Below are 54,781 nucleotides of genomic sequence, written 5' to 3' on the forward strand. Positions count from 1 at the left end.
GACGCGGTGACCGTTTCCCAGACCTTTGACCAGGCGCTCGGCATCAACGGCGTACTGATGAGCAAAATGGACGGCGATGCCCGCGGCGGCGCGGCGCTTTCGGTCAAGGCGGTCACGGGCAAGCCGATCAAATTTATCGGTACAGGGGAAAAGCTCGGCGATATTGAGCCGTTCCATCCCGACCGCATGGCCTCCCGCATCCTCGGCATGGGCGACGTGCTGACGCTGATCGAAAAGGCGCAGCAGACGTTCGACCAGAAGCAGGCGGCGGAAACCGCAAAGAAAATGGCGTCCGGCAAGCTGACGCTGACCGATTTCCTCGGCCAGCTCCAGCAGATGAAAAGCATGGGCTCGATGGAGGAAATGCTCGGCATGCTGCCGGGCGTGGACGCGAAGGCCCTTGCCGGCGCAAAGATAGACGAAAAGCAGATGGCGCATACCGAGGCCATCATCCAATCCATGACGCCCAAGGAGCGGGATAACCCCTCCATCATCAATTTTTCCCGCAAAAAGCGCATCGCGGCTGGCTGCGGCCTGAGCGTGGAGGCGGTCAACAAGCTGCTCAAACAGTTTGAGGCCATGCAGAAGATGACCCGCCAGCTCACCAGCATGGCGCGCGGCGGCAAGGGAAAGAAAAAACGCCGCGGCTTTCCGAGCCTCGGCGGGCTGGGCAACATGAAGCTGCCGTTTTGATTGATAACGGCCCATCCCTTTGTTTGTAAAGAAATTTACAATAGATCAAATTCTATTGAGGAGGTGAAACCATGGTAAAGATCAGACTTCGCCGCCTGGGCGCGAAGAAGGCCCCGTTCTACCGCATCGTTGTCGCTGATTCCCGTTACCCGCGTGACGGCCGATTCATCGAGGAGATCGGTACCTACAACCCCCTGACCGATCCGGCCACCGTCAATGTTGACGCGGATCGCGCGCAGGAGTGGATCAAGAAGGGCGCGCAGCCGACCGATACGGTTCGCGGCATCCTGAAGAAAGCCGGTGTGCTGAATTGAGTGAGGCTAACGAAATGAAAGAGTTATTGACCTATATTGTCAAAAATCTGGTTTCCGAGCCGGATGCGATTGCCATTACCGAGGAGATCGACGGTGATAACGTCACCTATTCCCTGCGCGTAGCGCCGGGGGATATGGGCCGCGTCATCGGCCGGCACGGCCGCATCGCAAAGGAAATCCGCACACTCATGAAAGCGGCAGGCAATCGTGAAAACAAACGCGTGACAGTCGATATCCTCGACTGACGGACTTCGTTTGAAACGGGCGCCGCCCGTTCCAAACGAGGCATGCCCTTGTCAGGCTGCGCCTGAAAGGGCTGCCGCGCCGAAGCTCTGTGAAAGTTTTGGTTTTCGCAGCGCTTCGTCTTGGTATCAAAAGCACGGGAAGCGCCCGCGCTTTTGCGGAAAACCGCAGACGCGGTTTTCTGTTTCATGCGCCTGACGGCGTTTTGAGCTGAAAATCGCCGCGCCGCGGCGATTTTTTGTTATGCGTGTGAGACGCGCGCGGCACACCACCACCAAAGAGGAGAACGTTATGCCGAAACAATTTTTAGAGGCTGGTAAGATCGTCGGCACGCATGGCGTGCGCGGCGACCTCAGGGTGCAGAGCTGGTGCGACAGCCCCGAGGTGCTTTGCGACTTTGACCTGCTGTATCTGGATGAAAACACGCCGGTAACCGTGGAAAAGGCGCAGGTACACAAAAACGTGGTGCTGATGCACCTGAAAGGCGTGGACACGGTTGAGGCGGCGGAAGCGCTGCGCGGGCGCGTGCTGCACCTGGACCGGAACGACGTGGAACTGCCGGATGACCTGGTGTTCATCCAGGATATTCTGGGCTTTCGCGTCCATGACCTGCGGACCGATCGTGCGGTCGGCCGTGTCCGCGATGTGCTGACCTCCAATCCGGCGCACGATATGTATGAGATACAGGGAGAGGATGGGCGGCTGGTCTATGTCCCCGCCGCAAAGCCCTTTTTGAAAGAGATCGATATGGAGGCCGGCGTGATCTACATTGAAAGCATCGAGGGTCTGCTCGAATGAAGATCGATATTATGACGCTGTTTCCGGAAATGGTCAATGCGGTCATGGGGGAGAGCATGATCGGCCGCGCGCAGGAAAAGGGCCTCGTGGAGATACGCGCGGTCAATATACGCGATTATGCGACCGACAAGCACCATAAGGCGGACGACGCGCCCTATGGCGGCGGGCGCGGGCAGGTCATGCTGGCCGAGCCGCTTTACCTGTGCCATCAGGCGCTTTGCGCCGGGGAACGGGTGCATACGGTGTTCCTGTCCGCGCAGGGCAGGCCCTTCGATCAGGACAAAGCGCGTGAGCTGCTCGCGCGGGAGCATATCATCCTGGTATGCGGCCATTATGAGGGGGTAGACCAGCGCTTCATCGATGCGTGCGTGGACGAGGAAATCTCGATCGGCGACTTTGTGCTGACCGGCGGCGAGCTCCCCGCGATGGCGGTCGCGGACGCGGTGTGCCGCATGGTGCCGGGCGTGTTGCCGGACGAAGAGGCGTTTACCGCCGAAAGCCATTGGGACGGGCTGCTCGAACACCCGCAGTATACCCGACCGGAAAACTGGCGTGGCCGGCCGGTGCCGGAGGTGCTGCTGAGCGGACACCATGCAAATATCGCGCTATGGCGGCGCGAAATGAGCCTGCGCCGCACCCGTGCCGACCGGCCCGACCTGTTCGCCCGCTTTGCGCCGCGGGACAAGCAGGACCGGCATCTCCTGGCACGCCTCGAACAGCCGGAGGAAAACGGGGACCGTTAAGAGACGTCAATTTCCTCCGTCTGTGGGACGGAAAACATTGACCTTTCCCAGCAATCATCCTATAATAAAGATACCTGTATAGGTACCATTGCCAGGGGAGGAAAACAAAATGGATATGAAAAAAATGGCCGGCGACAAAGCGGCCGAATATGTCAAGGACGGCATGGTGGTCGGACTCGGCACCGGTTCCACCGCTTACCACATGGTAAACGCCATCGGTGAGCGCGTGAAAAACGGGCTGAAGATCCAGGCTATCCCGACCTCCAAGGCCACGGAGGCGCAGGCGCGCGAGCTGGGCATCCCGCTGCTCACGATCGACGAGGTCGACCACGTCGATCTGGATATCGATGGCGTGGATGAAATCGACCCGCAGTTCAACGCCATCAAGGGCGGCGGCGGCGCGCTCTACCGTGAAAAGGTCGTCGCGACGCTCGCCAAGGAAGTCATCTGGATCATGGACGAAAGCAAGCTGGTCGACCACATCGGCGCGTTCCACCTGCCGGTTGAGATCGCGCAGTACGGCTCCAAGCAGGCGATGGCCAGGATGGAGGAATACGGCTGGAAGCCGGTCCTCCGCGTGCGCGACGGAAAAACTTTCGTTACGGACAACGGCAATTACATCGCGGACCTGCATCTCGGCGCGGGTTTTGACATTGAGGACGTCAGGGAAAAACTCGGCACGATTGTCGGCGTTCTGGAGCATGGCCTGTTCCTGAATATGTGCAAGCGGATGATCGTCGGCACCTCGTCCGAGGGCGTTCGGGTCATCGAGAACCCGTCCAAGTGACAGGATGCGCGCCGCGCGGAAAGAGTGAGGGATAGGGAATGAACCAGACCAGAAGACCGCACGCCAAACAGCCGAATTACCGGCTGTTGCTCTGCATAGGGCTGCTGGTGTGCCTGGTGCTCGATATATTGTTTTTCGTGCTGTTCCTGAGCCAGTGCAGTCGGGCCGGTGGGCTGGAGGACGAGGTCAAGAAGCTGACCGAGGCCAACCAGGCGCTCACCAGCCAGAACACCATGCTGCAGCAGCAGAGCGACGCGGCGCTGACCACGGCGGTCGCGGCGCTGCCCGACCCGACGACAGCGCAGACGACCAACCTGCCTGATTTGATCCCGCAGCTCACCGATGCCGTTTATGTGGTGCGCACAACGGGAGAAGGCTACCAGTACCTCAAGATCGCGGAAGGCGCGGTGCTGGATAAGCTGAACGCCTACCGCGACGATGCTTCCGGCTATACCGCCGCGGAGGGCGACGCGCCCACCTGCAGCTATTGGGTGCTGTTTTCCGACCGCGTGATCGGCCTGACCGATGGCGGCAACGGCTTTGTCAGCACCGACCGAACCGCAACCGGCAGCGCGACCACGGTCCCGTCCGGCTTCTACGATTTCGTGGTATCGTTGTTCGCATAAAAACGGACGTAAGGGTGCATTTTACCGAAAAAAGGATAAAACACAAGCGGGGGCGCTTGACAAGCGCCCCCGCTTGTGTTATGCTACTAAAAGCCGCATTGTGCATTGGCTTCTGTTAAGCGCGTCCCAAAACGGGCCGCCGCCGTGCCAAGCGTGACTCTACAACGAAAGAGAGGGAAAACCACATGTATGCCATTCTGAAAACTGGCGGCAAGCAGTACAAGGTATCTGAGGGCGACGTGATCTACGTCGAGAAGCTCGGCGTAGAGGACGGCGCGACCGTTACTTTTGACGAGGTTCTGGCCGTAGGCGAGGGCGATTCCATCACCGTCGGCGCTCCTTACGTTTCCGGCGCAGCCGTGACCGGCACGGTCGAAAAGACCGGCAAGGGCAAGAAGATCAACATCTTCAAGATGAAGCCCAAGAAGGGTTACCGCAAGCGTCAGGGCCATCGCCAGCCGTACACCAAGGTGACTATCGCGTCCATCAAGGCGTAAGGCGGTGACAAAGGTCACGTTTTCGTCGCAGGGGGGCAAGCTCCTTTCGGTGGACATCCTCGGCCACGCGGGCTACGCGGAGGAAGGGGAGGACATCGTTTGTGCGGCGGTATCCAGCGCGGTCATGCTGACCCATGTGCTGCTGCTTGACGTGCAGGGTATCCCGATCGACACACTGGTCGAGGATGACGGCGCCCATATCCGCATCACGCTGCCGCAGGGCGGCGGCCTGCTGCGGGGACAGGACGCGCTCAAGGCGCTCAAGCTGCATTTTACCGAGCTGGAGCAGAATTATTCCGATTTTTTGAACGTAATGGAGGTGTACGCAAATGCTGAAGATTAGCTTACAGTTTTTCGCGCATAAAAAGGGCGTAGGTTCGACCAAGAACGGCCGTGATTCCGAGGCCAAGCGCTTGGGCGTCAAGCGTGCGGACGGTCAGACCGTTCCGGCGGGCAACATCCTTGTCCGTCAGCGCGGCACGAAGATCCATCCGGGCCTGAACGTCGGCCGCGGCAAGGACGACACCCTGTTCGCCAAGGTTGAGGGCGTTGTTCGTTTCGAGCGCTTGGGTAAGGACCGCAAGCAGGTTTCCGTTTACCCGCAGTAAGAAAAAACGATGAAATCCCAGACGTTCGTCTGGGATTTTGTTATAATGCCCCATGAAGCGGACGGAGGACGCATGGACTGGCTGACAGAGGCGGAGCGCAAGCTCCGGCATGGGAACCGGATATTGTTTACGCGGGAAAGTCTGCTCTTGCAGGACCTGCGGCCGGCCTTCCTGTGTATGAGCTGACCGCGATCGTGTTGGAGCACGGGCCGGCACATTGCCGCGGGCCGGTGGGGCGCGGAAACAGGAATATATGGAACGGTTGCTGTATTGGCGGGACAATGCTTCGGGGCTAGCGGAGAAATGGGCGCCGTTCCTGTAAACAAAGAAGAAAGGAGGAGCTTCCCATGTTTATTGATATTGCAAAGATCAAAATTGTGTCCGGCAAGGGCGGGGACGGCAAGGTGGGATTCCATCGGGAAAAGTACGTCGCCTCCGGCGGACCGGACGGCGGAGACGGTGGACGCGGCGGTTCGGTCATTTTCCAGGTGGACGACAACCTCTCCACCCTGCTGGATTTCCGCTATAAAAAGAAATACGTTGCCGCGGCGGGGGAAAACGGCGGCAGCAAGCGCTGCAAGGGCAAGGACGGGGCGGATCTTGTCATCCGCGTGCCGCGCGGCACCATCATCCGCGACCAGAAGACCGGACAGGTGATCCGCGACCTGTCGGACGACGAGCCGTTCGTGGCGGCCAAGGGCGGCAACGGCGGCTGGGGCAACACGCATTTCGCAACCCCGACCCGACAGGCGCCGCGCTTTGCCAAGCCCGGGCAACCGGGCGTGGAGCGGGACATCATCCTGGAGCTTAAGCTGCTGGCCGACGTGGGGCTGGTCGGCTTCCCGAACGTGGGCAAATCCACGCTGCTGAGCATGGTTTCGGCGGCGCGGCCCAAGATCGCCAATTACCATTTTACGACGCTGGTTCCCAACCTGGGCGTGGTCTCGGTGGGGGAGGAGCAGTCGTTTGTTATGGCGGATATCCCGGGCATTATCGAGGGTGCGAGCGAGGGTGCGGGACTGGGGCATGATTTCCTGCGCCATATCGACCGCTGCCGCCTGCTGCTGCATCTGGTGGACGCGGCGGGCAGCGAGGGGCGCGACCCGCTGGAGGATATCGAGAAGATCAACGCTGAGCTGGCCGGATACAGCGAATTCCTCGCCGCGCGGCCGCAGATCATTGTCGCCAACAAGGTGGACCTGCTGGGCGAAGACCGCGCGCCGGTCGAAGCGCTCAAAGCCTATGCGGACGAGCACGGCTTTCAGTTTGCCGAGCTGTCCGCGGCGACAAACCAGGGCGTGGCCGAGCTGATGCGCATGACGTGGAACGCGCTGCAGGAGTTGCCGCCGGTGTTCATCTACGAGCCGGAATTCGTCGAGTCCGCGGAGGATACGGACGGGACGCGCGACTGGACGGTGGAAAAGGTCGAGGACTACTACGTTGTTTCGGGCGCGTGGGTGGACAAGATCATGGGCTCGGTCAATGTGGACGACTACGAATCCCGTCAGTATATGGACCGCATGCTCAAAAGCGCGGGCGTATACGAAAAGCTGGAGGAAATGGGCGTGCAGGAGGGCGACTTTGTCGTCATCGGGGACCTGGAGTTCGAGTACGTCTATTGAGGAAAAACGGTGCAGGCACGAGTGCCTGCACCGTTTTTTATTCCACCGTATAGTCCTCGACCGTGCCGGAGATGGTCGCGCTTTGCTGCAAACCGTTCTCATCCGTGTAACGGAAGGTGTAGCCCGCGCCGATCCGGTCGGTCACGTCCAGCGGGATGCGCTCGTTGACGAACAGCCACAGCCGTCCCTCCTCCACAGACAGCGCGTAGGGCATGCCGTCCAGACGGGTGACCGTGAAGCCCGCGTCCGTTTCGCCGTTCAGCAGGGCCTCGACGGTCGCGGGCGGGGCGGTGATTACGGTGGGCGCTTCGCCCTCCGCGCCGCTGACCGTAATGGTCGCGGAACCGTCCGAATGCAGCACCATGCGCGCCTCGCTGGGGAGCGGCTGGCCGTTGATGGCCAGGGACGCGCCGGCCTGATCGTACAGCGGCGTGTGGAACAGCCGGCCGCTGGCCGCGCCCGCGGCCGCAGCCATCAGCGCGGCCGCGGCGCATACGGCAATCAGGCGGCGGGGGAGCTGGCGTTTTCCCGCGCGGCGCTGCCTGCGGGCCGCCTGCCGCAGCCGGACGGCCAACGCCTGCTTTTCGGCTTCGGTAAACATCATGGGGTTCTCACTCATATGAAAGCTCCTTTCAGGTCGTTTTTCAGCATGCCGCGCGCCCGTTCCAGGCGTTTGCGCACCGCGGCGGGGGAAATCCCGAGCAGACGGGCGGTCTCCTCGGCCGAGTAGCCCTCCCAACAGCAGAGGGCGACGGCGTCTCGGTACCGGTGCGGCAGGGCGCGTATGGCTTCCAGTATAGCATGGTCCGAGGCTTCCGGCGCAGCGACTGTATGCGCCTGTTCCAGCAAGGCCCGCCGGCTGTGGTGCGGGGCGCGCAGCAGGTTTTTGCAGGCGTTGCCCGCCGCGCGGATCACCCAGGCCTTTTCGTGCTCCTCGCTGGTGAAGGTGCGCCGTGCGGCAAGCAGCTTGAGGAACAGCTCCTGGCAGATGTCCTGCGCGTCCGCCCGACTGAGGCCGTGCGACAGGCACAGGCGGAGGATCAGGTCGGCATAGGTGCGGACAAAGCGCTCCGCGTCCGCTTCGTCGTTCCAATCGTACATGGGCTGTCAACTCCTTTCATACGGAACACACAGCAAAGGGCGGTTTTGTGACAAAAACATACCGCGGGAACAGAAAAAAGGAAGCCCGCGGGCTTCCTTTTTTCTGTCTGCCGTGCGTCAGCGGGCGGCGGCGCGCGGCGCGGCCTCCGCGCTTTGCGGAAGTCCGCTTTCCGTGCTGCCCTCCCCGATGGTGACGTCATAGTGGTCTGCGGACGCTTCGCCTTCCACTTTAAAGGTATACGGCGCACTCTGCGTCTCGTCCACGTCCGGAAGGATGACCGAAATATCGCTGCCATCTTCTCCTTTGACCTTGTAGGTGACCGAACCGTCCGGATTGGTCTGCATGGAATCCACCTCTCCGGTGAATACGACGCGGATGCTTTCCAGCAGCGCGCCTTCCGTTGCGGCGTTGGCCGCGCCGGCTGCCGTTGCCATAAGCGCCGCTGCCGCCGCGCCGATCACCAGACTTTTGCGGATACGTCCTGTTTTCATCTGTCCTGCCTCCTGAAAAGCGCTGCCGGAGGCATGCAGATGGGAAAAGGTCTGCTTATAAAGTTCCTTCATCACGAAAACCCTCCAGCGTTTGTTTAAGCTTCTGTCTCGCCCGCAGCAGGCGGGTCTGCACGGCGCTTTCCCGCAGGCCGAGGATCTGCGCGACCTCGCGCACCGAATAATCCTCGTAATAATACAGGTGGATGGGGACGCGGTATTTCTGCGGCAGCGCCATGACCGCCAGGAAAAGCGAGGACTGCTCCGGCGTTTCAAAGCCGAGCGTCTCCGCGTAGTCCTCGATCGGCGCGGTATACCGCCGCCAGGGGGATACCAGGTAGCGCTTGCATTCGTTCACGGTCACGCGGATCAGCCAGTTGCGGATGTGCTGCTCATTTTCAAAGGGCTTCTCCGCGTGGTAGCATTTGATCAGCGCGATCTGCGCCATGTCGTCCGCGTCGGCCGCGCTTTTGGTATACTGGAATGCAATCGCGAACAGGCGGTCCCGATACCGCTTTGCGATGTCCTCAAACTGTGCCTCGTCCAAGCTGCAACCTCCCTGCTGCAAGATTTGAAAGGCCTTTCATAGATAATACCCTTGGACGGGGGCGGATATCACAAAAATTTTTCCCGCACGGGGCGGACGCATGCCTACAGCGTACCCAGCGCGGGGAACAAGCGGGAGAGCAGGAAAAACACGGCCGGCAGGAAGATGGCGGGCAGCAGGTTGCCGACCTTGACCTTTTTGTCGAACATCAGGTTGAAGCCGATGGCAAAGATCAGCACCGAACCAATGCAGGACATCTGGCTGATGAGCGCGTCGGTCAGCCAGGGGCGGATAAAACGGGCGAGCAGGGTGATGCCGCCCTCGTATACCAGCAGCGGCAGCACGGACAGGTAAACGCCCTTGCCGAGCGAGGCCGCGAATACGATGGCGGCCACACCGTCCAGCACGGCCTTGGCGATCAGGATGGAGGGGTCGCCGTTCAGCCCGTCCTCCAGCGCGCCGACAATCGCCATTGCGCCCACGCAGAACAGCAGGGAGGAGGCGACAAAGCCCTCGACGAACTTTCCGTCCTCGCCGCCCGCGAAGCGGGCCTGGCACCAGGCGCCAAAGCCGTTGAGCCGCGTTTCGATATCGAGCGCCTCGCCGATCAGTGCGCCCAGCACCATGCTCAGCACCAGCAGCATGGTGTGCTGGGTAGCGATCGAACCGTCCGCAATGGTCAGCAGGCCGCTCACCGCGCCGCCGATGCCGATGAAAAACGTACACAGGCCGAGCGCCTGCATGATAGTGGTTTCAAACCGGCGTGGCAGGCCGCCCTTGAGGAAAACGCCGAGGGAGGAGCCGGCGGCGATAGCGATACAGTTGATAATGGTACCCAGCCCGATCATAACCTAAAACCTCTTTTGCTTTACTAAACTAAATTGTAAAGCATACGCGGGATAAAGTCAATGCCCGCTGTCGTGCGATGGCGGCGGGCTGAGGATAAACGGCGTCCTGCGGTAATGGGAGCCGCCCGCGCGCAGGGCGGGGGAAGGGCAGGCGAGGGCGTACAGGTCGTCCGCGAAGCAGTCGAGCGTCAGCGCGGGCTGCAGCGCCGCGGGCAGGCGCTTTTCCGAAACCGGCCGGATGATGACCGGCGGGCGGTCAGGCAGGCCGCGGAGCAGCCCGCGGCCCTTCGGTCCGAGGGCGAGGACGCGCAGGTACTGCGGCCGGACGGGCGCGTCCGCGGGCAGCCCGATCGCCGTGCGCAGCAGGGCGCGCCGCACCCTGGCGGCGGGGAAGCGGCGCGTGCGGGCCTGTTCGACCGCGTCGGTGAACGAAACCGCCGCATAGACCGCCCTTTGCAGGCGCTCATCAAAGCCGTCGTCCGCCCCAGTGGACAGCCGCCCTGAGAACAGCGCCGCGCGCAGCAGGGCGAGTAGCATATCCTCCGGCAGATTGACCGGCGCAGCGCCGGCCCGTACCGCACGCTGCCATATCGCCAGCGTGTCCAACGGCAGATAGGGCGCGCAGCGGGCGGTTTCGCCCGCGCGGAGCTGCGCACGCAGCAGGCTGGCGGAAGCGAAGCCCGCGCAGGGCGCGTCCGCATCGTGCGCCGCGCCGCGCCGCGCCACCGCGAGCGGGCTCATGCCATAGGGAAGCATGGCACGGCAGTATTCGATCGCGAGCGTATTGTTGGGCGTATCCAGCAGGGCAGCGGCCCGCTCATCCAGCCGGCGCAGCTCGTCCTGCCGCCGCGCCGCGTAAGACAGCGGGGAAGCGCCGCCGCCCGTGGGAGGGAGCGCGTCGAGTGCCCGCGCCGCCCGCTCGATCAGTGCGGTATCCGGCGTTTCCGCGCCGAACGACACCACGTTGCAGCCAAGCGCCCGCAGTACGCCGATGGCGCCGCGCGCAAAGCCCTCTGCCGAGGAGAGCGCCGCTGCGAGGGGAAGCTCAACCACCAGGTCCGCTCCGCCGCGCACCGCCATCTCGGCACGCGCGTATTTGTCCAGCACGGCGAAGTCCCCACGCTGGACGAAGTTGCCGCTCATCGCGCACACGATGGCCGCCTCCCCGCCGAGCGCGCGTTGCGTTTGGGCGATATGGTGCGCGTGGCCGGTGTGGAACGGGTTGTATTCCGCGACGATGCCGCAAACAGTCATAGAAATCTCCTGAAAATAATACAAAGTTTGGTACATCCTGTGCAAATTATGGCTTGTACAATTGTAAGAAATCGTGTAGAATAGGCTTGTAGAATCATTATATCGATTAATGCGGGTTTGTGCAAGCCGCTAAAAAACTTAAGGGAGTAATGGCAAATGAAAGTTCTGGTCATCAACGCCGGCAGTTCCTCGCTGAAGTATCAGTTGCTCGACACTGCGCAGAACGCGGTCATGGCAAAGGGCCTTTGCGAGCGCATCGGTATCGACGGTGTGCTGACGCATACGGGAAATAAATCCGAGGAGAAATACCGCATCGAAACGCCGATGGCGACCCATTCCGAGGCGATCAAGGCGGTCATCGATATTCTGCTCGATTCGGAAAAGGGCGTGATCGCCTCGATGAGCGAGATCGACGCGGTCGGTCACCGCGTGGTGCATGGCGGCGAGTTCTTCTCGGACAGCGTGATTATCACGGAAAAGGTACTCAAGGCGATTGAGGACTGCGTGCCGCTCGCGCCGCTCCACAACCCGCCCAACCTGATCGGCATTCAGGCATGCCGCGAGGTCATGGGGCCGGATGTGCCGATGGTCGCCGTGTTCGACACCGCGTTCCATCAGACCATGCCGCAGTCGCATTACATGTATGCGATCCCCTATGAATATTATGAGAAGTATAAGATCCGCCGCTACGGCTTCCACGGCACGAGCCACAAGTACGTTTCCCAGCAGGCTGCGGAAATGCTCGGACGCCCGATGGAGGAGCTGCGCCTGATCACCTGCCACTTGGGCAACGGTTCGTCGATCTGCGCGATCAACCGCGGCAAGAGCTACGATACCTCGATGGGCTTCACGCCGCTGGACGGCCTGCCGATGGGTACCCGTGCAGGCAACATCGACCCCGCAATCATCGAGTTTCTGTCCGAGCATGAAAAGCTGTCCGCGCATGAGGTCATCAACATCCTGAACAAAAAGTCCGGTATGCTGGGCATTTCGGGCGTATCGTCCGACTTCCGCGATCTGGACGCGGCGGTAGAGGAGGGCAATTCCCGCGCGGCGCTGGCCAAGGATATGTTCAACCTTTCGGTCAAGAAGATCATCGGCTCCTATATTGCGGAAATGGGCGGCGTGGACGCGATCATCTTCACCGCGGGCGTGGGCGAAAACGACCGCTCGGTCCGCTGGGACGTGTGCGAGCACATGGAGTACCTCGGCATCAAGATCGATCCGGAGAAGAACAAATACCGCGGCCGCCAGATGGATATTTCCATCGACTGGGCGCGCGTGCGCGTGCTGGTCATCCCCACCAACGAGGAACTCATGATCGCAAAGGACACCGAGCGGCTGGTAAACGAAGCGAACCACTAAGATCGGCATAAAACAGGGCGGGGCGATGGCTTTGCCCTGTTTTTTTGCCATGAGGGAGGGCATATGGAGCAAAATCAGGAAAAAAAGTACTGTGCGCGGCTCGGCTGGGCGCTGCTGGCGGTCGTGGTCTGGGCGGCCGTGTGGCAGTTCGCGCTGGCGTTTGCCGACCAGGCGCTCGCCTGGGGGCTTGGTGTCGTGATGCCTTACGGGCTGTACTACCTGCTCGCGCTGGTGGGGCATTATCTCGTGTCCCTGCCCGCGGCGTTCGCGCTTTGCCGCAGCGTACCCCGCACGCCGCTGGCACCCGTGCCCGTCGGCGCGCGCCGGATGGGACGGTGGTTCGTGATCGGCGCGGCGCTGATGTGGCTCTGCTCGCTGCTGGGTTCGTCGCTCAACGACCTGGCCTACCGGCTGTCCGGCCGCGCGCCGGTCGATCTGGTGAGCGAGGCATTCAGCCTGTACCCGACCACGGTCGTGCTGGTGGGGGCGTGTCTGATCGGCCCAGTGTGCGAGGAGCTGCTGTTCCGCGGTCTGCTGGCGGGGCGGCTCGCGCGGTACGGCGAGAAGCCGGCCGCATTTGTGTCCGCGCTGCTGTTCGGGCTGTACCATGCCAATCTGGGGCAGTTCTTTTATGCGTTTGCGCTTGGCCTGCTGCTCGCTTATGCGTATTTCCGGTCCGGACGGCTGAGGGTACCGGTTGCGCTGCACATGCTGTTCAACCTGTATGGTTCGGGCGTCCCGTTGCTGCTACCGGACAGCCTGGGACTGCTGGTGCTGTACGGCCTGAGCTGGCTGGTGCTGACAATCGCCGGCGTCATTCTGCTGGCGCGCGGCTGGAAACGGCAGGCATGGGCGCACGGCCCCTGCGCGCCCTCGATGCGCGCGGTGTTTGGGAACGCCGGCATGACGCTGGCAATCGTCGCGTGCTTTGTCCAGCTCGCGCTGAATTTTGTCTTGGTATAGGAGGAAAACCATGCGTGTAGATTTGCATATGCACACGGAGTACTCGGTGGACGCGGCGCAGGCACAAACGCCGCTGCAGAAGGCGCAGGCCTGTCTGGACGCGGGGCTGGAGATCATCGGCATCACGGACCACCTGGATTATTACCACCGCCGCGGCCCGTCGGAAAACCGCGATGTGGAGGCCTGCCTGCGCGACATTCGGGCGGCAAAGCAGGCCTTTGCAGGCAGGCTCGAGGTGCTGGTCGGCATCGAAATCGGGCAGATCCACGCCGACCCTTCGGCGGACGCGTTCCTCCGCTCGCACGCGCTCGACATGGTGATCGGCTCGCTGCACGTCATGCCGAACGATCTGGATATTTATTTCCATGATTTTGCGCGCCTGGACTGCGACGCGTTTCTCAAGGATTATTTCAGCGAGCTGCTCAGGGTGTCCGAGCACGGCGGGTTTGATGTGCTGGCGCATATCGATTATCCGCTGCGCGTCATGCGCCATGGGGAGTATATCCCCTCGTTCGATCAGTACATGGATCGGGTGGAGGACGTTCTGCGCTCCTGCATCGCGCACGGCTATGCGTTTGAGCTGAACGCGGCGGGCCTGGGGAGCTGGCAGAAAAAGGTCGGCCCGCCGCAGAACATCCTGTATGAATACCGGCGGCTGGGCGGCGAGCGCATCTCGATCGGCTCGGACTCGCATACGCTGGACACGGTCGGGCGCGGCGTTGCCGACTGCGTGCGGAACGCGCGTGATGCGGGCTTTACCTCCGTGACCGTGTTTCGGGAGCGCAGGCCCGAACAGGTGCAACTATAAAATATGACACAAGCTGGGAGAAAACATGCTTTTTGGAAAAAAACAAGAGATCACAAATACGGAAACCACAGTATACGCGCGGGCCAAGATCAACCTGACGCTGGACGTGACCGGTAAGCGGGAGGACGGCTACCATACGGTCAAAATGGTGATGCAGTCGGTCGCCCTGCACGACGAGGTGCGGGTCGTGGTGACGCACGGGGAAAAAAAGCCGCGCGGCATCGTGGTGCGCTGCAACCTGCCTTACCTGCCGGTGGACGAGCGCAACCTGGCGTATCGGGCGGCGGAGCTGTTTTACGAATCGACCGGTATCCTGCTGGAAACCTGCGAAATCCACATTGAAAAGCGCATTCCGGTGGCGGCGGGGCTGGCCGGCGGCTCAGCCGACGCAGCGGCCGTACTGCGCGCGCTCGCTTCGCTGCACGCGGCGGGGCTGACCGACGAGGAGCTGTGCGCGATGGGGCTGAAGCTGGGCGCGGACGTGCCGTTCTGCCTGCGCGGCGGCACTATGCTGGCCGAGGGCATTGGGGAGGAGCTGAGCGCGCTTCCGGCCATGCCGCATTGCTGGGTTGTGCTGTGCAAGCCGCCGTTCGCGGTTTCCACCAAGGAGGTGTACCAGGCGATCGATGCGGTCGATATCCGGCAGCGGCCGGATACGGCGGGCATGCTCAAAGCGCTGGACAAAGGCGACTTTGCCGGTGTGTGCAGGCGGCTGTCCAACGTGATGGAGCTGGTCACAGCGGCAAAACGCCGCCAGATCGGTGAAATCAAGGAGTTCCTTGCGGAAAATGGGGCGAACGGGACGCTGATGAGCGGCTCCGGTCCGACGGTTTACGGGCTGTTTTCCGACGAGGGGCGCGCAAAAACCGCTGCGAAGATGCTCGGCCGGCGCTTTGCGGATACATTTTTGACCGAGACGGTATAACCACGCCGCCTGCCGGACATACTGGGAACACCAGATGACGGGAGGCGGTTTTATTATGAAAAAACAGGGCAGGGAAACGCTGGCGGCGCTGCTGGCCGCGGCCTGCGTGCTGTTTTCCGGCGCATTCTGGCCGGATGCGCCGCGCGGGGCCTGGTGGTGTACGGCGTTTTCGATCGTGGGCAGCGAAACCGTCGCCCGGCAGGAGGACGGGGACGACGGCGCGCTCGAATTCCGATGGGGGGTCGTGGACTGGCTGCGGGCGCTGCTGGGATAAAGTGCTTGTCCGCCCCGTGCCGCTGTGGTATAATGATGCAGTAAATTGTATCGAAAACATACCAACGGAGGAAACATATGAAGCTAATTAACGAAAAAGGAAAGCTGTTTGGCGTGATCAACGTCGTTGACCTGCTGGTTCTGCTGGCAGTGATCGCCGTGGCAGCGGGAGTGGGCTACAAGCTGTTTGCACCGCAGATTGCGGAAGCGGCGGCGAAGCAGGTCGATATGACCATGATCGTGCGTGTGCGCGGCGCGACGCCGTTCCTTGTTGAGGAGGTTGAGCGTAACAGCCAGGTCGGCAAGCAGATTGTCAGCGGCAATTCGTACACCAGCGCGGTCATCACGGATATGCAGATCGAGCCGTATGACCAGCAGGTGACCACGGCAGACGGCCGCATTGTCACCACGCGCGATCCGGATAAGCGCGATCTGGTGTTCACGATCGAGACGACCGTACCCGAGGGGACCGCCTCCCCGTCGATTGGCACGCAGGAGGTGCGCGCGGGCCGCACCTTTATCGTAAAGACCAACGATTTTGAGACGACCGGCAACATCGACTCGGTCGATATCGCGGCGGACGCGGAATAAGCCTATGAAAGCGATTTTACAAAACAGTCTGCTGGCGCGGGCGCTGCTCCGCCTGCGCGAATGGTACCATGAGGGTGCGATCGCGGGCTTTTTCGGGAAGATCCGCGCGGCGTACCCGAATTCGCGCTTCCGGCGGATGTGGGAAGGCTTTTGCAGCGCGCCAAGCTGTACGGCGGCGAACAGCGGCTATGCGCGTCTGCTCGCGGCGCTGCGGCGCGTGGTCGAGCGTCTGGGCGACGCGGCCGCGCAAAGCCTGGTCTACCGGCTGTGCCTTGCGGTCTGGAATCCGATCGCGCGGGCGGCTTCGGGCGGCGTTGTGGGAAAAGCGTTTCGCTTTGTCGGCATGCGCGGCCTGCTGCTGATTTGCCTGGCGCTGTATCTGCCAATCGACTATTTCCTGCGGTCGGTGCTGCCGGGCTATATCAATATCCCGCTGCTCGCTTCGATTTGGGACGAATGTCTGATGCTCGCGGCGGCAGGCTATCTGCTGTGGCACACGGCGATGCGCCGCGCGCCGCTTGCCTCGCGCGCCACGCCAGTGGACGCCTACCTGCTGCTGTTTATCGGCGTGGGCTTTTTCCTGATGTGCGCGGTGTCGCCCTATCCCTCGATCGCGCTGGACGGATACCGTGCGGTCGTGCAATACCTGTTCTGGTTCTTTCTGGTTACGCGCCTGATTGAAGACGACCGCGACTTCGCGCTTTTTTACGGCGCGCTGGTGGCGATGGCGGTCGTGATCGCGCTGCACGGCATCTACCAGTATATCGTTGCCGCACCGATACCGGCGTCCTGGGTGTCGCAGACCGAAGAGGGTGTGCGCACGCGCGTCTATTCGATCACGGGCAGCCCGAACATCATGGGCAGTCTGTTGGTGCTGTTCGCGCCGCTGGTGGCGGGCATCGCCTATTACAGCAAAAAGCCATGGGTCAAGGCGCTGGCAATCGGCACGACCGGCATGATGTGCCTGTCCATCATCTTCACCTTTTCCAAGGGCGCGTGGGGCGGCCTTGCGGTGGCGGTGCTCGTATTCGCGGTATTTCTGGACCGCCGCCTGATCGCGCTGATGGGCGTAGCGGGTGCAGGTGCGCTGCTTGCGATCCCCTCTATTGCCAGCCGCATCACCTATCTGTTTACTGCGGATTATATGGAGGCCAGCCAGCGCGCGGGTCGTATGGTGCGCTGGGAGACCGGACTCGACCTGCTGCAGGAATCCAACCCGCTGCTGGGCTTTGGCCTGGGACGGTTTGGCGGCGCGGTTGCGATGCAGAACAAGATCATTGAGGAATCGGACACGTTCTCTTACTTCTATATGGACAACTATTACCTCAAAACGCTGGTTGAAATGGGGTATCTGGGGCTGATCTTCTTTATTATCCTGCTGATCGGTATGATTCTGTGGAGCCTGCGCGCGATCGGCCGCACAAAGTTCAATGAAACCGACCGGACGCGGGTGCTGGTGGTATCCATGTTCGCAGGCATGTGCGGGGTTCTGACGCACTGTTATTTTGAAAATATTTTTGAGGTGCCGTACATGATGGCCTATTTCTGGTCGCTGGCGGCGGCGATCCTGTACCTGGGATATTTCCGGAGGAAACGGGTCGGGACGTGACAAACAGCGGACCGCTTTTCGGCGGTCCGCTGTTTTATTGAGGAAAAGGGAAAATATATCCACAGTGCAAAATATAGCGGCGTGCGGGTGGAAACAAGTGAAAAGGACGGCGAAACAGGCGTTTCACCGTCCTTTTTTGCACACTTTACACAAGGATTTTCACTTTACGCGGATTTTACAAACCTTGTCTTTTGGATTTAACATAACTTTTTTAATATGGTCTTGTACCAAAAACCAGAACAAAAACAAAAGGAGAAATAGCAGTTATGAAAAAGAGTATATCCCTGTTGCTCGTCGGCCTGATGCTGTGCGGCGCTCTGGCAGGCTGCGGCGGCAGCAACGATTCCTACGGCGCGGACGGCGCGGCCCAGGCGGACAACGGCGGCGAGGCGTCCGGCGTATCCGGCGCGATCACCGTGATTTCCCGCGAGGATGGCTCTGGCACGCGCGGCGCGTTCGTTGAGCTGACCGGCGTGGAGGAAAAGAATGATGCCGGCGAGAAGGTCGATAACACAACCGCCGAGGCGGAGATCGCCAACAAGACCGACGTTGTACTGACGAGCGTTGCCGGCAACGAGAGTGCGATCGGCTATGTTTCGCTCGGTGCGCTGAACGAAACCGTTAAGGCGGTTCAGGTGGACGGCGTGGAAGCCACGGTGGAAAACGTCAAGAGCGGCGATTACACCCTGTCCCGTCCGTTCAACATCGCAACCAAGGGCGAGCCGACCGGCGTTGCCAAGGATTTTATCAACTTCATCATGAGTGCGGAGGGCCAGGCCATCGTTGAGGAAGAGGGCTACATTAAGATCGACGACGCGGCCGCGGCGTTCACTTCGGACGGTTCCTCCGGCCAGATCGCGGTCGGCGGCTCGTCCTCGGTTTCTCCGGTCATGGAAAAGCTGATCGAAGCGTATAAGGCGCTCAACCCGAACGCGCAGATCGAGCTGCAGACCTCGGACTCCACCTCCGGCATGACCGGCGCGATTGACGGCACGTTTGCCATCGGCATGGCGTCCCGCGAGCTGAAGGACGAGGAGACTGCGGAACTGACTGGCACGGCAATCGCGCTGGACGGTATCGCCGTGGTGGTAAATCCGGCGAATACGGTGGAAGACCTGACCATGGATCAGATCAAGGGCATTTACACCGGCGAGATCACCGACTGGTCCGAAGTCGCGGCGTAAAAGATAACCAAACAAGGGAAAACAGGGCGAAATCCGTTTCGCCCTTTCCCACTGTCTATGGGGTGAAAACATGAACGAATCTGCAATCCGCCGGAAGGGCGGCGCGAACCTGCGCGAAACAGTGATGCACGGCGTGTTCTTCCTCTGCGCGCTGGCCTCCATCCTGGCAGTCGCCCTGATCTGTATATTCCTGTTTGCCAACGGCATTCCGGCCATCAAGGAGATTGGCCTGCTGGACTTCCTGACAGGGACGACTTGGAAGCCGGGCAACGATATTTACGGAATCCTGCCGATGATTGTCGGCAGCATTTACATCACGGCGGGCGCGATCATCATTGGCGTGCCGATCGGCCTGCTGACCGCTATTTTCATGGCGTTCTACTGCCCGAAGCGCATCTACGGTATCCTCAAGCCCTGCACCGAGCTGCTGGCCGGCATCCCCTCCATCGTATATGGCTTTTTCGGCATGGTGGTCATCGTGCCGACTGTGCTGGAGGTGGCGAAGCTGTTCGGCTCGAAGATCTCCTCCGGCTCGACCATCCTGTCGGCGTCCATCCTGCTCGGCATCATGATCCTGCCCACCATCATCGGCGTGTCCGAGGCCGCGCTGCGCGCGGTACCCAGCTCGTATTACGAGGGCGCGGTCGCCATGGGCGCGCGGCATGAGCGGGCGGTATTCTCGGTCATGCTGCCAGCAGCAAAATCCGGCGTGCTGGCCGGTATTGTGCTGGGCGTCGGCCGCGCGATCGGCGAAACCATGGCGGTTATCATGGTGGCGGGCAATCAGCCGCGTCTGACCGGCGATTTCCTCAAGGGCATCCGCACGATGACCGCGAATATCGTCATGGAAATGGGCTACGCGAGCGGCCTGCACCGCGAGGCGCTGATTGCGACCGGCGTTGTGCTGTTCGTGTTTATCCTGCTGATTAATCTGGCGTTCTCTGTACTGAAAAGGAGGAAGGACACATGACTACCGTGAAAACGGCCGCCAAGCCGGCCGTAAAGAGCAAGCCGCAGCCGGAGCGTGTGTATGGCAGGGGCAGGGCAGCGGTGCAGAAAGGGCTGGTATACGGCGCGGCGGTGATTACGTTCGCCATGCTGCTGTTCCTGATCGCCTATATCCTGTGGAGGGGCATCCCGAACCTCAAGCCCTCCCTGTTCGCATGGACCTATAATTCGGACAACGTTTCCATGGTGCCGGCCATGATTACAACGGTGGAGATCACGCTGCTCGCGCTGCTGATCGCAGTGCCGTTCGGCCTGTTTACGGCGATTTACCTAAACGAATACGCAAAGCGCGGCAACAAACTGGTAAACGTCATCCGCATCACGACCGAAACGCTTTCCGGCATCCCGTCCATCGTGTACGGCCTGTTTGGCATGCTGTTTTTCGTCACTTACCTGCACTGGGGCTACTCGCTGCTCGCGGGCGCGATGACGCTGGCCATCATGATCCTGCCGCTCATTATGCGCACCGCGGAGGAAGCGCTGATGGCCGTACCGGATTCCTTCCGCGAAGGTTCGTTCGGCCTGGGCGCCGGACGGCTGCGCACAGTGTTCCGCATCGTGCTGCCGAGCGCCATGCCCGGCATCCTGTCGGGCGTTATCCTGGGGATCGGCCGCATCGTGGGCGAAACGGCGGCGCTCATTTTCACCGCGGGTACGATGGCGCAGATCCCCGGCCTGCTGCAGTCCGGACGCACGCTTGCAATCCATATGTACGTCCTATCGGGCGAGGGACTGCACATGAACGAGGCCTATGCGACCGCGGTCGTGCTGCTGGTGGTTGTGCTGCTGATGAACAGCCTGTCCGCGCTGGTGGCAAAAAAGCTGACCAAGAAGTAATCGGAGGATAGCATGAGCGAAAATAAAATTGAAATACGCGGCATGAATCTGCATTACGGCGATTTCCATGCGCTGCATGATATTGACCTAGACATCAAGTCCAATGAGATCACGGCGTTTATCGGCCCGTCCGGCTGCGGCAAATCGACGCTGCTCCGCTCGCTTAACCGGATGAACGATCTGGTCGAGGGCTGCAGGATCACAGGCGATATCCGCCTGGACGGGGAGGACATTTATCACGACTGCGATGTGAACCTGCTGCGTAAGCGCGTGGGCATGGTGTTCCAGAAACCCAACCCGTTCCCCATGTCCATTTACGACAACATCGCCTACGGCCCGCGCACGCATGGCGTCAAAAGCCGCGTGCAGCTGGACGAGATCGTGGAGCGCTCGCTGCGCGGCGCCGCGATCTGGGAGGAGACAAAGGACTGCCTGAAGAAATCCGCGCTGTCCATGTCGGGTGGCCAGCAACAGCGCATCTGTATTGCACGCGCGCTCGCGGCGGAGCCGGAGGTGCTGCTCATGGACGAGCCGACCTCCGCTCTCGATCCGATCTCCACCTCCAAGATCGAGGACCTTGTATTGGAACTGAAAAAGGATTATACTATCGTTATGGTGACGCATAATATGCAGCAGGCCACCCGCGTATCGGATACGACCGCGTTTTTCCTGCTCGGCGAGATCGTCGAGGTCGGAGACACGGAGCAGCTTTTCTCCATGCCTAAGGACAAGCGCACCGAGGACTACATTACGGGGAGGTTCGGCTGATGAGAAACCGTTTCGACACACAGCTCGTCGAACTGAACAACGAGCTGATCGCCATGGGGGCACTGTGCGAGAACACGATTGCCAGCGCGGTCAAGTCGCTGCTGACGGGCGACGCCAAGCTCGCCGCCTCCGCCATCCGCATTGACCAGGAGATCGACCGCAAGGAGCGCGAGATTGAATCCATGTGCCTCAAGCTCCTGCTGCAGCAGCAGCCGGTGGCAAGCGACCTGCGCCTGATCTCCGCGGTACTGAAAATGATCACGGATATTGAGCGCATCGGCGACCAGGCGAGCGATATCGCCGAAATCGTCACCTACCTGTCCGGTGCGTGCAGCCATAACGAGCATATCGAGCAGATGGCGCAGGCCACCATCAAAATGGTGACGGACAGCCTGGATGCGTTCGTGCGCCGCGACCTGACGCTGGCGTGGAGCGTGATAGAATACGACGACGTGGTTGACGACCTGTTCGCACAGTGCAAGCAGGACCTGATCGCGGATATTGCCAAAAATCCGGAGGAGGGCGAGCGCGTGCTCGATATCCTGATGATCGCCAAGTATCTGGAGCGTATCGGCGACCACGCGACCAATATCGCCGAGTGGGTGGAATTCTCCATCACCGGCGCGCACAAGTCCGCGCACGACTGAGGTCTGCCGGCGCAAGAATCTGTTGGAAATGCGGCCGCGGGCGCGGCCGACAAGGAGGAAACGCATGATTTACTGCGTGGAGGACGACGCCGGCATACGGGAGCTGGTCGTCTATACGCTGCAGAATACGGGGCTGGAGGCGCGGGGCTTCGCCGATGGCGAAGCCCTGTTCGCCGCTTTGCGGGAGCAGAAGCCCGACCTGCTGCTGCTCGACATCATGCTGCCCGGCGAGGACGGCATCTCCATCCTGCGCCGCCTGCGGGCGGTGCGGGAAACCGCAAAGCTTCCCGTAATCCTGCTTACGGCGAAAAATACCGAATACGATAAGGTGGTTGGCCTGGACAGCGGCGCGGACGACTACGTCGCCAAGCCCTTCGGCATGATGGAGCTGGTCGCGCGCATCCGCGCGGTGCTGCGCCGCACCCAGGACAGCCCGCCCGGCGAGGGCGGCGGCCGTCCGCTGGTGGCGGGGAGCATTTGCGTGGACGAGCGGGCGCACAGCGTCCATGTAGGCGCGGACGAGGTGCAGCTTACGCTGAAGGAATACCAGCTCCTCTGCCTGCTGATGAAAAACCAGGGCGCGGTGCTGACGCGCGACGTGCTGCTGGAAAACATCTGGGGATACGGGAATGAGAGCGAGACGCGCACGGTAGACGTGCATATCCGGACGCTGCGGCAGAAGCTGGGCGCGGGCGGCGCGCTGATCGAAACCGTGCGCGGCGTGGGCTACCGGATGGGGGAAACCCGATGAGAAAGCGCGTCTTTGGAAGCATTTTTCTGACCGCGCTGGTCACGCTGCTGCTGACCGCGTCGCTGCTGCTGGCGGCGGTGCATTCCGGCCTGTCGGGTAACGCGCGCGAGCGGCTCGCGGGCGAGTGCGGCTACATCGCGCGCATTGCCGAGCGCGGGGACCGCGCCGCGCTGGAGGAGATCGGCCAAAGCTATACCGACCGCATCACGCTGGTCAGCGCGGACGGCGCGGTGCTTTACGATAACCAGGGCGACGAGGACAGCATGGAGAACCATCGGGAGCGGCCGGAGATCGAACAGGCCCTGCGGGACGGCGTCGGGGCGTCCAGCCGCCTGTCGGACACGCTCTCCCAACAGACCTATTATTACGCGCAGCGCCTGCAGGACGGCACGGTGCTGCGCGTGGCCTCGACTGCGGACAGCGCGTTCGGCGCGCTGTCCGCGGCGTCGCCGTGGATCGTGCTGATCGTGCTGCTGGCGCTGCTGGTGGCGGCGTTGCTCGCAAGCTGGCTGACTCATGTGTTCCTCGCGCCGATCGTGGCGCTCGACCTGCACGACCCGCTCAAGAACGACGCATACGACGAGCTTTCCCCCCTGCTGCAGCGCATGGCCAAGCAGAACCGCAGGATAGAAGCGCAGATGTCCGAACTCAAGCGCCGGCAGGCCGAATTTGACGACGTTACGGCGCGCATGGACGAGGGGCTGGTGCTGTTTTCCGCGATGGGCGACATCCTGTTCGCAAACCGCGCGGTGCGCGCCCTGTTTCCCAAGGACAGCGCCTCCGGCGGCTATCTGACACTGTGCCGCGATCCGGAATACGTCCGTGTGGTTGAGGAAGCGCTCGGCGGCGAGAGCGCGCACGGGCGGATGGAAAAGGACGGCCGCGTGTACTCGCTGACCGCCAGCTCGGTCGCAGGGGAGGGGCAGAGCCATGCGGCGGTGCTGTTCGTGGTGGACAGCACCGAGCGCGACCAGGCTGAGCGCCAGCGGCAGGAATTCACCGCCAACGTGTCGCATGAGCTGAAAACCCCGCTGACCAGCATCATGGGCTATGCGGAGATCATGGAGAACGGCATCGTCAAGCCGGAGGATGTCGCGCCCTTTGCGGGCAAGATACGCGCCGAGGCGGTGCGCCTGCTGACGCTGATCGAGGATATTATCCGCCTGTCCCAGCTTGACGAGGGCGGCGCGCCGGCCCCGTTTGAGCCGGTGGAGCTGCTGGCGCTCTGCGGCACGGTGCGCGACCGGCTGCAGCACAAGGCGGCGGCGCACAAGGTTACGCTGGCCGTGACGGGGAAGCCGGTCACGGCGCAGGCGCAGCGCCGCACGCTCGAACAGATGGTATTCAACCTTGCGGACAACGCGGTTGCGTATAACAGGGCGGGCGGCAGCGTGACGATAGAAGCCGGAGCGGAGGGCGGCGCGCCCTTTATTCGGGTGTCGGATACCGGCATTGGCATTGCGCCCGCGGACCAGGCGCGGGTGTTTGAGCGGTTTTACCGCGTGGACAAGAGCCACAGCAAGATGACCGGCGGCACCGGCCTGGGGCTGTCGATCGTCAAGCACGGCGCGGCGCTGCACCATGCGAAAATTGAACTGCAGAGCGCTCTGGGTGTGGGGACAACCATCACCCTGCGTTTCCCGAAAGCATAAAAAGAGCTGCCTTGCGGCAGCTCTTTTTTTGGTTATTCAGGAGGGAGCGGCTCGGAATAATCAGTTAAACCGAGCAGGTATTCCAGATTGACATGGTAAAACCGCGATAATTTGATTAGGATAGGAAGCGGAATTTTTCTTACATCATTTTCATAATTGCTGTAAGTGTTTTGCGATATATTTAAATATGTTGCAATTTCGTCTTGCGTGAGGCTACGGATTTTTCGCAATTCTTTAATTCGGTAAAAATACATTTAGAAACTTCTTTCATATGTAATTTATCTCGTAGTGAGATATTGACATTTATCTCAATATGAGATAAAATTATATCAGATTCCAAAACAAGAGGGGGTGCCGCAATTTGGAAGCTCCACGGACACCCGATATCTTTTCGTCCTATTCGGAAAAGCAGCGGCAGGAATCCATATACCGGACCATCTATATCAGGAAAGAATATGCCGCCCAAATTGAAAAGCTCGCGGTACGGCACGGCATTAGCTGGAACCGCGCCGCCGTCCTGATCCTGCAAAGCTATCTGGACGGTATGGCCTTATGACAGGCGCCCCTTGAAATCCGCATAATCAAACATCCGTATTACCTCGTCCGTGCCGTCCGCGCGGCGCATGGCGATCAGCGGCAGCGGCACACCGTTGAAAGTGTTGGTTTTGACCATCGTGTACAGCGCCATATCCTCAAATACCACCTGGTCGCCCGGGCGCAGCGTGTTATCGAACGAGTATTCGCCGATCACATCGCCCGCCAGACAGGAACGGCCGGTGAGCAGATAGGTGAACGCCTTTTTGCCCGGCTCGCCCGAACGCCATACCGGCGGGCGGTAGGGCATTTCCAGCACATCCGGCATGTGGCAGGCCGCGGAGGTATCCAGTATTGCGATTTCGGCATGGTTGTGCATGACCTCAAGCACGGTTGAGATCAGCCAGCCCGCATTCAGCACCACCGCCTCGCCCGGCTCCAGATAAATCTGCACGCCGTATTTTTTGCGCAGGCGGTTGACGCACTGGACGAGCGTTTCCACGTCGTAATCGTCGCGCGTAATATGGTGGCCGCCACCGAGGTTGAGCCACTTCATGCCCTCCATGTATTTCCCGAAGCGTTCCTCGAACGCCTCAACCGTGCGGACGAGGTCGTCCGCGTTCTGCTCACACAGGGTGTGGAAGTGGAAGCCCTCGATGCCGTCCAGCAGCTCGGGCTGGAAGTTTTCCAGCGTGACGCCGAGCCGCGAGGTCGGGCCGCAGGGGTCGTACATCGCGTGCGCCGCGGGCTGGGTCGAGCATTCGGGGTTGAGCCGCAGGCCGCAGCTTTTGCCCGCCGCGCGCGCTAAATTGCCGTAAGCCTTCCACTGGTGGAAGGAGTTGAACACAATATGGTCGGCGTACTGCAAAAGCTCCTGAAATTCGCCCTCCGCGTAGGCGGGGGAGTAGACGTGCGTTTCGCCGCCGAATTCCTCCCTGCCGAGGCGGGCTTCAAACAGGCCGGAGGCGGTCGTACCCGCGAGATACTCGCGCAGCAGCGGGTACGCCGAAAACATGGAAAATGCCTTCTGCGCGAGCAGGATCTTCGCGCCCGTGCGGTCGGCCACGTCGCGCAGCACGGCAAGGTTCTGCACGAGCCGGTTTTCATCCACAAGGAAGCAGGGCGTGGGCAGTTCGGTAAATCTCATGTCAGTCCACCAAAACGGGGTTGCCGTTTACCTGCCACGGCAGGCCCCACTTGTTCAGGGCCTCCATATACGGGTCGGGGTCAAACTCCTCGACCGTGTATACGCCGGGCTTGGACCACTTGCCGGTCATCAGCATGGCCGCGCCGATCATGGCCGGCACGCCGGTGGTGTAGCTGATGGCCTGCGAGCCGACCTCGCGGTAGCAGGCCTCGTGGTCGCACACGTTATAGATATAGGCGGTCTTTTCCTTGCCGTCCTTCTTGCCGGTGAAGATGCAGCCGATGTTAGTCTTGCCCTTGGTGCGCGGGCCGAGGGTCGCAGGGTCGGGCAGCAGCGCCTTGAGGAACTGGATCGGCACGATCTGATGCCCCTCGAACTCGATCGGTGTGGTGGACAGCATGCCGACGTTCTCCAGGCACTTCATGTGGGTCAGGTAGGACTGGCCGAAGGTCATGAAAAAGCGGATGCGCTTGACATTCGGGATGTTTTTGGCCAGCGACTCGATTTCCTCATGGTGGAGCAGGTACATGTCCTTGCGGCCGACCTGGTCGAAGTCGTACTCGCGCTTGATGGACATGGCGGGGATTTCGACCCAGTGGCCGTCCTCCCAGTAGGAGCCGGGCGCGGAAACCTCGCGCAGGTTGATCTCGGGATTGAAGTTGGTGGCGAACGGGTAGCCGTGGTCGCCGCCGTTGCAGTCCAGAATGTCAATGGTGTCGATCTGGTCGAACAGGTGCTTCTGAGCATAGGCGCAGTAGGCCTGCGTCACGCCCGGGTCGAAGCCCGAGCCTAACAGCGCGGTCAGGCCGGCCTTTTCGAACTTCTCCTTGTACGCCCACTGCCAGGAGTAGTCGAAATAGGCGGTGAAGCCCGCCTCTCTGCAGCGCTTCTCGTAGATCGCGCGCCACGCGGGATCGTCGGTGTCCTCCGGCTCGTAGTTGGCGGTGTCCATATAGTTGACGCCGCACTTGAGGCACGCGTCCATGATGGTCAAATCCTGATAGGGCAGGGCAATGTTCATCACGATGTCCGGCTTGTATTCGTCGATCAGCGCGCACAGCTCGTCCACGTTGTCCGCGTCCACCTTGGCGGTGCGGATTTTGGTGGGGGTGCGCCCCTCAAGCTGTTCCTTGATCGCGTCGCACTTGGATTTGGTGCGCGAGGCGATCATGATTTCCTCAAAAACGTCGCTGTTCTGGCAGCATTTGTGGATGACCACGCCGGCCACGCCGCCGCAGCCGATGATAAGGGCTTTTCCCATGGTGTTGTCCTCCTTGTGAGTCGTTATTCTTCTACTTTTTCCAAAAGCCGTTGCACATAATTGGGCAGGTAGAACGCGCCCTTGTGCAGGTTGGTGTTGTAATAGCGGGTTTCGATGCCGCGGGCGTTCCAGTCGTCCGCCTTGAGGTCGCGCACCGGATGAACCCCGCGCGAGGAAAACCCAAACAGCCAGTGGCCGGAGGGGTAGGTGGGGATGTGCGCCTGGAACAGGCGCGACAGCTCGAACGAATGCACAATGTTGCGGTGCGCGCGCTGGCAGGCGAGCGCGTCGCCCTTGTAGAACGGGCTTTCGTGCTGGTTGACCAGCACGCCGTGCGCCCTGAGCGCCTTGTAGCAGTTGCCGTAGAACTCCATCGTAAACAGGCCCTCGCCCGGGCCGAAAGGGTCGGTCGAGTCGATGATGATGAGGTCGTACTCGTCCTCGATGCGGCGGATGTACTTCAGCCCGTCCTGATAGAGGATGTGTACGCGCGGATCGTCCAGACTGCACGCCACGGTCGGCAGGTATTCCCTGCACACCGCGACCACGCGCTCGTCGATCTCGACCAGGTCGATATGCTCGATGTGTGGATATCGGCACAGCTCACGCACGCAGCCGCCGTCGCCCCCGCCGATGACGAGCACCTTTCTGACCGTCTCGCCCAGCACGGCAAGCGGGACATGCACCATCATCTCGTGGTAGATGAATTCGTCGCGCTCGGTCAGCATCATATAGCCGTCGAGCGTCAAAAAACGGCCGAACTCCTCGCATTCGAACACGTCGATGCGCTGGAAGTCGCTCTGCTCGGTGTAAAGCTGCCGGTCGACCTGGATTGCCAGACCGACGGTCGGCGCGTGCATTTCGGTAAAGGTCAATTGCATAACACAGACTCCTTAATTGGCTGCGGGGCTGATAATACCGCGGATGACCTGTAGGCTGTCCACATTCGGGTCCTCGGTGCCGAGCAGCATACAGTTTTTCTCCTTGGCGTAGCGGATGTAGTCGAGGATCTCGCGGGTGATGCGCTCGCCCGGGGCGAGGATGGGAATGCCCGGCGGGTAGCACATGACGAACTCCGCGCAGATGCGGCCGACGCTTTCCGCCAGCGGGACGCCCTGCTTTTCCGCATAGAAAGCCTCCTGCGGCGCGGCCACCACCTGCGGGGAGATGTACTCCTGCCGCATGAGCGTGGCCTTGTCGCGCTTGTAGCGGCGGCGGATGTCGGACAGAGCGGCCACAAAGCGCTCGAGGTCGCGCTCGCGGTCGCCGACCGAAACATAGGCCAGCAGGTTGCCAAGGTCGCCGAATTCGGTCTGGATGTCGTAAAAGTCGCGCAGGATATCATATACTTCAATGCCGGCAAGCCCCACGTCCAGCGTGTTGACCGCGAGCTTGGTCACATCGAAATCGAAAACCGTGTCGCCGTTGATCAGCTCGCGGCCGTAGGCGTAGTAGTCGCCGATCTGATTGATCTCATCGCGGGCGTACTCGGTCAGGCGGGTGACCTTGCGGAAGATATCCTTTCCGTACAGCGCCAGGTTCTTGCGCGAGATATCCAGGCTGACCATCAGCAGGTAGGAACCCGAGGTGGTCTGCGTCAGGTTGATGATCTGGCGCACATATTCCGCGTTCACCGACGGGCCGCACAGCAGGAAGCTCGACTGTGTCAGCGAGCCGCCCGACTTGTGCATGGAAACCGAGGCGAGGTCCGCGCCCGCGGCCATCGCGGAGACGGGCATGTCCTCGCCAAAGTAGAAATGCGTGCCGTGCGCCTCATCCGCGAGCACCTTCATGCCCCTGGCGTGCGCCAGACGGACGATCTCACGGATATCCGAGCAGATACCGTAGTAGGTGGGGTTGTTGACCAGCACCGCCTTGGCGGAGGGGTGCTTTTCGATCGCGGCCGCGACGTCCGCGACCGACATGCCCAGCGAGATGCCCAGCCGCTCGTTGGTCTGCGGGTTGACGTACACCGGTACCGCGCCGGTAAGCACGAGCGCGTTGATGACCGAACGGTGGACGTTGCGGGGCAGGATGATCTCGTCCCCGCGCCCCACGACCGAAAGGATCATCGACTGCACGCTCGAGGTCGTGCCGCCGACCATCAGGAACGCATGGGCCGCGCCGAAAGCCTCGGCGGCCAGCTCCTCCGCCTCACGGATGACGCTGACCGGATGGCACAGGTTGTCCAGCGGCTTCATGGAGTTGACGTCCACGGTCATGCACTGTTCCCCGAGGAATTTTGTCAGCTCGGGATTGCCGCGTCCGCGTTTATGCCCGGGGACATCAAACGGGACGATACGCATATCCTTAAAATGTTCGAGCGCCTCCTTGATGGGCGCGCGGGACTGGTCCATAGCTTTGCCTTCTTTCACATACGGAAGCGCGGAAAGCCTCCGGTACGTCAGTAGATGTTTTTGCCGCTGAAGATCTCGATCATCTCGCGGCGCAGGTCGGAATGGATTTTGAGCCGCGTCTTGGGCGGCAGCTCGTAGATATCGGTGTTGAACAGGTAGTTCTGCAGGTCAACCTCCTTGAGCAGCATGCGGGTGTGGAACAGGTTGGCCTGGTACACGTTCACATCGTAAGCGTCGTACAGGTCGAGTGTGTGCGGGTCGATGAAATCCTGGATCGAGGTCATCTGGTGGTCCATGAACAGCTTTTTCCCCTCGATATCGCGGGTAAAGCCACGTACGCGGTAGTCCATGGTGATGATATCCGAATCGAACGAGTCGATCAGGTAATCGAGCGTGGACAACGGCGTGATCTCGCCGCAGGTCGCCACGTCGATATCCACGCGGAACGTGGCAAGGCAGGTGTCCGGATGGTATTCCGGATAGGTATGCACGGTGACATGGCTTTTGTCCAGATGCGCCACGATGGTATCCGGCTCGGGCGCGGGCTTCATATGCTCCTCCGCGATCAGGAAGGTGACGGAGGCGCCCTGCGGGTCGTAATCCTGTTTGGAGATATGCAGCACATGCGCGCCGATCATCTCGGTCACGCGCTCCAGAATGCCGGTCAGCCGCTCGGAGTTGTACTGCTGGTCGATGTAGGCGATATAGTCGCGCTGCTCGCGCTCGGTTTTGGCATAGCATACGTCGTAAATGTTGAACGACAGCGCCTTGGTCAGGTTGTTGAACCCGTACAGTTTCAGCTTGTTTTGCATACCGGTAATCCTCACAATTAAAAAATCCTCAAGCGAGGTGTCCGCGCGCGGCCATCTCAGCTTGAGGAATGCAATCTCTCTTCCGTTCGGGCAAATGCCCGCAACGGCTCTGTCTGTGGAAGAGGAAAGAGTCTATATAGCAAGAATTTACTTTTACTACTCTTATTGATTGTTTCACAAGTGTGATGCGCCCACGGCACACGGCTTTTAAGCAGCCAACTTATAAAATTCAATAAGGCAACAAAGTTGCCATGTTCGGCATTTGACCCGGCTGTCCGTATGGCCTTGGCTCCCCTTTGGGACAAAGGGGGCGGTCAAAGAATTCTGCTGGTAAAGGCTTTGCCTCTCCGAGTAAATATAATTATATCGCACGAAACGCCGGAATGCAAGTTTTTCTTACAGGAATTCCGCGGGGGAAAGCGAGGTTTTTTATGGGAATAAAAAGTTTACATCCATGCCTTTGAAAAAGCTGTCGAAACGTAGTACAATAGAACCACTGGAACGAGGGATAGGGAGAGCGGACGGATTGAAGATTGCAGGGTTTTACAGTGGGAAAAAAGGGAAAAAGCGGCCGAACCGCCGGCCGCTGCTGCTGGCGGTGCTGCTGCTGGCGTCGTTTGCCGCCGGTATGCTGACGCATCGGGCGATCAGCCGGCCGCCGCAGCCGGACGCGGGGCTCAGCTATATTGAGGACATACCGGTCTATACGGACTTCCTGCCGGAGGGGAGCCGCGCGCGGCCCGGGGAAAAACGCGAGATCAAATACCTCGTCATCCACGAAACGGATAATTTTTCCGCGGGCGCGACCGCTGCCGCGCATAACTCATTCATCCACCAGAACGCCGACGCGCAGGAAAATATCGTTTCCTGGCATTACACCGTGGACGACCACGAAATATACCATCACCTGCCGGACGACGAAACCGCGTACCATGCGGGCGACCAGATGAAAAGGAACGGCGGCAACAAAAACGGCGTCGGGATCGAAATGTGCGTCAACGAGGACGGCAACTATGAGCAGACGTTAATCAACACCGAAAAACTGTGCGCGCGCCTGCTGCTCGAATACGGTCTGGGTCCGAAGGCGCTGCGCAAGCATGAGGACTTTTCCGGAAAAGTCTGTCCGGCCCGTTTGATTGGAGACGGACGCTGGGAGGAATTCTGCACGGCGGTGGAACAGCGCTATGTGGAGCTGAAAGCCGCGCGGTAAAGGTTAGCATTTTACAACCTCGTGCAAAACCCGACCAAAGAAACAGGGCGATTTGTAGTAAATCGCCCTTTCTTTTTGGGCATTTTGGTGGTATACTGCAAAGGCTTATAATTTTAACTGATAAAGGAGTGAACCAAAATGATCGTTATACTCAAGCAGAATAGCGATAAGGAACGTGTAGACCGTTTGATGCAGCATTTTAAGGATATGGGGCTTACGATCCACTATTCTCAGGGCGAGAACACCACGATCTTTGGCCTGGTCGGCGACACCACCAAACTGGACGAAGGGGACATCATGGCCTATGACGTGGTCGAGCGCGTGCAGCGTGTGACCGAGCCATTCAAGGCCGTCAACCGCAAATTCCACCATGAGGATACGGTCATTGAGGTTGCGGGGCGCAGGATCGGCGCGGGATACTTCAACGTGATGGCGGGACCCTGCTCGGTCGAGAGCGAGGCGCAGATCGTGGAGGTGGCCGAAGCGGTCAAGCGGGCGGGCGCGTCCTTCCTGCGTGGCGGCGCGTTCAAGCCGCGCACCTCGCCGTACTCCTTCCAGGGGCTTGAGGACGAGGGCCTGAAGCTCCTTTTGGAGGCCAAGCGCCAGACCGGCCTGCCGGTTGTAACCGAGATCATGAGCGAAAAGCACCTCGACCTGTTCGCGGATGTGGACATCATCCAGCTCGGCGCACGCAATATGCAGAATTTCATGTTGCTCAAGGAGCTGGGCCGGTCGGATAAGCCTATCCTGCTCAAGCGCGGCCTGTCCGCGACGATGGAGGAATTCCTGATGGCGGCGGAGTACATCTTCGCGGGCGGCAACACCAACGTCATCCTGTGCGAGCGCGGCATCCGCACGTTTGAAAAGATGATCCGCAACAATCTGGACATCTCCGCGGTGCCGCTGGTCAAGATATTCAGCCACCTGCCGGTGATCGTCGACCCGTCGCACGCCGCGGGCCGCCGCGATATGGTACAGCCGCTCTCGCGCGCCGCAATCGCCGCCGGCGCGGATGGCCTGATTATCGAGGCGCATAACGACCCCAAAAACGCGCTGTGCGACGGGGCGCAGTCGCTCGACCTGCCGCAGTTCGACGCGGTCATGCAGGACATCAGACGCCGCGCCGCGTTCGAAGGGCGGGAGATGATGCCGCAGTGAAGGACTTTGTGCGGTTCGGTGTCATTTTAAACCGAATGGCAAGCATGACGGGCTGGGTGCTGTGCCTGGCGTTGCTCCGCGACCCGCGGGAGCGGTCGGCCGTCGGCTTCGTACTGCTGCTCGGCTGGACGTTTTTACAGACCATTGGGGTGCTCGGGTTTGCGGCGCGCTGGCTACTCGGCCGCCTGGACGAAAGCGAGGAAAAAGTGTGGGGTACGGCAGATAAGCTGCGTGCGCATCTGGGTGAGCGCAAAGCCAAAGGCGTATACGCCGCGATATACGCTGCCATGCTGGCGGTAAAGCTCGCGCTGCCCGTCGGATTGAATCAAATATGAAAAAAGCGAGGCGGATGCCTCGCTTTTTGCTTGATGTTTGCGTTTAGATTTTGATGAGTTCGTATTCCCGCGTGCCGAGGCCGAGCTTCTCGCCATGCTCGAGCGCGGACTGCCAGTTCGTATCCGGATGGGCGGCGTGGAAGTGGTCGTGCGCGTCGTCAATATGGTGCCGCTCGTGCGCGTCGCGGAGCAGGCTGTCCGGATTGACCGGCGCGGCGTTGACCGCGTCCACGCAGGCCTGGTCGAGCGCGATCGGGTCAAAGGACGCAAACATGCCGACATTCGGCACGATCGGCACGTCGTTCTCCGCGTGGCAGTCGCAGTTGGGCGACACGTCGATAACAAGCGAGATATGGAAGCAGGGGCGCCCGTCCACGACCGCCTTGGTGTACTCCGCGATCTTGCGGTTCAGGACGATGTTGGATTCATCATAGCCGCAGCCGATCGCGTCGGTCGGGCAGACGCCGATGCAGCGGCCGCAGCCCACGCATTTGTCATGATCGATATGCGCCTTTTTATCCGTGATGGTAATAGCGTCGTGCGCGCAGATGCGCGTACACATGCCGCAGCCCACGCAGGGGGACGGATCGACCTGCGGCTTGCCCGCGTTGTGCTGCTCCATTTTGCCCGCGCGTGAGCCGCAGCCCATGCCGATGTTCTTCAGACAGCCGCCGAAGCCCGAAGACTCGTGGCCCTTGAAGTGGGTCAGCGAAATAAATACGTCCGCGTCCATAATGGCCTGTCCGATCTTGGCTTCCTTGACGTATTCTCCGCCCTCGACCGGCACATACGCCTCGTCCGTGCCTTTCAGCCCGTCCGCAATGATGACGTGGCAGCCGGTCGTGAACGGGCTGAAGCCGTTGAGGTAAGCGGAGTCCAGATGGTCGAGCGCGTTCTTGCGCCCGCCGACGTACAGGGTGTTGCAGTCGGTCAGGAACGGCTTGCCGCCGCGCTCACGGACAAAATCCGCGACGGTTTTGGCCCAGTTCGGCCGGAGATAGGCGAGGTTGCCCGGCTCGCCGAAATGGATCTTGATGGCGGTGAATTTCTTGTCGAAATCAATGGTTCCCATGCCCGCGGTTTTGAGCAGGCGGGTCAGCTTTTGCTGAAGGTTTTCGGTCAGCGTGGCGCGGAAGTCCGCGAAATAGACCTTGGCCTTTTCCATGATGGAATCATCCTTTCTTGTCTTACTTGCCCATGATGATAGTATAGCACAAAAAGGGGGGCAAAACAAGCGGATGGGGCGCATAGAGGGGAGAATATGGCAGAAAAAGGCGCGCGGCGCGCGCCTTTTTCTGCCTACCGCCCGCCCGAATGCTCCAGACAGCTTTTGAGCAGGGCTGTGACAACATGGTTCCAGCTCGTATTATTTTGAATGGCGATTTGTTCAATCTGGTTCGCAAGGGATTTTTCGATGTAAATGGTTTTATAAATTGATTCTGGGCGGGACGGTAAAGGAGGGATAATAACTTTCAAAGCACTCACCTCAGTCAAGTATAACGCAAAATTGTTGGAGAAGTGCTTTTTGTGTCAAAATGACACCAAAAATCAGGTTAAGTCGGCCAGGCTCCCGAACGTGTACCCCTCGCCCTCCCATTTGGTGAGCAGCTCGTCAAGGATGCGCGCATTCGTCTCGCTCGTCGAGTGCAGCAGGACGATCGCGCCGTTGTGGATGCGCGGCAGCAGCTTAGAGAACGCCTGTTCGTCGGTCGGCTGGTTGTCGGTATACCAGTCAACATAGGCCAGCGACCAGAACACAGTCGTATAGCCCAGCTCCTGCGCCTGCCTGAGGTTCTCCTCGCTGAATTTGCCCTGCGGGGGACGGTAGAACCGCTGCATCGGCTGGCCGGTCAGGGCGGTGAACTTTTCCTCAAGGCCGGTGATCTCCGCCTGGAATGAATCCATATCTGCAATCTTTGACATATCGGGATGGTGCAGCGTGTGGTTGCCCACGATATGCCCCTCGTCCACCATGCGCTTTACCAGATCGGGCGCGGTGTCGATAAAATTGCCCACCACGAAAAAGCACGCCGGCGCGTTGTGCTTCTTCAGCGCGTCCAGAATGGCGGGCGTGTTGCCGTTTTCGTAGCCCGCGTCAAAGGTCAGGTAGATCGTCTTTTGGGAGGTGTCGCCCACATAGTAGGCGTCCCACTGGCGGAGCGTATCCGCGGATACGTTACCGACGGGCGGCTGCCCCTCGGTTTGGAACGACAGACCCCAGTCGCTGACCGACGCGGGAACCGCGGCCTCGGTTTCAGCGTTTGCCTGCGCGGCGGGCGCATCGGCCTGTGGCAGCAGGAAGAACAGCACGGCAAGCGTAACGCATACGCCGGCCGCCGCGCCGATGCGGCAAAGCGTGTCGCGGGTAATGGTAATGAACATAAATAAACGCCCCCTCGGTGTAAAGTATGCCGGGGGGACGCGGCTTATTCCGAATTCTGCGGCCGGAGGCGGCGCACAAAGGCGAACTGCGTTTCGCCCGCGAGAATGCCGGTAAAAATGAGCAGGAAGCCCGTTAGCATGCGGCCAGTGACCGTTTCGCCGTAAAAGACAACCGAGCAGGCCACACCGAACACGGATTCGAGCGAAAGCAGCAGGGAGGCCTGCGGGGGATCGACATGCTGCTGGCCATAGGCCTGCAGGGACAGGCAGAGCGCCGAAGCGGTCAGGCCGAGGACGACCAGGCTCGCCCACGCGCCTGCGGTCGGCGGCGCATAGGGGGCGGCGCCGGTCAGTGCGCACACGCCCCAGCACATCAGCGCCGCCGCGCCGAGCTGGCCGATGGTCAGCGGCACAGGCTCGCAGCCCTGCTCCACCATATAGCCGACGGAAAGGATGTTGAGCGCGAACGCCGCCGCGCTGAGCAGGGTGGCGAAGTCCCCGGGCGAGATGGTCATGGCCTCGGTGACCGAAAGCAGTCCGATGCCGAGGATGCACAGGCCGGCGGCGGCGAACTGCCAGCCGGTCGGCCGGCGGCGCAGCGCGGCCCAGCCGAGGAACGGCACCAGCACGCAGTAAGCCGCGGTCAGGAAAGCGGACTTGCCGGGCGAGGTGTCCCAGTGCAGGCCAAGGGTCTGCAGCAGATAGGCAGCGGTCTGCGTCGCGCCGGTGATAAGGGAGGCGGCCAGATATCTGCGGCCGCGCAGCACGCCCAGCCGCCCGCGGAACAGTAGCGCGAGCGCCGCCGCGCCTACCGTGAACCGCACGGCCATGAGCAGGGCGGGCGGGAAGACGGCGGCGGCTTCCTTCATAACGAAAAACGTGCTGCCCCAGATGAACGCGGTGAGCAGCAGCGCGGATTTTGCTTTGGCCTGTGTGGAGTGCATGGGCATATCGCCTACTTTCGATCGTGAAAAATGGATAAAACGGAAATGGACGCTGCATCGGTTTGGGGGTACAATAAAAATAATAAAAACGCAAGGGGGCTTTCTTTTGAAACGGATCAGGCATTTGCTGAGGCGGCTGCTTGCCGCGGGCTTGGCGGCGGTGCTGTGCGGCGCGCTGCCCGCGGCGCTGGCGGCGGACGGGGAGCCGCCGCTGTATGAGGTTTACAGCTATGCGTCGCCCGAGGAATTCATGGAGCTGTTTTTGGGCGTGGATGAGGGGCTGACCTATGATATGGTCAGCAGCAAATATGCGCTTTATATCCAGGCGCTCGAAGCGGACGAAAGCCTGGTCTGCAATTATTACGGCACGGATTCGGTCGGGGAAGCGGCGGAAGAGTGGGGGACGACGCGGGAAGCGCTGATCGCGGAGTTGGCGGCGTACCTGGCGATCGAGGACGTGTCCGCCATGGAGACGGACGGCGTCTGGGATCCGGACGGGCTGGACGCACTGGTTGCGTTCGGCCTGGTGCCGCGCACGCCACCGGCGGTGAGCGTGCAGTTGAACGGGAAAGCGATCGTGTTCCCAGATGCGCAGCCCGAGAGCCGGAACGACCGGACCATGGTGCCGTTCCGCGCGATTGCGGAGACATTGGGCGCGGCGGTCGGCTATGCGGACGGCGCCGTAACAGCCGAGCTGGCGGGGCGGACGTATGCTTTCGCGGCCGGCAGAGATACGCTGGCGATTTCGGATGCGGAGAGCGGCGCGGTGCTGGAGACGGTCGCGCTCGATGCCGTGCCGTACGAGAAGGAGGGCCGTACCTACGTTCCGGTGCGCTTTTTCGCAGAGGCGTTCGGCCTGACCGTCCGGTGGGACGAGTATGAGCAGGTCGCGGTGCTGTACGACAGGGACGCGTTGCTCGACGAGCTGAACGCGGATTTCTCCATTGTCAACCAGTGGATCGCGGCCCAGCCGGAAATCGATCCGGAGCAGGCGCTGCGCACGGCGGCGGCCATCGAGGTGGCCTATACGGCGTTCAACTCGATCGATGGGGACGAGCATTACCCCATGGAGGGTACGCTGGAGGTCATCAGCCAGGGCGGGAGCGTGCAGCTTGACCTGCGGCTCGACCTGTACGCGCTGGCGGCGCTGTATGCGCAGGAAAGCGGCTGGCTGCTCGGCATGGGTATGGAGGATTTGGCGGAGAAATACCGGACGGAGCTGGAAAACGCCCGCTTTGAAATGATCTATAACGCGGATACCGATATGCTGTACCTGCGCTGTCCGCTGTTGTTCGGGCTGCTCGCGGAGGATGCGCCGGAGGGCGCTGCTGCCGCCGCGGACACGGATAAATGGTTCAGCGTGAGTGGCCTGGCCGAATCCGGCGGCGTTGGTATGATGGATATGAACCCCGTGGTACTGGTCACCGGCAGCTTCCTGCCCCTGGCTGCGGATGCGGAAACCGCCGGCGAGTATATCGTCAGCCGGACCGAGCAGAATTGCGAAACATGGGGCAACTACAGCGAGCTGTGGTACCGCACACACAGCATGGCGCAGAACTGTGCGCTCAAGGCCGGCGACAGCCTGTTCGCCCGCAGCGGGTCGCGCTACACCGCGCCGGTCGGAAGCGAAGAGGTGTGGGAGGACGGCAGCTACTTCAAGGGCTGGTTCACGCTGGACGTGCAGACCGGCGGGATCACGGGCGAGGGTGAGCGCCGCGAAAGAGACTGGTTCAGCGACATGCTGATAACCTACAGCTATCAGGCGGAGGCCTCGTCCGCACGGGTGGAACAAACAATCCACATCAAGAACCAGGGCATTCTCACGATGGCGGTCGAGATGGAGCAGCAGCCCCATGACAGTTCGCCTGCGGCGCAGCCGCCGCAGGAAGAGGAGGTCGTCGACTTCGAACAGTGGGTCGAGGGTCTGTGGGACTGAAGAAAACGGGAAAAGCGGGCGCGTATGCGTCCGCTTTTTTACGAGCTGTAGTCCTCCAGCAGTTTGGCGAGCGCTTCGGCATCCGGCAGGACGACGCCGGCCCCGAGCGCCTCACGGTCGGCCTGCGGCAGCGAACGGGTGTCGATCTCCGTATAGAGGACCGTTTCGCCGCCGCGGGACACGGCGAGCGTCCCGCCCGCATCGTAGGCGACATAAGGCTCGAGCGGCGCGTTTGCCGCAACCGCAGACGGGGCAAAATAGGCGCGCGCGGCAAAAAAAGCGCAGGCCAGCGCGAGGATACAGGCCGCCAGGGCGATGCGCCTTTGGCGGCGCGCCCGCTGCAGGGCGAGCATGTAAAAGCCTTGCATCATAGAAAAAACATCCTTTGAAAAAGGGATTTGCTTTGAGTATTCCCGTAAATTTGTAAAATATTCGGGAACGAATGTAAAATTTGTTTGGAATTTGGCGCGCGGTGTGGTATAATACCACCGTATGCTGGGAACAAATCGGACGCCGCCAGCGTCCGACTGGAAAAGACCCTGCGGCGCCCGTCGCCGCCGGGTAAGGAGGAAACCGAATTGTCGACTGGCAAAAGAAAAGGATACGGCGTTGGGTATTTCATATCCCGCGTGCTGCTGACGCTGCTGCTGATCGGCGTGCTCTGCGCCAGCTTCTGCGGCATTGCGTTCGCATATTATGTGCACGCTTATATCAACCCCTCCGCGCAGGAAACGGCAAAGGGAATCAGCCAGGGCCTGGGCCTTGACCTGAATTCTTTCATTTACAACTATGATCCGGAAACCGGCGCGGAACAGCTTTACGAAACAATCAAGGGTACGGAAAACCGCATCTGGGTTGACAGCGAGGAGATTCCGGAGGACCTGAAAAACGCTGCGGTCGCGATCGAGGACGAGCGCTTTTACAAGCACCACGGCGTAGACTGGAGGCGTACGCTGGGCGCGGTCAGGGGCTGGCTGCTCGGCGGCGACCAGTACGGCGGCTCGACCATCACCCAGCAGCTCATAAAGAACGTGACGGAGGACAAGGATTACTCGGTCAAACGTAAGGTCAACGAGATATTCCGTGCGCTGGCGCTGGAAAAGGAGATCGACGACAAGGACCGCATCCTGACTATGTACCTGAACACGATCTACCTCGGCCACACCTGCTATGGCGTAAAAACCGCGGCCACGACCTATTTCGGCAAGGATGTCTCGCAGCTCGACCTCGCGGAATGCGCGGCTCTGGTCGGCCTGACGAACAACCCCTCCATTTACGATCCCTATAACCATCCGGATCGTGTGAAGGAGCGCCAGGAGGCGACGCTCGGCAAGATGCTGGAGCTGGGCATGATTACCCAGGAGGAGCATGACGCGGCCGTTGCGAAAGAACTGGTGTACCGCCCCTATGAGAAATACCAGGAGGAGATCGGCGACCCGTACACCTACTTTACCGACGCGGTCATCCAGGACGTTAAAAAGGACCTGATGGAGCAGAAAGGCTACTCCGAGCAGGTCGCAAGCAATATGATCAACTCCGGCGGCCTCAAGATCTACGCTACGATCGACACCAATGTCCAGAATATCCTGGATACGGTCTGGGCGGACGATTCGGTGTTCCCCAATACGGAGAAGTATGGTGAACGGCCGCAGAGCGCTATGGTCATTACGGACAAGCAGGGCAATATCAAGGGCATTGCAGGCGGCCGCGGGGAAAAGAATGGCAAGTTGGATTTCTCCTACGCGACCGACGCGCACCGCCAGCCCGGCTCGTCTTTCAAGCCGCTGTCCACCTATGGCCCGGCCATGGACAAGGGCATCATCGTACCCACCTCCACCGTGTATGACAAGGCGCTCCGCATGGGCGACGACGGGCGCCCTTGGCCGATGAACGACGGCAAAATGCCGACCGGCAAGGCGATGTCTATCAAAAGCGGTATCACCAGCTCGGTCAATACGATTGCCGTGCAGGTGATGAACATGCTCACGCCGCAGGCGTCCTATGATTTCCTGACGCAGCGCTTGGGCTTTGAAGATTCCCTGGTCGGCACCCGCACCAATGCGGATGGCACCGTGCAGTCCGATATCGACCTTGCGCCGCTGGCGCTCGGCGGCCTGACCGACGGCGTGACCGTGCGCGAAATGGCGGGCGGCTTCTCGACCTTTATCAACGACGGTGTGTTCGCCGGCACGCGGACCTATACCAAGGTGCTCGATTCCGAAGGCAACGTGGTGCTGGAGAACAACCCAGGCACCGAGCTTGGCTTTGAGAACGTGCGCACCGCGTATTATATGCTGGACTGCATGCAGGCGGTTACCTCATACGGCACCGCCTCGGGTACGACGATTTCGGGCGTGGAGACCGCGGGCAAAACGGGTACCACGACCTCGAATACGGATATCTGGTTCTGCGGTGTGACGCCTGAATATTCCGCCGCGGTCTGGGTTGGCTACGAGCATAACTACACGCTTGACGGGCTGTACGGCCGCACGGCGGCGGGCATCTGGAAAACGGTTATGACCCGTGTGCATGAGGGCGATTCCGGCTTGGTCTTTGATTCGCACCCGCAGGATTTCGAGACCGCCTCCTACTGCATGGACAGCGGGCTTGCCCCGTCCGGCGCGTGCCGCGCGGCGGGCCGTGTGGCGACCGGACGCTTCTGGAAAGGACAGACGCCAACCGAGCTTTGCCCGCACCAGGGCTTCAAGACCTACGATTACGGCAAGACGACCGGCATCGAGGTTGAGGAGGAAGAGGAAGAAAAGCCGGAGGAGCAAAAGCCGGAGGACCAGCCGACCAATCCGTCGGTTGATCCGGAAACCGGACTGCCGGTAACGCCGACCGACCCGGAGGGCGGCGGTACGAATTCGGGCGGCACGACCGATCCGGGCGGCAGCACGAACCCGGGCGGCACAACCGATCCCGATGGTACGACCGACCCGGGCGGGACAACCGACCCCGGCGGCACGACCGACCCCGGCGGCACGACCGATCCGGACACATCAACCGAGCCGGAAACGCCGCCGCCGGACGATCCGGAGGCATAAAACGCGGCCGGCCGGTGTAAACTAACAATCGAATACCTTTTGTTCAGCGCCGCACAAGGCCGCACACATCGGGGCGTTAGCGGTGCTCTGTACCCGCAATCCGCTACAGCGGGGATGATGCGGGCAAGGAGGGACGGGCTTTCGGCAAGGTGGTCGCCCACAGAGCGATGAGAGACCGGTACTGCGCAACGGAGGACTGTGAACCATGTCAGGCGGGGAACCGAGCAGCATTAAGCAGAAACCATCGTGTGCCGCAGAGCTGCCGATCTTGAGCTTAAAGTGCGAAGAACGGCCGGGCGTTCGCTTTCGAATTGTCCGCGTGCGGTCTTGTGGGGCGCTGAACGAGAGTGTATGGGACTTCAAAAGTCCCCTATATACGAAAGCAGGTTCCAGCAGAAACCTGCTTTCGATACCCGAACGACGCCGCCCAAGGCGGCTGAGTCGGGGTATCAAAAGTCAGGCGCATGTCCTGACTTTTGATGAAAACCGCGTGGCGGTTTTCTGTGCAAATGGCGCGCATGGCGCGCAGGAGAGACGCTTGGAGGCGGGCTTGCGCCCGCCTCTTTGTGGTGTGTGTGCGGGGCGTTTGCCCACAGGCGCAGCAGAAATTGAGGAAAGGGGTTGCGATAGGACGTGTATCAGGCATTATACCGCAAGTGGCGGCCGCAGACATTCGCGGACGTAATTGGGCAGCAGCATATCACGGATACGCTCCGCGCGCAGCTCCAGTCCGGACGGCTGAGCCATGCCTACCTGTTTACCGGTACGCGAGGCACGGGCAAGACGACCTGCGCAAAAATCCTTGCCCGGGCGGTCAACTGCGAAAATCCGGTCAACGGCGACCCGTGCAACGAATGCGCGGCCTGCCGGGGGATATTGGACGGGTCCGTACTGGATGTGACCGAGATCGACGCGGCCTCCAACAACGGCGTGGACAATATCCGCGACCTGCGTGACGAGACGCGCTACACGCCCGCGCAGGTAAAAAAGCGGGTGTTCATCATCGACGAGGTGCATATGCTCTCGATCGGCGCGTTCAACGCGCTACTCAAAACCCTGGAGGAACCGCCCGAGCATGTGCTGTTCATTCTGGCGACCACAGAGCTGCATAAGGTACCCGCAACCATCCTGTCGCGCTGCCAGCGGTTTGATTTCCGACGCATCGGTGCGGAGGATATTGCGCGCCGCCTGCTCGATGTGGCGGGGGGCGAGGGCATCGGGCTGACCGAGGGGGCCGCGCGCCTGATCGCGCGCCTGGCCGACGGTGCGATGCGCGATGCGCTGTCCATGCTGGACCGCGCGGCCGCGGCGGGCGCGGTGGATGAACAAACGGTCACCGCAGCACTGGGCGTGATGGGGCAGGATGACAGCCTGCGGCTGGCCGGCAGCCTGAAAGCGGGCGATCTGGCCGCGGCAGTCGGCCTGTTGGATGAATATTATAACGCGGGCCGCGATTTGGCCTCGGTTTACGACCAAATGCTCGGCCTGATACGGGACGCGCTTCTGGTGAAAACCAGCAAAACTGATGTTTCCGCGCTGATTTCCCCCGCCTACAGCGTGCAGACCCTGCAGAAGCTGTGCGACGGACTGGCGGCTTCGACCCTGATCGCGTGGAGCCGTGTGATCGGCGACGCGCTCGACCGGATGCGCAGCGCGGCAAACCGCCGTGTGGAGGCCGAGCTGTGCGCGGTGCGGCTGTGCAGCCTGGACGCGGACAGCTATGATACCTTGGGCGGCCGCGTGGAAGCGCTGGAGGAAAAGCTGAAAAACGGCGTGCCGGTACAGGCCGCGCAGCCGATGCCTGCGTCCGGAACGGCCGCAGGCATCGGCGATGAGCCGCCCCCGCCGGACGACAGCGATGCGCCGGATTGGGCCGGCGGGCAGGAGGATACCCGCGCGCCGGAAAAAAACGAGGCGGCGGCTCCGGCAGCAGCTGACTGGCCGCACTGGCCCGCGCTGCTCGAAGCGTTGACCGGCAAGATTAACACGGGCGCGCATACCAATCTCAAGCTGTCCGCGCGCGGCATCGAGGAGGACGGCGCGCTCGTTATCCTCTGCGAGGATGGGATTACGGCCATGCTCGCCAAGGCGGAGCCGACCATGAAGGTCATCCGCGCGCAGGCGGCGGCGCTTGCCGGCGCGCCAGTTAAGGTTAAGGTGCAGGAGGCAGGGGACGAGCCGGTCCACAAAAAAAATACTGCGGTCGATGAGCTGATTGGCCGCGCGAAAGCGTTTGATATACAAGTGAAAGAGCTTTAAGGAGGACATAACAGATGGCAAAGGGTAAATTTGGCGGTTTTGGCGGCGGCATGAATATGCAGGCCATGATGAAGCAGGCGCAGAAAATGCAGGAAAACATGCTTAAGGCGCAAGCGGAAATCGCCCAGATGGAGACCATCGGCACGGCGGGCGGCGGCATGGTGACCGTGACCGTGACCGGCACGTCGGCGCTGAAAAGCATTGAGATCAAGCCCGACGTGGTTGATCCGGACGATATCGAAATGCTGCAGGACCTGGTGGTGGCGGCGGTGAACGAAGCGCTCAAGGCGGCAACCGAAAAATCCCAGAGCCAGATGTCCGCAGTGACGGGCGGCATGGGCGGTCTGGGCGGCGGCCTGTTCTGATGGACTTTTTCGCGCCGCCGGTCGAAAAGCTGATCGAGGAATTCGCGCGGCTCCCCGGCATTGGACAAAAGACCGCGCAGCGCCTGGCGTTCTATGTGCTCGACCTGCCCAAAGAGGATGCGGAGCGCTTCGCGGATGCGATACGGGATGCCAAGGCAAAAACGTTCACCTGCAAACGCTGCCAGAACCTGACGGACACCGAAACCTGCCCGATCTGCGCCGACCAGGCGCGAGACCAGAAGACCATCTGCGTGGTGACCGACCCGCGCGATGTGATCGCGTTTGAACGGACCAGGGAATATAAAGGGCTGTACCATGTGCTGCACGGCACGCTGTCGCCGATGAACCACATCGGGCCGGACGATATTCGCATTCGCGAACTGGTGCAGCGTGTGGCGGACGAGGAAACCGAGGAGGTCATCCTCGCCACCAATCCGGATACCGAGGGGGAAGCGACCGCAATGTACATTTCCCGCCTGCTGCAGCCGTTCGGTATCAAAATCACCCGCCTGGGCTACGGGATGCCGGTCGGCGGCCATCTGGAAATGGTGGACGAGGTTACGCTGCTCCGCGCGCTGGAGGGTAGGCGGGAGCTGTAACCCGCCGCCTGACGCGGCCGCTGTTCTACACTGTGTTCCTGCCTGCCCGCGTGAAAAGGGGTATAGGCGCGTCCTGTGATGCGCACAGCGCGAAAAAACAGGAACGGCCGGACTTTCGTCCGGCCGTTCCCGCAATAAAAGGTAGGATAGAGAGTAGAAAGCAAGAACATGTGGGGGGATCTTACGCTTTCCACATTTATACTATATCCGGCAATTGTGAAGATTCTGTGTACATTTCGCAAAAATTTATAAGTTTTGCATGATCGGGAGGAAATAAGCCTGTGGCAGACCTGAAGAAAGAAATCGAAAACCGGCGCACATTTGCGATCATATCGCACCCTGACGCTGGCAAAACCACCATAACCGAGAAATTTTTGCTCTACGGCGGCGCCATTCAGGAGGCCGGCATGGTCAAGGGCAAGAAAAACAGCCGCCACGCGGTTTCCGACTGGATGGAGATCGAAAAGCAGCGCGGTATTTCGGTCACCTCGTCGGTGCTACAGTTCCGGTACGAGGGCAAGTGCATCAACATCCTGGATACCCCGGGCCACCAGGACTTTTCCGAGGATACCTACCGCACGCTGATGGCGGCGGATTCGGCGGTCATGGTTATCGACGCGTCCAAAGGCGTGGAGGCGCAGACGCGCAAGCTGTTCAAGGTGTGCGCCATGCGCGGCGTGCCGATCTTCACGTTCATCAACAAGATGGACCGTGAGGCGCGCGACCCCTACGAGCTGCTTGAGGATATTGAAAACGAGCTGGGCATCGGCACCTACGCGGTCAACTGGCCAATCGGCTCGGGCAAGCGCTTCAAAGGCGTGTACGACCGCATGGACGACCAGGTCATCGCGTTCGAGGGTGCGGACTTCCGCCACGAGGTCAAGGCGCAGCGCCTGTCGATCGACGACCCGATCCTGGAGGGAATGCTGCCCGAGGACCAGTACCAGACCCTGATCGACGACGTGGAGCTGCTCTCCGGCGCGGGGGATGAATTCGACCTGAAAGCCGTGCATGAGGGAAAGCTGTCGCCGGTGTTCTTTGGCTCGGCGCTGACCAACTTCGGCGTGGAGCCTTTCCTCAAGAAGTTTTTGCAGATGACCCCGCCGCCGACTGCGCGCACTGCGGATATCGGCGTGATCGACCCATTTGAGGATCATTTTTCCGCGTTCGTGTTCAAGATTCAGGCGAACATGAACAAGGCGCACCGCGACCGCGTGGCATTCATGCGCATCTGCTCGGGCAAGTTTGAGCGCGGGCAGGAGGTGCTGCATGTGCGGACCGGCAAAAAGATGGCGCTCGCCGCGCCGCAGCAACTCATGGCGCAGGACCGTTCGATCGTGGACGAGGCCTATGCGGGCGATATCATCGGCATCTTTGACCCGGGCGTGTTCGCGATTGGGGACACGGTATGCGACCCCAAGCGCAAATGCGTCTTTTCCGGCATACCGACCTTTGCGCCCGAGCTGTTCGCAACGGTGCGGCAGAAGGATACCTTAAAGCGCAAGCAGTTCGTCAAGGGCGTGGAGCAGATTGCGCAGGAGGGTGCGATTCAAATATTCCGCGAGCCGGGCTCGGGCATGGAGGCGGTCATTGTGGGCGTGGTTGGCGTGCTACAGTTCGAGGTGCTCGAATACCGCTTGAAAAACGAGTATAACGTGGAGATCATCCGCGAGAACCTGCCCTATGAGCATGTGCGCTGGGTGGAGAACGACGAGGAGGATTTCGACATCAAGCGCCTACAGCTTACGAGCGACACCAAAATCGTCGAGGATCTCAAGGGCAACAGCCTGCTGCTTTTCACCTCGCCGTGGAATATCACCTATGCGCTCGACCATAACGAAGACCTCCGCCTGGCGGAGTTTTCGGAAAACGCATAAAAAACGCGCGTCGGAACAAAGCGTTCCGGCGCGCGTTTTTTGGTGTGCCACTACATATGAAGCGGATCGTCCTCGCGGTTTTTGACTGCCCGCAGGTATTGCCAGAGCAGAACAAGCGGTGCAAGCTGGCAGACGAGCTGCACGACCAGCGCGGCCGGGTTTTGATAAAACAGGGTTTGTATGAAAGAGGCGGCCACCGCGCCGATCAGCGGCGTGTAAAAGCACCAGCGGATGCGGCGGGCGGGGTAGGCGTAGCCGCAGGGGATGACACGCTCATCCAGCGCCCAGTACATATGATACTGGCTGATCAGGCTGAACAGCGAGCCGGTCACCATCAGCAGCACCATGAAATGCACCATCATATCCGACGTACCCATAAACGTGCAGGCCAGAGCCAGGATGGAGAGGACCAGCGAGATGAGTTGGCAGGAAAAGGCGCGGCCGAACCTTGCCGATTCCTCCGAAAGACGGTGCAGAATATACAGCACCACGCCGTATGCCGCAAGGTTAAGGATGCTGGCGGCCAGGCTAACTCCGTTTTCAGGAAAGAGGCTGCCGAGGCCCGTGACCGCGGATACCACAAGCGCGGCCCAGAGCAGACGCAGGCTGGGATAGATCTTCATAAAAATTACCCTCCAGTGTACCTGTAATTATAGCATATCACGCGGGATTTTTCAGCAATAATTTAGCGGTCGCGGGGCTGGATAAAAAATTTTTGAAAAAGGTATTGACAATTATGCATTACTGTACTATTATCATAGTACAAAGAAACAGAGAGGAGCGAGCCTATGCAATGGCAACTGCGGGGCGACCGCCCGATCTACCAGCAGCTCATGGAGCAGCTGACCGAGCAGATCGTAAGCGGGCAGCTCGGCGCGGGCGATAAGGTGCCGCCCGTGCGGGAGCTGGCGGCGGAGGCGGGCGTGAACCCGAACACAATGCAGCGCGCGCTGGCGGATTTGGAGCGCGAAGGGCTGATGTACACCAACCGCACCAGTGGACGATATGTTACGGAGGATAAAGAGATGATAGCAAAAATTCGGGAGCAGATCGCAAGCGACCGTATTTCAGAATTTTTAGCCGGCATGAGTCAGCTTGGCTTTACCGAGAAGGAGATCGTGGCGCTTTTGGAAAAGCGCAGGGGGGAGGAGAAGAAGAATGGAACAGAGGAATGATCTGGTTGTATGCGAAGGGCTGACCAAGATTTACGGCAGTATCAGGGCGCTTGACAGCCTGAGCCTAACGCTCGAGCGCGGCCGCTTTATTGGCCTGCTGGGGCCGAACGGATCGGGCAAAACGACAGCGATCAAGCTGCTTAACGGCCTGCTGCAGCCGACCAGCGGCACGGTGCTGATCGACGGGGAAAAGCCGGGCGTGCATACGCACAGCGTGGTCAGCTATCTGCCCGACCGTGCTTACCTGAACGACTGGATGCGCGTGTGCGACCTGTTTGACTTTTTCGCGGACTTCTATGCGGATTTTGACAAGATCAAGGCGAACGATATGCTGAAAACGCTGGATATCAGCCCGTTGGCGCGTCTCAAAACGCTGTCCAAGGGGACGAAAGAAAAGGTGCAGCTCATCCTGACCATGAGCCGCAAGGCCCAGCTCTTCCTGCTTGACGAGCCGATCGGCGGCGTGGATCCCGCGGCGCGCGACTACATCCTCAACACCATCCTGTCCAATTACAGCGAGGACGCCACCGTGCTGCTCTCCACCCACCTGATCGCGGATATTGAGCGCGTGCTGGACGAGGTCATCTTTTTGAAAAACGGCGTGATGACCCTGCACGAGAGCGTGGATACCATCCGCGAGGAGCATGGGAAATCGGTCGATATGCTGTTCAGGGAGGTGTTTGCATGCTGAAGCTGCTGAAATATGAGTGGAAGGCGTGCGCGCGCATCTGCCTTCCGATGTACGCGGCGGTGCTGCTGTTGGCCGTGGTCAACCGCCTGACCATGACTGACCAGGTGCAGAACCTGCTGTACGGCATCCCTACGGTGCTAATGGCAATGTTGTATTTCGCTGTGATGGTAGCGGTGTTCGTTGTAACCGCGGTTATCCTGATCCAACGGTTTTACAAAAACCTGCTGGGGGACGAGGGGTACCTGATGTTCACTCTGCCGGTGACGGTTTCTCAGCATATCTGGAGTAAGGTCATTGTTGCGACCGTTATGAGTATTATTGCTACAGTTGCGGCAGTGCTGAGCATAGGCATCATCGGTTCAGGTTCGGGCCTGCTTGTGGGGCTGGGCGATGTGCTGGCCGCCATATGGAAATCTTTTACGAGCGACCCTAATACGCTGTTCTATACTCTGGAGACGTTCGCTTGGCTGCTGCTCTGTGCGGTTGTCGGTATGCTGTTCATCTACCTGTGTATCGCGCTGGGACATCTGGCGAAAAAGCACCGCGTGCTGATGGCGGTGGTTTGGTACTTTGTATTGTCCACTGTGTTCCAGTTCCTTTTCATGTTCTTTATCATGGGTGTGGGTAACCTGCCCTTTGACAGCGTATGGATGGCACTGGCAAACTTCTTCCGCGGCATCGGGCCGACTGCGACCATCCATATTGGCATGATAACGCTGTGCGTTGCAACGGCGGTGCCGGGCGCGGCGTTCTTCCTGGCGGTCCGCCATATTCTGAAGAACCGGCTCAATCTGGAATAAACCACATCTGTTTTTCACCACGGGGGACGCGCGGCGCCGCGCGTCCCTTTTTGCACCCCAAAGACGGGAAAATTGCAAAGCCTTAAGAAGTTTGCGTATAAAATGAAAAGAAATTTCGGCTACAATGGAATTATGCAAAGGAGGCGGACGTCATGACGGGAAAAATACGGCAGTCCATCGGCCGGCAGTATGCGCCGGCTGAGCTGGCAGGGCTGTTCTTCGCTTTTTCCGCGGCGGGCTGGCTATGGGAGGTTGCGCTCCACCTCGTATTCAACGGTGAGCTGGTCAAGCGCGGCACGATGTTGGGGCCGTGGCTGCCGATCTACGGCGCGGGCGGCGTGTTGGCTGTTTTGCTGCTGCGCCGCTTCGCGGACAAACCGCTGCGGGTGTTTGCGTTGGGTGTCGCGCTCTGCACGGTGATCGAATACGTCACGGGCAGGTATCTGGATAGCCTGTACGGCCTGCGCTGGTGGGACTATTCCATGCTCCCGCTCAATATCGACGGATTGGTCAGCCCGCTGACCTCGCTGGTGTTCGGCGCAGGCTGCTGCGCTGCGGTATATTGGGCGGGTCCCAAGGCCGCGGGATGGATGCGGCGGTTGCCTAGGCCGCAGGCGCGGCAGTGCTGCGCGTTGCTGGCGGTGGTGTTCCTGCTGGACTTTGGATGGTCTGCGTTGCATCCCAATACCGGCGCGGGCGTCACCACCAGCCTGCCGTCCGCCCAGGCGGCGGAAGGGCTGACCGTGATCGATCCCGCCCAGGTTCATTTGCTTTTGTGCAGCATGGCAAAATAATCTTGCGCGTGCCCCCTCGCTCTGGTATGATAAAAGCAGGAGAGAGGGGAGGCGTTTTTATGAAATGCCAGCATTGTGGGATCAATTTTGACGACGGCGACCGAGAGTGTCCGATCTGCGGCGCCAGGGCGGGCAGCCGGGGGCGGCTGTCGGTGCGGCGCGGCGCGTCGTTCCGGCCGCACGGAAGCGCCGCGCCCAAAACAACGGAGCCGACCATCCTGAACGGCAAGGTGAAAAAGGACCGCGCGGCCCAGAAAAAGAAAGGGCGCGTCATCGCGCTGGTTTCCGCGGCGGTGGTGCTTTTGCAGTTGGTGCCGGCCGTATTCGGCCTGATCGGTGATTTTGTGGGTGATATCCGCTTCGGGGAGCCGTATGTGGAGCCGGAACCCCCGTATTCGGAGGCGGACGACTGGTATGAGGACGACGGGGGCGCGTACAACGTCATATCCCTTGCGGATCTGCTGGGTCTGCGGTCGGTCGTGGAGTTGCCGGACGGCAGTCTACTGGAGCTGTACGCGGAGGGTGACGAACACTATTCGCTGTATATCGAGGGGCGGTATTCGGAAAGCGGCGACGTATGGATCATGTACAATGCGCCGGACGACGAGCTGTATCCCGACATTGCGCAATACCCGCCGGAGGAATACGACAGCTTTACCATCTGCCTGACGTACGATTCGCTGGAGTGGGAGGAGCCGGCGGTGGATATTTCCTACCATCAGGAGATGGGCGATATGTGGCTGCTGGCGCATATTAGCCGCGATGGGAGCGAGATCGTGCTGGACGACTGGTTCGGCGACGCCGCGTTCCTGTTCGGCGAGGAGCAGTTCCTGCCGGTCAAAGCGGTGGAGACTGCATGAAGAGTGAAAAAAGGAAGCCCTACGGCTTCCTTTTTATTTTTTTTGCTGCCGGATGAATCGGAGGGTCTCCGCGATGTTTTCCTGATGCAGCTCCGCGGCGCGGAAGCCGAGCAGGTGGAAATTCAGGTTGAACAGCGAGCCAAGGCCGAGCGCGGAAATGACCGTGCCGATGCCCACCTGTCCGCCGAGGAAATAACCAGTCAGGATGACGAGGATCTCGACGGATATGCGGCACAGGCCGACCGAGCGGCCGGTCCGGCGCGCCAGCGCGACCATCAGGGCATCGCGCGGGCCGGCGCCGAGCGCGCTTTTCATGTACATCCAGGTGCCGAGCACCAGCAGCTCCAGGCCGGCGAGCAGCATCAGGACGCCGGAGAGCGTGCCGGACATCTGCGGGACCCAGCCGAGCCACAGCAGCGCGTCGATAAACACGGCGCACAAAACAATATTGATGACCGTGCCGAACCCGAAGCTCTCGCCGAACAGGATGGCAACGCCGATTGCGGCCGCGCCCACGATGACCGAAGCTGTGCCGTAGGTGATGCCAAAGCTCTGCGCCATGCCCTGCTGCAGCACGCTCCATGGCTCGAGACCGATGTTTGCCTGCAGCATCATCACGATGCCGATTGCGCTGACCAGCATGCCGAGCGCAAGCCAGAGCAGGCGGCGGACGTAATTCCGGATCATATCATCCCTCCGCGGCAAAAGCGCGTATGGCTTCGGCGGCGGTCTGGCAGGCGGCGCGCGTAATGTCATGGTGGCAGACCATACGGTATTCGCCGTCCATGCAGCCGGTCACCTTGATGCCGCGGCCGAGCATCCAGGCAGGATACCGCGAGGCCTTTTCCGCGTCCCAGTCCGTGGTGAAAAAGACCATATCGATCTGGGTGCGCTCAGCGAACACATGGACGCCGTCCACCGCGCTCAGCAATTCGCCCAGATATTTGGCGTTTTCGTGGTCCTCTGACAGGCGTCCGGTCATATCGCGCAGGGCGACCATGCCGGCCGCCGCAAGGAAACCGACCTGGCGCAGGCCGCCGCCCAGGATGCGGCGGGCGCGGCGGGCGCGCCAGATCACATCCTTTGGGCCGGCGAGTATCGAGCCGACTGGTGCGCACAGGCCCTTGGACAGACAGCACATGACGGTATCGCAGTACTGCGTCAGCTCCCGAACGTCCGCGATGCCGAGCGCGGCCGCTGCGTTGAACAGGCGTGCGCCGTCCAGATGGACGGGGACGCCCTGCGTATGCGCGATCTCGAACACGGCGCGCATGTTGTCGAGCGGTAGCACCGAGCCGGTGGAATGGGCGTTTTCCATGACGACCAGGCCGGCGGGTGCGACCTGCACATCGCTGTCATCCGTCAGGCAGGCGCGCACGGATGCAGGGTCCATCACACCGTTCACGCTTTCTGGAAAACGGAGGGAGACTCCGGCGAGCTGGCCGTAAGAGCCGGCCTCATGCGCGGCGATATGCGCGGTCGGTGCGATTACGACGCAGTCGCCGCGGCGGGTGTGCGCGAGCAGCGCGCAGGTGTTGCCCTGCATGCCGGAAGTGACGAACAGAGCCGCCTCCTTGCCGAGCCGCTGGGCGGCATAGGCTTCCAGCTCCTTTACGGTCGGGTCATCCTCGAAGACATCGTCGCCCACAACCGCGCGGCACATCGCATCCCGCATGGCCTGGGTGGGCTGTGTGACCGTATCGCTGCGCAAATCAATAAACTGCATAAAATCAAGACCTTTCTCAAAAGAATTATCAGGTGCGCTGTGTCGGGTTAAGGGTAAAGCTCGCCCCACCGTCCGCACGGCGCGAAGCCGATCTCGCAATACAGCTCCGCGACCTGGTCGTAGCCGGCGATCAGGCGCGGCGTTTTGCCTTTCTGCTGAATGCGCTGCACCAGAAAACGGCTAATGCGGCCGCCCAGCCCCTTGTGGCGGTGTTCGGGTACCACGGCGATCGCGCCCAGCACGCCGCATTCGTCGTCCTCGGATATGATGCAGCCCGTGCCGACCGCCTCTCCGTCAAGCTCAAGCTGGTAAAGCTCGGCCAGGCCGCAGGTGATCCTGCGCTGCAGGTCCGCCGACCAGGTATCAAACGACAGATGGGTCTGGTAGTATTCGTGGCTGCGCTGCAGGATATTGAACACGGTATGGAAATCCCCGCGGACAAAACCCTCCGTGCTTTGCTCCAGCGGAAGGCCGCGGTACACCATATAATAGGAGCTTTCGGTCGCGCCGCCGAGCAGCTTTTGCAGCGCCGCGCACTGGGGCCAGTTCGTATCGATTTCCCGCACGTTTTCCCGTTTTGCCAGCTCGGCGATGGGAAGCGGGTCGGCGCGCTCGTCGGACGAGATGCTGAGCACGCCGTTGGCTAAGTACAGGGCGGCCGCGGGCTCCCGCCCCTTCCGGCACAGGAAAAACCGTGCGTTTGCGTCGCCTAACCCGTAGGCGCGGAGCGCGGTCAGCGCTCGGGAACCGAACACATGCTCATAGGAGCAGGCAAGGGTAAAATCAGGCACGTCGGCCGCGGTCAATTGGATCAGCATAATAAGAGAAACCTCCGTTCAAATAGTGAAAAAATGAGCGCCCCGCGCTCATTTTTTCACTTGCTTTTTTTACTCTTCCACTTCTTGCGTGGGATCCTCTTTTTTGATCTGCGACAGGTAACGGTAAACGCTTGCCTGCGAGCAGTGCAGGGCGTCGGCAACATCCTTGACCGCGCCCTTGAGCAGGAAAATGCCGCCCGCTTCCAGCGCACCAATGATCTGCACGCGCTCGTCGGGCGTCAGCCGGTCAGCCGTTACGCCGAGGCGGAGCAGCTCGCGACCGACAGCGTCGCCCGCCACGGCGCCGATCGAGTTGTGGAAGCTTTCTGTGGTGGGGGGGATGCTGCGCACGGCGTTCGCCGGCGTTTCCTCGGTCTGGAAGTTGGTTTCGATAAAATTGTCGGGATGGCAGAGTCGCAGAATATCCTCGCTGACGGACTGGTAGCGGCTGTCGTCAAAGTTGATGCAGAGCATCCCGATCAGCTTGCCGTGCTGCTTGATAAACAGCGTGGAGGAGCGCAGTGTTTTGCCGGCGGCGGAAACGCCTGGATAATGCAGCCGGTAATCCTGCGTTTCATAGCTTCTGTCCATCAGGATCTTGAGCGCAACATTGGTCAGCGGTGCGCCGATCTCCCGACCGCTCACATGGTTGTTGGCAATCGCGATGATCGAACGGTTTTTGTCGGTCAGGTCATGCAGTGCAACCTCATAGTCAGGGCCGAGAGCTTGCCCAAGAAACTCGGTCAGTTTGATGTAATGCTGCAATAAGGGATTCGCCATACGCTCACCTCGTTTCTGATAATGAAAGACAGGAATGCAGTGTTATTATTTTTATTATACCGTATTTTCACGCGGATTGTCAAAGAAGATCTAAAGAAATAATCACAATAAAAATAAAAATTTATTATAAATGTTTGCCAATGATTATGTAAAATAGAAACAAATAAGTAGGAAGGAATGTATACAAATATACAAAATAGACAAAAACACCTTGACAAATAATTCTCCTCATAATAAAATAATATCAGAAAAAACGAAGGAGGAGGGTGAAAGATGAAAAAGGAGATAAATACGGAACGGGCGCCGGCGGCGATCGGGCCGTATGCACAGGCGGTAGCGGTGGATGGGCTGGTGATCACATCG

62 protein-coding genes and 1 other RNA gene (1 of these 63 only partly in view) are annotated in these 54,781 nt (G+C 60.5%); 41 read left to right on the plus strand and 22 right to left on the minus strand.

Going from position 1 to position 54,781, the window contains the following annotated elements:
- From ffh to obgE, 11 genes are all read left to right on the plus strand, one after another.
- Window positions 1–693, plus strand: partial view of a signal recognition particle protein gene (gene ffh / locus H8S45_RS03070; protein WP_054327416.1) — the 3' portion only. Its footprint begins 681 nt before the window's first position; only the last 693 of its 1,374 coding nucleotides appear in the window; its start codon lies off the left edge, out of view; its stop codon occupies window positions 691–693.
- Between the two features lie 71 nt (window positions 694–764).
- The gene (rpsP, locus tag H8S45_RS03075) at window positions 765–1,007 is read left to right on the plus strand and encodes a 30S ribosomal protein S16 (protein WP_054327417.1); all 243 of its coding nucleotides are present in this window, start codon (window positions 765–767) and stop codon (window positions 1,005–1,007) included.
- Window positions 1,008–1,021: 14 nt separating this feature from the next.
- Window positions 1,022–1,252, plus strand: a complete 231-nt coding sequence (locus H8S45_RS03080; protein ID WP_054327418.1) for a KH domain-containing protein — start codon at window positions 1,022–1,024, stop codon at window positions 1,250–1,252.
- Window positions 1,253–1,541: 289 nt separating this feature from the next.
- Window positions 1,542–2,048 carry a ribosome maturation factor RimM gene (rimM, locus tag H8S45_RS03085; RefSeq protein ID WP_054327419.1) on the plus strand — a complete coding sequence of 169 codons (507 nt, stop codon included), beginning with the start codon at window positions 1,542–1,544 and terminating at the stop codon, window positions 2,046–2,048.
- A complete protein-coding gene (trmD, locus tag H8S45_RS03090) occupies window positions 2,045–2,791 on the plus strand; it encodes a tRNA (guanosine(37)-N1)-methyltransferase TrmD (RefSeq protein WP_054327420.1) in 747 nt (248 codons plus the stop codon). The genes rimM and trmD overlap by 4 nt, the downstream gene beginning before the upstream one ends.
- A 109-nt stretch (window positions 2,792–2,900) precedes the next feature.
- A complete protein-coding gene (gene rpiA / locus H8S45_RS03095) occupies window positions 2,901–3,578 on the plus strand; it encodes a ribose-5-phosphate isomerase RpiA (RefSeq protein ID WP_054327421.1) in 678 nt (225 codons plus the stop codon).
- Window positions 3,579–3,616: 38 nt separating this feature from the next.
- Complete coding sequence (locus tag H8S45_RS03100; RefSeq protein WP_054327422.1) at window positions 3,617–4,204, plus strand: hypothetical protein; 588 nt, start codon at window positions 3,617–3,619, stop codon at window positions 4,202–4,204.
- A 185-nt stretch (window positions 4,205–4,389) separates the two neighbouring features.
- Window positions 4,390–4,701: a 50S ribosomal protein L21 gene (rplU, locus tag H8S45_RS03105; protein ID WP_054327423.1), complete on the plus strand. Its 312-nt coding sequence runs from the start codon at window positions 4,390–4,392 to the stop codon at window positions 4,699–4,701.
- 4 nt (window positions 4,702–4,705) lie between these two features.
- Entirely contained in the window at window positions 4,706–5,044 is a 339-nt protein-coding gene (locus H8S45_RS03110) for a ribosomal-processing cysteine protease Prp (RefSeq protein ID WP_054327424.1), read from the plus strand.
- On the plus strand, window positions 5,031–5,309 hold the full coding sequence (gene rpmA, locus H8S45_RS03115; protein ID WP_031476960.1) for a 50S ribosomal protein L27: 279 nt from the start codon (window positions 5,031–5,033) through the stop codon (window positions 5,307–5,309). The genes H8S45_RS03110 and rpmA overlap by 14 nt, the downstream gene beginning before the upstream one ends.
- Window positions 5,310–5,656: 347 nt before the next feature.
- Window positions 5,657–6,931 (plus strand): GTPase ObgE, encoded by a 1,275-nt coding sequence (gene obgE, locus H8S45_RS03120; RefSeq protein ID WP_186949531.1) that lies wholly within the window; start codon window positions 5,657–5,659, stop codon window positions 6,929–6,931.
- 37 nt (window positions 6,932–6,968) lie between these two features.
- On the opposite strand, the gene H8S45_RS03125 is transcribed toward obgE, so the two are convergent.
- The 6 genes from H8S45_RS03125 to H8S45_RS03150 all read right to left on the minus strand — a co-directional run bounded on the left by H8S45_RS03125 (window position 6,969) and on the right by H8S45_RS03150 (window position 11,170).
- Window positions 6,969–7,550 (minus strand): hypothetical protein, encoded by a 582-nt coding sequence (locus tag H8S45_RS03125; RefSeq protein ID WP_186949533.1) that lies wholly within the window; start codon window positions 7,548–7,550, stop codon window positions 6,969–6,971.
- Complete coding sequence (locus H8S45_RS03130) at window positions 7,547–8,032, minus strand: RNA polymerase sigma factor (RefSeq protein ID WP_186949535.1); 486 nt, start codon at window positions 8,030–8,032, stop codon at window positions 7,547–7,549. The genes H8S45_RS03125 and H8S45_RS03130 overlap by 4 nt, the downstream gene beginning before the upstream one ends.
- A gap of 117 nt (window positions 8,033–8,149) precedes the next feature.
- Window positions 8,150–8,596 carry a hypothetical protein gene (locus H8S45_RS03135; RefSeq protein WP_186949537.1) on the minus strand — a complete coding sequence of 149 codons (447 nt, stop codon included), beginning with the start codon at window positions 8,594–8,596 and terminating at the stop codon, window positions 8,150–8,152.
- Window positions 8,580–9,068, minus strand: coding sequence for a sigma-70 family RNA polymerase sigma factor (locus H8S45_RS03140; protein WP_054327428.1), 489 nt, complete (start codon window positions 9,066–9,068; stop codon window positions 8,580–8,582). The genes H8S45_RS03135 and H8S45_RS03140 overlap by 17 nt, the downstream gene beginning before the upstream one ends.
- A 104-nt stretch (window positions 9,069–9,172) precedes the next feature.
- Window positions 9,173–9,916 (minus strand): DUF554 domain-containing protein, encoded by a 744-nt coding sequence (locus H8S45_RS03145; RefSeq protein ID WP_186949539.1) that lies wholly within the window; start codon window positions 9,914–9,916, stop codon window positions 9,173–9,175.
- A gap of 57 nt (window positions 9,917–9,973) precedes the next feature.
- A complete protein-coding gene (locus tag H8S45_RS03150) occupies window positions 9,974–11,170 on the minus strand; it encodes a tRNA(Met) cytidine acetate ligase (RefSeq protein WP_186949541.1) in 1,197 nt (398 codons plus the stop codon).
- A gap of 156 nt (window positions 11,171–11,326) precedes the next feature.
- Here H8S45_RS03150 and H8S45_RS03155 point away from each other — a divergent pair, with 156 nt between their 5' ends.
- From H8S45_RS03155 to H8S45_RS03220, 14 genes are all read left to right on the plus strand, one after another.
- Window positions 11,327–12,535 (plus strand): acetate/propionate family kinase, encoded by a 1,209-nt coding sequence (locus H8S45_RS03155; protein WP_054327431.1) that lies wholly within the window; start codon window positions 11,327–11,329, stop codon window positions 12,533–12,535.
- 63 nt (window positions 12,536–12,598) lie between these two features.
- Entirely contained in the window at window positions 12,599–13,498 is a 900-nt protein-coding gene (locus H8S45_RS03160) for a type II CAAX endopeptidase family protein (RefSeq protein WP_147573806.1), read from the plus strand.
- A gap of 10 nt (window positions 13,499–13,508) precedes the next feature.
- On the plus strand, window positions 13,509–14,306 hold the full coding sequence (locus H8S45_RS03165) for a histidinol-phosphatase HisJ family protein (RefSeq protein WP_186949543.1): 798 nt from the start codon (window positions 13,509–13,511) through the stop codon (window positions 14,304–14,306).
- Window positions 14,307–14,331: 25 nt separating this feature from the next.
- Complete coding sequence (gene ispE, locus H8S45_RS03170; protein ID WP_186949545.1) at window positions 14,332–15,231, plus strand: 4-(cytidine 5'-diphospho)-2-C-methyl-D-erythritol kinase; 900 nt, start codon at window positions 14,332–14,334, stop codon at window positions 15,229–15,231.
- Between the two features lie 55 nt (window positions 15,232–15,286).
- Window positions 15,287–15,505, plus strand: coding sequence for a hypothetical protein (locus tag H8S45_RS03175; protein WP_186949547.1), 219 nt, complete (start codon window positions 15,287–15,289; stop codon window positions 15,503–15,505).
- A 77-nt stretch (window positions 15,506–15,582) separates the two neighbouring features.
- The gene (locus tag H8S45_RS03180) at window positions 15,583–16,095 is read left to right on the plus strand and encodes a DUF4330 domain-containing protein (RefSeq protein ID WP_054327436.1); all 513 of its coding nucleotides are present in this window, start codon (window positions 15,583–15,585) and stop codon (window positions 16,093–16,095) included.
- Between the two features lie 4 nt (window positions 16,096–16,099).
- Window positions 16,100–17,704, plus strand: coding sequence for an O-antigen ligase family protein (locus H8S45_RS03185; RefSeq protein WP_054327437.1), 1,605 nt, complete (start codon window positions 16,100–16,102; stop codon window positions 17,702–17,704).
- Window positions 17,705–17,970: 266 nt separating this feature from the next.
- Window positions 17,971–18,888 (plus strand): substrate-binding domain-containing protein, encoded by a 918-nt coding sequence (locus H8S45_RS03190; RefSeq protein WP_054327438.1) that lies wholly within the window; start codon window positions 17,971–17,973, stop codon window positions 18,886–18,888.
- A gap of 70 nt (window positions 18,889–18,958) precedes the next feature.
- Entirely contained in the window at window positions 18,959–19,858 is a 900-nt protein-coding gene (gene pstC / locus H8S45_RS03195; protein WP_054327439.1) for a phosphate ABC transporter permease subunit PstC, read from the plus strand.
- The gene (gene pstA / locus H8S45_RS03200; protein ID WP_054327440.1) at window positions 19,855–20,733 is read left to right on the plus strand and encodes a phosphate ABC transporter permease PstA; all 879 of its coding nucleotides are present in this window, start codon (window positions 19,855–19,857) and stop codon (window positions 20,731–20,733) included. The genes pstC and pstA overlap by 4 nt, the downstream gene beginning before the upstream one ends.
- A gap of 12 nt (window positions 20,734–20,745) precedes the next feature.
- Window positions 20,746–21,501: a phosphate ABC transporter ATP-binding protein PstB gene (gene pstB / locus H8S45_RS03205; RefSeq protein ID WP_107631515.1), complete on the plus strand. Its 756-nt coding sequence runs from the start codon at window positions 20,746–20,748 to the stop codon at window positions 21,499–21,501.
- Window positions 21,501–22,148, plus strand: coding sequence for a phosphate signaling complex protein PhoU (gene phoU, locus H8S45_RS03210; protein WP_054327441.1), 648 nt, complete (start codon window positions 21,501–21,503; stop codon window positions 22,146–22,148). Before pstB ends, phoU begins: the two co-directional genes overlap by 1 nt.
- A gap of 64 nt (window positions 22,149–22,212) precedes the next feature.
- Window positions 22,213–22,899: a response regulator transcription factor gene (locus H8S45_RS03215; RefSeq protein ID WP_054327442.1), complete on the plus strand. Its 687-nt coding sequence runs from the start codon at window positions 22,213–22,215 to the stop codon at window positions 22,897–22,899.
- Window positions 22,896–24,551 (plus strand): sensor histidine kinase, encoded by a 1,656-nt coding sequence (locus H8S45_RS03220; protein ID WP_054327443.1) that lies wholly within the window; start codon window positions 22,896–22,898, stop codon window positions 24,549–24,551. Before H8S45_RS03215 ends, H8S45_RS03220 begins: the two co-directional genes overlap by 4 nt.
- Window positions 24,552–24,583: 32 nt before the next feature.
- On the opposite strand, the gene H8S45_RS03225 is transcribed toward H8S45_RS03220, so the two are convergent.
- On the minus strand, window positions 24,584–24,805 hold the full coding sequence (locus H8S45_RS03225; RefSeq protein ID WP_082397158.1) for a helix-turn-helix domain-containing protein: 222 nt from the start codon (window positions 24,803–24,805) through the stop codon (window positions 24,584–24,586).
- 107 nt (window positions 24,806–24,912) lie between these two features.
- Here H8S45_RS03225 and H8S45_RS03230 point away from each other — a divergent pair, with 107 nt between their 5' ends.
- Window positions 24,913–25,107 (plus strand): hypothetical protein, encoded by a 195-nt coding sequence (locus H8S45_RS03230; protein ID WP_186949549.1) that lies wholly within the window; start codon window positions 24,913–24,915, stop codon window positions 25,105–25,107.
- Here H8S45_RS03230 and nspC read toward each other — a convergent pair.
- From nspC to speD, 5 genes are read right to left on the minus strand one after another with little or no spacing between them, the layout of a single operon-like run.
- Entirely contained in the window at window positions 25,102–26,232 is a 1,131-nt protein-coding gene (nspC, locus tag H8S45_RS03235; RefSeq protein ID WP_186949551.1) for a carboxynorspermidine decarboxylase, read from the minus strand. The two genes, H8S45_RS03230 and nspC, sit on opposite strands and share 6 nt — an antisense overlap.
- 1 nt (window position 26,233) lies before the next feature.
- On the minus strand, window positions 26,234–27,493 hold the full coding sequence (locus tag H8S45_RS03240; protein ID WP_054327446.1) for a saccharopine dehydrogenase family protein: 1,260 nt from the start codon (window positions 27,491–27,493) through the stop codon (window positions 26,234–26,236).
- Between the two features lie 23 nt (window positions 27,494–27,516).
- Window positions 27,517–28,374, minus strand: a complete 858-nt coding sequence (gene speE / locus H8S45_RS03245) for a polyamine aminopropyltransferase (protein ID WP_107631516.1) — start codon at window positions 28,372–28,374, stop codon at window positions 27,517–27,519.
- Between the two features lie 12 nt (window positions 28,375–28,386).
- Window positions 28,387–29,850: an aminotransferase class I/II-fold pyridoxal phosphate-dependent enzyme gene (locus H8S45_RS03250; protein WP_107631517.1), complete on the minus strand. Its 1,464-nt coding sequence runs from the start codon at window positions 29,848–29,850 to the stop codon at window positions 28,387–28,389.
- Window positions 29,851–29,897: 47 nt separating this feature from the next.
- Window positions 29,898–30,662 (minus strand): adenosylmethionine decarboxylase, encoded by a 765-nt coding sequence (gene speD / locus H8S45_RS03255; RefSeq protein WP_054327448.1) that lies wholly within the window; start codon window positions 30,660–30,662, stop codon window positions 29,898–29,900.
- A gap of 526 nt (window positions 30,663–31,188) precedes the next feature.
- Here speD and H8S45_RS03260 point away from each other — a divergent pair.
- The 3 genes from H8S45_RS03260 (at window position 31,189) to H8S45_RS03270 (ending at window position 33,365) form a co-directional block, all read left to right on the plus strand.
- Window positions 31,189–31,872, plus strand: coding sequence for a peptidoglycan recognition protein family protein (locus H8S45_RS03260; protein ID WP_186949553.1), 684 nt, complete (start codon window positions 31,189–31,191; stop codon window positions 31,870–31,872).
- A gap of 138 nt (window positions 31,873–32,010) precedes the next feature.
- Complete coding sequence (gene aroF / locus H8S45_RS03265; RefSeq protein WP_054327450.1) at window positions 32,011–33,030, plus strand: 3-deoxy-7-phosphoheptulonate synthase; 1,020 nt, start codon at window positions 32,011–32,013, stop codon at window positions 33,028–33,030.
- On the plus strand, window positions 33,027–33,365 hold the full coding sequence (locus H8S45_RS03270; protein ID WP_054327451.1) for a hypothetical protein: 339 nt from the start codon (window positions 33,027–33,029) through the stop codon (window positions 33,363–33,365). The genes aroF and H8S45_RS03270 overlap by 4 nt, the downstream gene beginning before the upstream one ends.
- Window positions 33,366–33,408: 43 nt before the next feature.
- Here the strand turns inward: H8S45_RS03270 and H8S45_RS03275 are convergent, their stop codons facing one another.
- The 4 genes from H8S45_RS03275 to H8S45_RS03285 all read right to left on the minus strand — a co-directional run bounded on the left by H8S45_RS03275 (window position 33,409) and on the right by H8S45_RS03285 (window position 36,691).
- Window positions 33,409–34,530: a DUF362 domain-containing protein gene (locus tag H8S45_RS03275; RefSeq protein ID WP_147573810.1), complete on the minus strand. Its 1,122-nt coding sequence runs from the start codon at window positions 34,528–34,530 to the stop codon at window positions 33,409–33,411.
- 134 nt (window positions 34,531–34,664) lie between these two features.
- Window positions 34,665–34,841, minus strand: coding sequence for a hypothetical protein (locus H8S45_RS15980; protein ID WP_159068153.1), 177 nt, complete (start codon window positions 34,839–34,841; stop codon window positions 34,665–34,667).
- Between the two features lie 72 nt (window positions 34,842–34,913).
- A complete protein-coding gene (gene pdaA, locus H8S45_RS03280) occupies window positions 34,914–35,747 on the minus strand; it encodes a delta-lactam-biosynthetic de-N-acetylase (RefSeq protein ID WP_054327452.1) in 834 nt (277 codons plus the stop codon).
- A 44-nt stretch (window positions 35,748–35,791) separates the two neighbouring features.
- Window positions 35,792–36,691 (minus strand): DMT family transporter, encoded by a 900-nt coding sequence (locus tag H8S45_RS03285; protein WP_159068154.1) that lies wholly within the window; start codon window positions 36,689–36,691, stop codon window positions 35,792–35,794.
- A 106-nt stretch (window positions 36,692–36,797) separates the two neighbouring features.
- On the opposite strand from H8S45_RS03285, the gene H8S45_RS03290 reads away from it, so the two are divergent.
- Entirely contained in the window at window positions 36,798–38,627 is a 1,830-nt protein-coding gene (locus H8S45_RS03290) for a copper amine oxidase N-terminal domain-containing protein (RefSeq protein ID WP_186949555.1), read from the plus strand.
- Between the two features lie 38 nt (window positions 38,628–38,665).
- Here the strand turns inward: H8S45_RS03290 and H8S45_RS03295 are convergent, their stop codons facing one another.
- Window positions 38,666–38,998 (minus strand): hypothetical protein, encoded by a 333-nt coding sequence (locus H8S45_RS03295; RefSeq protein ID WP_147573812.1) that lies wholly within the window; start codon window positions 38,996–38,998, stop codon window positions 38,666–38,668.
- 207 nt (window positions 38,999–39,205) lie between these two features.
- On the opposite strand from H8S45_RS03295, the gene H8S45_RS03300 reads away from it, so the two are divergent.
- The 6 genes from H8S45_RS03300 (at window position 39,206) to H8S45_RS03325 (ending at window position 46,774) form a co-directional block, all read left to right on the plus strand.
- Window positions 39,206–41,674, plus strand: a complete 2,469-nt coding sequence (locus H8S45_RS03300) for a transglycosylase domain-containing protein (RefSeq protein WP_186949557.1) — start codon at window positions 39,206–39,208, stop codon at window positions 41,672–41,674.
- A 59-nt stretch (window positions 41,675–41,733) separates the two neighbouring features.
- Window positions 41,734–41,999: signal recognition particle sRNA large type (ffs, locus tag H8S45_RS03305), an RNA gene on the plus strand.
- A 308-nt stretch (window positions 42,000–42,307) separates the two neighbouring features.
- Window positions 42,308–43,933 (plus strand): DNA polymerase III subunit gamma/tau, encoded by a 1,626-nt coding sequence (dnaX, locus tag H8S45_RS03310; RefSeq protein WP_186949559.1) that lies wholly within the window; start codon window positions 42,308–42,310, stop codon window positions 43,931–43,933.
- A gap of 14 nt (window positions 43,934–43,947) precedes the next feature.
- Entirely contained in the window at window positions 43,948–44,298 is a 351-nt protein-coding gene (locus tag H8S45_RS03315) for a YbaB/EbfC family nucleoid-associated protein (RefSeq protein ID WP_186949561.1), read from the plus strand.
- Complete coding sequence (gene recR, locus H8S45_RS03320) at window positions 44,298–44,897, plus strand: recombination mediator RecR (protein ID WP_054327459.1); 600 nt, start codon at window positions 44,298–44,300, stop codon at window positions 44,895–44,897. Before H8S45_RS03315 ends, recR begins: the two co-directional genes overlap by 1 nt.
- 281 nt (window positions 44,898–45,178) lie before the next feature.
- Complete coding sequence (locus tag H8S45_RS03325; protein ID WP_054327460.1) at window positions 45,179–46,774, plus strand: peptide chain release factor 3; 1,596 nt, start codon at window positions 45,179–45,181, stop codon at window positions 46,772–46,774.
- Window positions 46,775–46,824: 50 nt separating this feature from the next.
- Here the strand turns inward: H8S45_RS03325 and H8S45_RS03330 are convergent, their stop codons facing one another.
- Window positions 46,825–47,397 (minus strand): hypothetical protein, encoded by a 573-nt coding sequence (locus H8S45_RS03330; protein ID WP_147573814.1) that lies wholly within the window; start codon window positions 47,395–47,397, stop codon window positions 46,825–46,827.
- Window positions 47,398–47,562: 165 nt separating this feature from the next.
- Here H8S45_RS03330 and H8S45_RS03335 point away from each other — a divergent pair, with 165 nt between their 5' ends.
- From H8S45_RS03335 to H8S45_RS03355, 5 genes are all read left to right on the plus strand, one after another.
- Window positions 47,563–47,949 carry a GntR family transcriptional regulator gene (locus H8S45_RS03335; protein WP_054327462.1) on the plus strand — a complete coding sequence of 129 codons (387 nt, stop codon included), beginning with the start codon at window positions 47,563–47,565 and terminating at the stop codon, window positions 47,947–47,949.
- On the plus strand, window positions 47,933–48,640 hold the full coding sequence (locus tag H8S45_RS03340; protein ID WP_054327463.1) for an ABC transporter ATP-binding protein: 708 nt from the start codon (window positions 47,933–47,935) through the stop codon (window positions 48,638–48,640). The genes H8S45_RS03335 and H8S45_RS03340 overlap by 17 nt, the downstream gene beginning before the upstream one ends.
- Complete coding sequence (locus tag H8S45_RS03345; RefSeq protein WP_054327464.1) at window positions 48,634–49,440, plus strand: hypothetical protein; 807 nt, start codon at window positions 48,634–48,636, stop codon at window positions 49,438–49,440. The genes H8S45_RS03340 and H8S45_RS03345 overlap by 7 nt, the downstream gene beginning before the upstream one ends.
- A gap of 152 nt (window positions 49,441–49,592) precedes the next feature.
- The gene (locus H8S45_RS03350; protein WP_147573815.1) at window positions 49,593–50,234 is read left to right on the plus strand and encodes a putative ABC transporter permease; all 642 of its coding nucleotides are present in this window, start codon (window positions 49,593–49,595) and stop codon (window positions 50,232–50,234) included.
- 59 nt (window positions 50,235–50,293) lie between these two features.
- Complete coding sequence (locus H8S45_RS03355) at window positions 50,294–51,094, plus strand: zinc ribbon domain-containing protein (RefSeq protein WP_054327466.1); 801 nt, start codon at window positions 50,294–50,296, stop codon at window positions 51,092–51,094.
- Between the two features lie 33 nt (window positions 51,095–51,127).
- On the opposite strand, the gene H8S45_RS03360 is transcribed toward H8S45_RS03355, so the two are convergent.
- The 4 genes from H8S45_RS03360 to H8S45_RS03375 all read right to left on the minus strand — a co-directional run bounded on the left by H8S45_RS03360 (window position 51,128) and on the right by H8S45_RS03375 (window position 54,418).
- On the minus strand, window positions 51,128–51,781 hold the full coding sequence (locus tag H8S45_RS03360; protein WP_107631539.1) for a YczE/YyaS/YitT family protein: 654 nt from the start codon (window positions 51,779–51,781) through the stop codon (window positions 51,128–51,130).
- Between the two features lies 1 nt (window position 51,782).
- Entirely contained in the window at window positions 51,783–52,820 is a 1,038-nt protein-coding gene (locus tag H8S45_RS03365) for a threonine aldolase family protein (RefSeq protein ID WP_186949563.1), read from the minus strand.
- A 47-nt stretch (window positions 52,821–52,867) separates the two neighbouring features.
- Entirely contained in the window at window positions 52,868–53,638 is a 771-nt protein-coding gene (locus H8S45_RS03370; protein ID WP_186949565.1) for a GNAT family N-acetyltransferase, read from the minus strand.
- Window positions 53,639–53,707: 69 nt separating this feature from the next.
- Window positions 53,708–54,418 carry a helix-turn-helix transcriptional regulator gene (locus tag H8S45_RS03375; protein ID WP_054327470.1) on the minus strand — a complete coding sequence of 237 codons (711 nt, stop codon included), beginning with the start codon at window positions 54,416–54,418 and terminating at the stop codon, window positions 53,708–53,710.
- Between the last annotated feature and the right edge of the window lie 363 nt (window positions 54,419–54,781).

The sequence above is a fragment of the Agathobaculum faecis genome, assembly GCF_014287995.1.
Classification (GTDB): Bacteria; Bacillota; Clostridia; order Oscillospirales; family Butyricicoccaceae; genus Agathobaculum; species Agathobaculum ammoniilyticum.

Excerpts from the sequence above, each read along its gene's own strand:
- H8S45_RS03145 (WP_186949539.1), bottom strand. The coding sequence starts at position 9,916 with ATGATCGGGCTGGGTACCATTATCAACTGTATCGCTATCGCCGCCGGC.
- H8S45_RS03155 (WP_054327431.1), top strand. The coding sequence starts at position 11,327 with ATGAAAGTTCTGGTCATCAACGCCGGCAGTTCCTCGCTGAAGTATCAG.
- H8S45_RS03295 (WP_147573812.1), bottom strand. The coding sequence starts at position 38,998 with ATGATGCAAGGCTTTTACATGCTCGCCCTGCAGCGGGCGCGCCGCCAA.
- H8S45_RS03100 (WP_054327422.1), top strand. The coding sequence starts at position 3,617 with ATGAACCAGACCAGAAGACCGCACGCCAAACAGCCGAATTACCGGCTG.
- H8S45_RS03185 (WP_054327437.1), top strand. The coding sequence starts at position 16,100 with ATGAAAGCGATTTTACAAAACAGTCTGCTGGCGCGGGCGCTGCTCCGC.
- H8S45_RS03355 (WP_054327466.1), top strand. The coding sequence starts at position 50,294 with ATGAAATGCCAGCATTGTGGGATCAATTTTGACGACGGCGACCGAGAG.
- recR (WP_054327459.1), top strand. The coding sequence starts at position 44,298 with ATGGACTTTTTCGCGCCGCCGGTCGAAAAGCTGATCGAGGAATTCGCG.
- pdaA (WP_054327452.1), bottom strand. The coding sequence starts at position 35,747 with ATGTTCATTACCATTACCCGCGACACGCTTTGCCGCATCGGCGCGGCG.
- pstA (WP_054327440.1), top strand. The coding sequence starts at position 19,855 with ATGACTACCGTGAAAACGGCCGCCAAGCCGGCCGTAAAGAGCAAGCCG.
- trmD (WP_054327420.1), top strand. The coding sequence starts at position 2,045 with ATGAAGATCGATATTATGACGCTGTTTCCGGAAATGGTCAATGCGGTC.
- H8S45_RS03360 (WP_107631539.1), bottom strand. The coding sequence starts at position 51,781 with ATGATCCGGAATTACGTCCGCCGCCTGCTCTGGCTTGCGCTCGGCATG.
- H8S45_RS03125 (WP_186949533.1), bottom strand. The coding sequence starts at position 7,550 with ATGAGTGAGAACCCCATGATGTTTACCGAAGCCGAAAAGCAGGCGTTG.
- H8S45_RS03130 (WP_186949535.1), bottom strand. The coding sequence starts at position 8,032 with ATGTACGATTGGAACGACGAAGCGGACGCGGAGCGCTTTGTCCGCACC.
- H8S45_RS03285 (WP_159068154.1), bottom strand. The coding sequence starts at position 36,691 with ATGCACTCCACACAGGCCAAAGCAAAATCCGCGCTGCTGCTCACCGCG.
- H8S45_RS03370 (WP_186949565.1), bottom strand. The coding sequence starts at position 53,638 with ATGCTGATCCAATTGACCGCGGCCGACGTGCCTGATTTTACCCTTGCC.
- pstC (WP_054327439.1), top strand. The coding sequence starts at position 18,959 with ATGAACGAATCTGCAATCCGCCGGAAGGGCGGCGCGAACCTGCGCGAA.
- H8S45_RS03215 (WP_054327442.1), top strand. The coding sequence starts at position 22,213 with ATGATTTACTGCGTGGAGGACGACGCCGGCATACGGGAGCTGGTCGTC.
- H8S45_RS03080 (WP_054327418.1), top strand. The coding sequence starts at position 1,022 with ATGAAAGAGTTATTGACCTATATTGTCAAAAATCTGGTTTCCGAGCCG.
- phoU (WP_054327441.1), top strand. The coding sequence starts at position 21,501 with ATGAGAAACCGTTTCGACACACAGCTCGTCGAACTGAACAACGAGCTG.
- H8S45_RS03180 (WP_054327436.1), top strand. The coding sequence starts at position 15,583 with ATGAAGCTAATTAACGAAAAAGGAAAGCTGTTTGGCGTGATCAACGTC.
- H8S45_RS03175 (WP_186949547.1), top strand. The coding sequence starts at position 15,287 with ATGAAAAAACAGGGCAGGGAAACGCTGGCGGCGCTGCTGGCCGCGGCC.
- H8S45_RS03330 (WP_147573814.1), bottom strand. The coding sequence starts at position 47,397 with ATGAAGATCTATCCCAGCCTGCGTCTGCTCTGGGCCGCGCTTGTGGTA.
- H8S45_RS03150 (WP_186949541.1), bottom strand. The coding sequence starts at position 11,170 with ATGACTGTTTGCGGCATCGTCGCGGAATACAACCCGTTCCACACCGGC.
- rpmA (WP_031476960.1), top strand. The coding sequence starts at position 5,031 with ATGCTGAAGATTAGCTTACAGTTTTTCGCGCATAAAAAGGGCGTAGGT.
- rplU (WP_054327423.1), top strand. The coding sequence starts at position 4,390 with ATGTATGCCATTCTGAAAACTGGCGGCAAGCAGTACAAGGTATCTGAG.
- H8S45_RS03315 (WP_186949561.1), top strand. The coding sequence starts at position 43,948 with ATGGCAAAGGGTAAATTTGGCGGTTTTGGCGGCGGCATGAATATGCAG.
- aroF (WP_054327450.1), top strand. The coding sequence starts at position 32,011 with ATGATCGTTATACTCAAGCAGAATAGCGATAAGGAACGTGTAGACCGT.
- H8S45_RS03340 (WP_054327463.1), top strand. The coding sequence starts at position 47,933 with ATGGAACAGAGGAATGATCTGGTTGTATGCGAAGGGCTGACCAAGATT.
- H8S45_RS03365 (WP_186949563.1), bottom strand. The coding sequence starts at position 52,820 with ATGCAGTTTATTGATTTGCGCAGCGATACGGTCACACAGCCCACCCAG.
- H8S45_RS03375 (WP_054327470.1), bottom strand. The coding sequence starts at position 54,418 with ATGGCGAATCCCTTATTGCAGCATTACATCAAACTGACCGAGTTTCTT.
- H8S45_RS03165 (WP_186949543.1), top strand. The coding sequence starts at position 13,509 with ATGCGTGTAGATTTGCATATGCACACGGAGTACTCGGTGGACGCGGCG.
- H8S45_RS03220 (WP_054327443.1), top strand. The coding sequence starts at position 22,896 with ATGAGAAAGCGCGTCTTTGGAAGCATTTTTCTGACCGCGCTGGTCACG.
- ispE (WP_186949545.1), top strand. The coding sequence starts at position 14,332 with ATGCTTTTTGGAAAAAAACAAGAGATCACAAATACGGAAACCACAGTA.
- H8S45_RS03250 (WP_107631517.1), bottom strand. The coding sequence starts at position 29,850 with ATGGACCAGTCCCGCGCGCCCATCAAGGAGGCGCTCGAACATTTTAAG.
- H8S45_RS03345 (WP_054327464.1), top strand. The coding sequence starts at position 48,634 with ATGCTGAAGCTGCTGAAATATGAGTGGAAGGCGTGCGCGCGCATCTGC.
- rpiA (WP_054327421.1), top strand. The coding sequence starts at position 2,901 with ATGGATATGAAAAAAATGGCCGGCGACAAAGCGGCCGAATATGTCAAG.
- H8S45_RS03335 (WP_054327462.1), top strand. The coding sequence starts at position 47,563 with ATGCAATGGCAACTGCGGGGCGACCGCCCGATCTACCAGCAGCTCATG.
- rimM (WP_054327419.1), top strand. The coding sequence starts at position 1,542 with ATGCCGAAACAATTTTTAGAGGCTGGTAAGATCGTCGGCACGCATGGC.
- rpsP (WP_054327417.1), top strand. The coding sequence starts at position 765 with ATGGTAAAGATCAGACTTCGCCGCCTGGGCGCGAAGAAGGCCCCGTTC.
- H8S45_RS03225 (WP_082397158.1), bottom strand. The coding sequence starts at position 24,805 with ATGTATTTTTACCGAATTAAAGAATTGCGAAAAATCCGTAGCCTCACG.
- obgE (WP_186949531.1), top strand. The coding sequence starts at position 5,657 with ATGTTTATTGATATTGCAAAGATCAAAATTGTGTCCGGCAAGGGCGGG.
- H8S45_RS03350 (WP_147573815.1), top strand. The coding sequence starts at position 49,593 with ATGACGGGAAAAATACGGCAGTCCATCGGCCGGCAGTATGCGCCGGCT.
- H8S45_RS03135 (WP_186949537.1), bottom strand. The coding sequence starts at position 8,596 with ATGAAGGAACTTTATAAGCAGACCTTTTCCCATCTGCATGCCTCCGGC.
- H8S45_RS03240 (WP_054327446.1), bottom strand. The coding sequence starts at position 27,493 with ATGGGAAAAGCCCTTATCATCGGCTGCGGCGGCGTGGCCGGCGTGGTC.
- speE (WP_107631516.1), bottom strand. The coding sequence starts at position 28,374 with ATGCAATTGACCTTTACCGAAATGCACGCGCCGACCGTCGGTCTGGCA.
- speD (WP_054327448.1), bottom strand. The coding sequence starts at position 30,662 with ATGCAAAACAAGCTGAAACTGTACGGGTTCAACAACCTGACCAAGGCG.
- H8S45_RS03160 (WP_147573806.1), top strand. The coding sequence starts at position 12,599 with ATGGAGCAAAATCAGGAAAAAAAGTACTGTGCGCGGCTCGGCTGGGCG.
- nspC (WP_186949551.1), bottom strand. The coding sequence starts at position 26,232 with ATGAGATTTACCGAACTGCCCACGCCCTGCTTCCTTGTGGATGAAAAC.
- H8S45_RS03190 (WP_054327438.1), top strand. The coding sequence starts at position 17,971 with ATGAAAAAGAGTATATCCCTGTTGCTCGTCGGCCTGATGCTGTGCGGC.
- H8S45_RS03275 (WP_147573810.1), bottom strand. The coding sequence starts at position 34,530 with ATGGAAAAGGCCAAGGTCTATTTCGCGGACTTCCGCGCCACGCTGACC.
- pstB (WP_107631515.1), top strand. The coding sequence starts at position 20,746 with ATGAGCGAAAATAAAATTGAAATACGCGGCATGAATCTGCATTACGGC.